Annotated in this window: 49 protein-coding genes (1 of these 49 only partly in view); 21 read left to right on the top strand and 28 right to left on the bottom strand. The window is 69.2% G+C overall.

Features of this window, described 5'->3' with window-relative positions; all coding sequences use genetic code 11:
- Positions 1-469 precede the first annotated feature (469 nt).
- The 5 genes from ndk to ON19_RS08050 all read right to left on the bottom strand — a co-directional run bounded on the left by ndk (position 470) and on the right by ON19_RS08050 (position 6,933).
- Entirely contained in the window at positions 470-886 is a 417-nt protein-coding gene (gene ndk / locus ON19_RS08070; protein ID WP_043688631.1) for a nucleoside-diphosphate kinase, read from the bottom strand.
- 153 nt (positions 887-1,039) lie between these two features.
- A complete protein-coding gene (locus ON19_RS08065; protein WP_043688630.1) occupies positions 1,040-1,456 on the bottom strand; it encodes a DUF4233 domain-containing protein in 417 nt (138 codons plus the stop codon).
- Between the two features lie 97 nt (positions 1,457-1,553).
- A complete protein-coding gene (gene folC, locus ON19_RS08060) occupies positions 1,554-2,939 on the bottom strand; it encodes a bifunctional tetrahydrofolate synthase/dihydrofolate synthase (protein ID WP_043688678.1) in 1,386 nt (461 codons plus the stop codon).
- A 77-nt stretch (positions 2,940-3,016) separates the two neighbouring features.
- Entirely contained in the window at positions 3,017-5,695 is a 2,679-nt protein-coding gene (locus tag ON19_RS08055) for a valine--tRNA ligase (protein ID WP_043688629.1), read from the bottom strand.
- Positions 5,696-6,006: 311 nt separating this feature from the next.
- The gene (locus ON19_RS08050) at positions 6,007-6,933 is read right to left on the bottom strand and encodes an NAD(P)/FAD-dependent oxidoreductase (protein WP_043688628.1); all 927 of its coding nucleotides are present in this window, start codon (positions 6,931-6,933) and stop codon (positions 6,007-6,009) included.
- Positions 6,934-7,025: 92 nt separating this feature from the next.
- Between ON19_RS08050 and ON19_RS08045 the strand changes: the two genes are divergently transcribed.
- Entirely contained in the window at positions 7,026-7,619 is a 594-nt protein-coding gene (locus ON19_RS08045; RefSeq protein WP_043688627.1) for a helix-turn-helix domain-containing protein, read from the top strand.
- A 158-nt stretch (positions 7,620-7,777) separates the two neighbouring features.
- Positions 7,778-8,446 (top strand): TGBp1 family protein, encoded by a 669-nt coding sequence (locus ON19_RS08040; protein ID WP_227954424.1) that lies wholly within the window; start codon positions 7,778-7,780, stop codon positions 8,444-8,446.
- 25 nt (positions 8,447-8,471) lie between these two features.
- Here ON19_RS08040 and ON19_RS08035 read toward each other — a convergent pair whose 3' ends face one another.
- Complete coding sequence (locus tag ON19_RS08035) at positions 8,472-9,407, bottom strand: YegS/Rv2252/BmrU family lipid kinase (RefSeq protein ID WP_051168641.1); 936 nt, start codon at positions 9,405-9,407, stop codon at positions 8,472-8,474.
- Positions 9,404-10,981, bottom strand: coding sequence for an FAD-binding oxidoreductase (locus ON19_RS08030; RefSeq protein WP_043688675.1), 1,578 nt, complete (start codon positions 10,979-10,981; stop codon positions 9,404-9,406). The genes ON19_RS08035 and ON19_RS08030 overlap by 4 nt, the downstream gene beginning before the upstream one ends.
- 175 nt (positions 10,982-11,156) lie before the next feature.
- On the opposite strand from ON19_RS08030, the gene ON19_RS08025 reads away from it, so the two are divergent.
- Positions 11,157-11,786, top strand: coding sequence for a TetR/AcrR family transcriptional regulator (locus tag ON19_RS08025; RefSeq protein ID WP_043688626.1), 630 nt, complete (start codon positions 11,157-11,159; stop codon positions 11,784-11,786).
- Positions 11,787-11,832: 46 nt separating this feature from the next.
- Complete coding sequence (locus ON19_RS08020) at positions 11,833-13,374, top strand: glycerol-3-phosphate dehydrogenase/oxidase (RefSeq protein WP_043688625.1); 1,542 nt, start codon at positions 11,833-11,835, stop codon at positions 13,372-13,374.
- 37 nt (positions 13,375-13,411) lie between these two features.
- On the opposite strand, the gene ON19_RS08015 is transcribed toward ON19_RS08020, so the two are convergent.
- The gene (locus ON19_RS08015) at positions 13,412-13,930 is read right to left on the bottom strand and encodes a GNAT family N-acetyltransferase (protein ID WP_043688674.1); all 519 of its coding nucleotides are present in this window, start codon (positions 13,928-13,930) and stop codon (positions 13,412-13,414) included.
- Between the two features lie 42 nt (positions 13,931-13,972).
- Positions 13,973-14,644 (bottom strand): TetR/AcrR family transcriptional regulator, encoded by a 672-nt coding sequence (locus ON19_RS08010; RefSeq protein WP_043688624.1) that lies wholly within the window; start codon positions 14,642-14,644, stop codon positions 13,973-13,975.
- A gap of 537 nt (positions 14,645-15,181) precedes the next feature.
- Here ON19_RS08010 and ON19_RS08005 point away from each other — a divergent pair.
- The 4 genes from ON19_RS08005 (at position 15,182) to ON19_RS38765 (ending at position 20,341) form a co-directional block, all read left to right on the top strand.
- Positions 15,182-16,348, top strand: coding sequence for an FHA domain-containing protein (locus tag ON19_RS08005; RefSeq protein ID WP_043688623.1), 1,167 nt, complete (start codon positions 15,182-15,184; stop codon positions 16,346-16,348).
- A gap of 83 nt (positions 16,349-16,431) precedes the next feature.
- Positions 16,432-18,768 (top strand): FdhF/YdeP family oxidoreductase, encoded by a 2,337-nt coding sequence (locus ON19_RS08000; protein WP_051168646.1) that lies wholly within the window; start codon positions 16,432-16,434, stop codon positions 18,766-18,768.
- A gap of 112 nt (positions 18,769-18,880) precedes the next feature.
- Positions 18,881-19,720 (top strand): formate dehydrogenase accessory sulfurtransferase FdhD, encoded by an 840-nt coding sequence (fdhD, locus tag ON19_RS07995; protein WP_043688622.1) that lies wholly within the window; start codon positions 18,881-18,883, stop codon positions 19,718-19,720.
- An 81-nt stretch (positions 19,721-19,801) separates the two neighbouring features.
- Positions 19,802-20,341: a hypothetical protein gene (locus ON19_RS38765; RefSeq protein ID WP_051168645.1), complete on the top strand. Its 540-nt coding sequence runs from the start codon at positions 19,802-19,804 to the stop codon at positions 20,339-20,341.
- 95 nt (positions 20,342-20,436) lie between these two features.
- Here ON19_RS38765 and mihF read toward each other — a convergent pair whose 3' ends face one another.
- Positions 20,437-20,751 (bottom strand): integration host factor, actinobacterial type, encoded by a 315-nt coding sequence (mihF, locus tag ON19_RS07985; protein WP_029895202.1) that lies wholly within the window; start codon positions 20,749-20,751, stop codon positions 20,437-20,439.
- 194 nt (positions 20,752-20,945) lie between these two features.
- Here mihF and ON19_RS07980 point away from each other — a divergent pair, with 194 nt between their 5' ends.
- The 5 genes from ON19_RS07980 (at position 20,946) to ON19_RS07960 (ending at position 24,748) form a co-directional block, all read left to right on the top strand.
- Positions 20,946-21,575, top strand: a complete 630-nt coding sequence (locus tag ON19_RS07980; RefSeq protein ID WP_043688621.1) for a dihydrofolate reductase family protein — start codon at positions 20,946-20,948, stop codon at positions 21,573-21,575.
- A gap of 187 nt (positions 21,576-21,762) precedes the next feature.
- A complete protein-coding gene (locus ON19_RS07975) occupies positions 21,763-22,557 on the top strand; it encodes a helix-turn-helix domain-containing protein (protein ID WP_043688620.1) in 795 nt (264 codons plus the stop codon).
- Positions 22,558-22,590: 33 nt separating this feature from the next.
- Positions 22,591-22,968, top strand: coding sequence for a nuclear transport factor 2 family protein (locus ON19_RS07970; RefSeq protein WP_043688619.1), 378 nt, complete (start codon positions 22,591-22,593; stop codon positions 22,966-22,968).
- Between the two features lie 109 nt (positions 22,969-23,077).
- Positions 23,078-23,647: a carboxymuconolactone decarboxylase family protein gene (locus ON19_RS07965; protein ID WP_043688618.1), complete on the top strand. Its 570-nt coding sequence runs from the start codon at positions 23,078-23,080 to the stop codon at positions 23,645-23,647.
- Between the two features lie 225 nt (positions 23,648-23,872).
- Positions 23,873-24,748, top strand: a complete 876-nt coding sequence (locus tag ON19_RS07960) for a hypothetical protein (RefSeq protein ID WP_227954425.1) — start codon at positions 23,873-23,875, stop codon at positions 24,746-24,748.
- 37 nt (positions 24,749-24,785) lie between these two features.
- On the opposite strand, the gene ON19_RS07955 is transcribed toward ON19_RS07960, so the two are convergent.
- The 3 genes from ON19_RS07955 to clpX all read right to left on the bottom strand — a co-directional run bounded on the left by ON19_RS07955 (position 24,786) and on the right by clpX (position 26,912).
- On the bottom strand, positions 24,786-25,052 hold the full coding sequence (locus ON19_RS07955) for a ribosomal protein bL12 (RefSeq protein ID WP_051168639.1): 267 nt from the start codon (positions 25,050-25,052) through the stop codon (positions 24,786-24,788).
- 25 nt (positions 25,053-25,077) lie between these two features.
- Positions 25,078-25,488 (bottom strand): STAS domain-containing protein, encoded by a 411-nt coding sequence (locus ON19_RS07950; protein WP_051168638.1) that lies wholly within the window; start codon positions 25,486-25,488, stop codon positions 25,078-25,080.
- Between the two features lie 143 nt (positions 25,489-25,631).
- On the bottom strand, positions 25,632-26,912 hold the full coding sequence (gene clpX, locus ON19_RS07945; RefSeq protein WP_043688668.1) for an ATP-dependent Clp protease ATP-binding subunit ClpX: 1,281 nt from the start codon (positions 26,910-26,912) through the stop codon (positions 25,632-25,634).
- A gap of 161 nt (positions 26,913-27,073) precedes the next feature.
- On the opposite strand from clpX, the gene ON19_RS41690 reads away from it, so the two are divergent.
- The gene (locus ON19_RS41690; protein ID WP_157229623.1) at positions 27,074-27,232 is read left to right on the top strand and encodes a hypothetical protein; all 159 of its coding nucleotides are present in this window, start codon (positions 27,074-27,076) and stop codon (positions 27,230-27,232) included.
- 140 nt (positions 27,233-27,372) lie between these two features.
- Here ON19_RS41690 and ON19_RS07940 read toward each other — a convergent pair whose 3' ends face one another.
- From ON19_RS07940 to ON19_RS07925, 4 genes are all read right to left on the bottom strand, one after another.
- Entirely contained in the window at positions 27,373-28,041 is a 669-nt protein-coding gene (locus ON19_RS07940; protein WP_040865481.1) for an ATP-dependent Clp protease proteolytic subunit, read from the bottom strand.
- 70 nt (positions 28,042-28,111) lie between these two features.
- Entirely contained in the window at positions 28,112-28,699 is a 588-nt protein-coding gene (locus ON19_RS07935) for an ATP-dependent Clp protease proteolytic subunit (RefSeq protein WP_043688617.1), read from the bottom strand.
- 236 nt (positions 28,700-28,935) lie between these two features.
- Positions 28,936-30,312 (bottom strand): trigger factor, encoded by a 1,377-nt coding sequence (tig, locus tag ON19_RS07930; protein WP_043688667.1) that lies wholly within the window; start codon positions 30,310-30,312, stop codon positions 28,936-28,938.
- A gap of 260 nt (positions 30,313-30,572) precedes the next feature.
- Positions 30,573-31,154: an FKBP-type peptidyl-prolyl cis-trans isomerase gene (locus ON19_RS07925; protein ID WP_043688616.1), complete on the bottom strand. Its 582-nt coding sequence runs from the start codon at positions 31,152-31,154 to the stop codon at positions 30,573-30,575.
- A gap of 221 nt (positions 31,155-31,375) precedes the next feature.
- Between ON19_RS07925 and ON19_RS07920 the strand changes: the two genes are divergently transcribed.
- Positions 31,376-33,844 carry a phosphoketolase family protein gene (locus ON19_RS07920; RefSeq protein ID WP_174377674.1) on the top strand — a complete coding sequence of 823 codons (2,469 nt, stop codon included), beginning with the start codon at positions 31,376-31,378 and terminating at the stop codon, positions 33,842-33,844.
- Here ON19_RS07920 and ON19_RS07915 read toward each other — a convergent pair.
- Positions 33,829-34,242, bottom strand: a complete 414-nt coding sequence (locus ON19_RS07915) for a hypothetical protein (RefSeq protein ID WP_157229622.1) — start codon at positions 34,240-34,242, stop codon at positions 33,829-33,831. The two genes, ON19_RS07920 and ON19_RS07915, sit on opposite strands and share 16 nt — an antisense overlap.
- Positions 34,243-34,408: 166 nt before the next feature.
- Here ON19_RS07915 and ON19_RS07910 point away from each other — a divergent pair, with 166 nt between their 5' ends.
- From ON19_RS07910 to ON19_RS07890, 4 genes are all read left to right on the top strand, one after another.
- A complete protein-coding gene (locus ON19_RS07910; RefSeq protein ID WP_043688614.1) occupies positions 34,409-35,029 on the top strand; it encodes a TetR/AcrR family transcriptional regulator in 621 nt (206 codons plus the stop codon).
- A gap of 179 nt (positions 35,030-35,208) precedes the next feature.
- Positions 35,209-35,955 (top strand): DUF6008 family protein, encoded by a 747-nt coding sequence (locus ON19_RS07905; protein WP_043688613.1) that lies wholly within the window; start codon positions 35,209-35,211, stop codon positions 35,953-35,955.
- Between the two features lie 794 nt (positions 35,956-36,749).
- Positions 36,750-37,124, top strand: coding sequence for a hypothetical protein (locus ON19_RS07895; protein ID WP_043688611.1), 375 nt, complete (start codon positions 36,750-36,752; stop codon positions 37,122-37,124).
- A 144-nt stretch (positions 37,125-37,268) separates the two neighbouring features.
- A complete protein-coding gene (locus ON19_RS07890; RefSeq protein ID WP_043688610.1) occupies positions 37,269-37,811 on the top strand; it encodes a hypothetical protein in 543 nt (180 codons plus the stop codon).
- Between the two features lie 40 nt (positions 37,812-37,851).
- Here the strand turns inward: ON19_RS07890 and ON19_RS44390 are convergent, their stop codons facing one another.
- From ON19_RS44390 to ON19_RS07870, 4 genes are all read right to left on the bottom strand, one after another.
- Positions 37,852-40,401: an ATP-binding protein gene (locus ON19_RS44390; RefSeq protein ID WP_043688609.1), complete on the bottom strand. Its 2,550-nt coding sequence runs from the start codon at positions 40,399-40,401 to the stop codon at positions 37,852-37,854.
- Between the two features lie 96 nt (positions 40,402-40,497).
- A complete protein-coding gene (locus ON19_RS07880) occupies positions 40,498-43,023 on the bottom strand; it encodes an ATP-binding protein (RefSeq protein WP_043688608.1) in 2,526 nt (841 codons plus the stop codon).
- A gap of 106 nt (positions 43,024-43,129) precedes the next feature.
- Positions 43,130-43,705: a dihydrofolate reductase family protein gene (locus ON19_RS07875; RefSeq protein ID WP_043688607.1), complete on the bottom strand. Its 576-nt coding sequence runs from the start codon at positions 43,703-43,705 to the stop codon at positions 43,130-43,132.
- Between the two features lie 252 nt (positions 43,706-43,957).
- Positions 43,958-44,692: a MerR family transcriptional regulator gene (locus ON19_RS07870; RefSeq protein WP_043688606.1), complete on the bottom strand. Its 735-nt coding sequence runs from the start codon at positions 44,690-44,692 to the stop codon at positions 43,958-43,960.
- 203 nt (positions 44,693-44,895) lie between these two features.
- Between ON19_RS07870 and ON19_RS07865 the strand changes: the two genes are divergently transcribed.
- The gene (locus ON19_RS07865) at positions 44,896-45,252 is read left to right on the top strand and encodes a DUF1707 SHOCT-like domain-containing protein (protein WP_043688605.1); all 357 of its coding nucleotides are present in this window, start codon (positions 44,896-44,898) and stop codon (positions 45,250-45,252) included.
- Between the two features lie 6 nt (positions 45,253-45,258).
- On the opposite strand, the gene ON19_RS07860 is transcribed toward ON19_RS07865, so the two are convergent.
- Positions 45,259-47,697, bottom strand: coding sequence for a serine/threonine-protein kinase (locus tag ON19_RS07860; RefSeq protein ID WP_043688604.1), 2,439 nt, complete (start codon positions 47,695-47,697; stop codon positions 45,259-45,261).
- Positions 47,698-47,826: 129 nt separating this feature from the next.
- Positions 47,827-49,368: an amino acid permease gene (locus tag ON19_RS07855; protein WP_043688603.1), complete on the bottom strand. Its 1,542-nt coding sequence runs from the start codon at positions 49,366-49,368 to the stop codon at positions 47,827-47,829.
- 212 nt (positions 49,369-49,580) lie between these two features.
- On the opposite strand from ON19_RS07855, the gene ON19_RS07850 reads away from it, so the two are divergent.
- Positions 49,581-50,642 carry an SPFH domain-containing protein gene (locus tag ON19_RS07850; protein ID WP_043688602.1) on the top strand — a complete coding sequence of 354 codons (1,062 nt, stop codon included), beginning with the start codon at positions 49,581-49,583 and terminating at the stop codon, positions 50,640-50,642.
- A gap of 37 nt (positions 50,643-50,679) precedes the next feature.
- Here ON19_RS07850 and ON19_RS07845 read toward each other — a convergent pair whose 3' ends face one another.
- From ON19_RS07845 to ON19_RS07830, 4 genes are all read right to left on the bottom strand, one after another.
- Entirely contained in the window at positions 50,680-55,623 is a 4,944-nt protein-coding gene (locus ON19_RS07845) for an NAD-glutamate dehydrogenase (protein WP_051168636.1), read from the bottom strand.
- A gap of 171 nt (positions 55,624-55,794) precedes the next feature.
- Entirely contained in the window at positions 55,795-56,475 is a 681-nt protein-coding gene (locus tag ON19_RS07840) for a hypothetical protein (protein ID WP_043688601.1), read from the bottom strand.
- Between the two features lies 1 nt (position 56,476).
- Positions 56,477-57,517 (bottom strand): discoidin/SUN/FTP domain-containing protein, encoded by a 1,041-nt coding sequence (locus ON19_RS38760; RefSeq protein WP_051168635.1) that lies wholly within the window; start codon positions 57,515-57,517, stop codon positions 56,477-56,479.
- A 77-nt stretch (positions 57,518-57,594) separates the two neighbouring features.
- On the bottom strand, positions 57,595-57,671 hold the end of the coding sequence (locus ON19_RS07830) for a helix-turn-helix domain-containing protein (protein ID WP_043688600.1). Its footprint extends 280 nt past the window's final position; only the last 77 of its 357 coding nucleotides appear in the window; the start codon falls outside the window, past its right edge; it ends in the stop codon at positions 57,595-57,597.

Below are 57,671 nucleotides of genomic sequence, written 5' to 3'. Positions count from 1 at the left end.
AAGTCTCCTCGGGCCCCCGGGCGCGTCCCTCCCGGCGGGAGTGACGCGGCCGACGCGGGGGCGCTGTCCGTTCGACTCGCACCCGGTGGGCGCGAGGTCAAGTGGTCTCGCCCCGCGTGCCCGGTTATTTCCTCGGTTGTTCGTCGTTCGGGCTAACTGGTCACGCGGCGCCTGGCTGTATGGCTGAACTCCGCGGATCGAGCGCTCATCCAGCATGCCTGCACGAACAGCGGGCCCCATAACCAGGCCGTTTGTCCATGGCAGCGATGATCGGCATCGAACCGTGGTGTCATCCGGCTGCGCTCGTCACGTCTCGTTCGCGCACCTGCACGAACAGTCGGCGTCGAAAGCAGCCGAAGCCAGTATCCCACACCGCGCGCCGGGCGTTCGCCATCGGCGCTCGACTCGGTCCGGCCCGCGGCGCGAACGCAGGTGTCGCGGCGGCGCGGGCACGGCGATCGAGACCCGGTCAGGCAGGCCGCTCGGGGAACCAGAGCGCGATCTCACGCTTGGCCGATTCGGGTGAATCGGACCCGTGGACCAGGTTCTCCTGCGTCTCGAGAGCGAAGTCTCCGCGAATGCTGCCGGGCACGGCTTTCTCGACCGGGTCGGTGCCGCCGGCGATCTGGCGAAACGCGGCGATGGCGCGCGGGCCCTCCAGGATGGCCGCGACGACCGGACCCGAGGTGATGAACTCGATCAGAGAGCCGAAGAACGGCTTCTCGGCGTGCTCTGCGTAGTGGCCCTCGGCCAGTTCTTCGGACACGTGCTTCAGCTCGAGGGCGACGATCTTCAGGCCCTTGCGCTCGATGCGTGCCAGCACCTCGCCGACAAGGCCACGGGCCACACCGTCCGGCTTGATGAGTACCAACGTCTGCTCAGTCACGGCGCAAGCCTATCCGGCACGGTTCCGGGTGCCGCACCAGCGGTCGGACTGATCGATCTCACGGTGCGGTTGGCAGCGCGATGCCGGTCCGAACCGGCCCGCTACCAGCGCGATCGTCGCCGGTCGCCGCGCGGAACCGTGGCGGGCAGGCGGCTACTGCCGCTGGATGCGCTGGCTGGGCAGCAGGCCCTTCTCCATCCGGCCGCGCACATCGGCGCGCAGTACCAGGAGGAAGCCCCACACCACGCCGAACACCACACCGATGACGCCGATGGACAGATGGATGAACGCGCCCAGCAGGACGAACACCTGCAACGCGAGGTTGAACGGCAGCGCCCAGGACCGGCGCTGCAAGCCGGCCCCGAGGAACATCACCACCGCCAGCGCCACGAGGTAGGTGCCGGACACCCAGGTCACCCCGCCACCGACGTCGGCGACCACCGGCAAGGCCAGCAGCACGACGATCGCCTCGAGCACCAAGGTCCCCGCCATCACCCCGCGGAAACCCTTCCACGGGTCGGTCGCGGGCGGTGGTACCGGCTGCTCGTCCTTATCGGCCGATTCGCTCATGCTGTGCCCTCCTCGGCAGTCGCGGGCCCTACGTGGTCGCGCGGGCCGCCGCCGGGCCCGACGCGGTCGCGCACACTGCCGCCTTCGGTTCCGACTCTCACGCCGGGTCCTTTCCGAACAGCGCCCGAGCCGCGCCCGCCGTGACCACCGACCCCGTGACCACCACACCGGCCCCGGACACCATTTCGCCCGGCTCGCCGACCTCTTCGGCGATCGCGATCGCGGTCTCCAGTGCGTCGGGCAGCGTCATCGCGGTGACCACGCGCTCGTCGCCGAAGCGCTGCACCGCGCGGTCGGCCAGGGTCTCCACGTCCAGCGCGCGGGGCGAACCGTTGCTGGTGACGACGATCTCGTCGAACACCGGCTCCAGCGCGGTGAGGATGCCGTCGACGTCCTTGTCACCGAGCACCGCGACCACGCCGACCAGCTTGCGGAAGTCGAACTCCTCGGTGAGCGTGGCGGCCAGCGCTCGCGCGCCCGCCGGATTGTGCGCGGCGTCGATGAAGATGGTCGGCGCGCTGCGCATCCGCTCGAGCCGCCCGGGGCTGGTGACGCTCGCGAAACCGGCGCGCACGGCGTCGATGTCGAGCCGCCGTTGCGCGCCCGCGCCGAAGAACGCCTCCACCGCCGCGAGCGCGAGCACCGCGTTGCGGGCTTGATGCTCGCCGTGCAGCGGCAGGAATATGTCGTCGTACACCCCGCCGAGTCCCTGCAATTCGAGCTGCTGCCCGCCGACCGCGATCTGGCGGGCCAGCACGCGGAACTCGGAACCTTCCCGCGCGACCGCCGCGTCCACCTCGACGGCGCGGCGCAGCAGCACCTCCATCGCCTCCGGGTCCTGCTCCGCGATCACCGCGACGTTGTCGCGCGGCACCAGGCTGTCCGGGGCCCGCTTGATGATCCCGGCCTTCTCTCCCGCGATCGAGGCCAGGTCCGGGCCCAGGTAGTCGGTGTGGTCCAGGCCGATCGGCGTGATCACCGCGACCTGCCCGTCGACGACGTTGGTGGCGTCCCAGGTGCCGCCCATGCCCGTCTCCACGACCGCGACATCGACCGGCGCCTCGGCGAAAGCGGCGAAGGCCATGCCGGTGAGCACCTCGAACTTGCTCATGGCCGGTCCGCCGGCCGCCGCCGACTGCTTGTCGATCATCTCGACGTACGGCAGCAACTCCCGGTAGAGCTCCACATACCGCGCAGGCGTGATCGGCGCGTTGTCGATGCTGATCCGCTCGGTGGCCAGCTGCAGGTGCGGACTGGTGATCCGGCCGGTGCGCCGGTGCAGCGCGGTGAGCAGCGCGTCGATCATCCTGGTCACCGAGGTCTTGCCGTTGGTGCCCGCGATGTGGATCGCCGGGTAGTTCTGCTGCGGCGAGCCGAGCAGGTCCATCAGCGTGGCGATCCTGGTGAGCGACGGCTCGATCTTGGTTTCCGGCCAGCGCCGGTCGAGTTCCGCCTCGACCAGCGCCATCTCGGCCAGCTCCACCGGCGAGGGCCCGGACCCGAGCCGCGCCCCGCCGCCACGGCGCTCGTCGTCGCCGTATTGCGGTTCCGGCTCGTGGTTCACTTCCCGCTCAACTCCGCCAGTCGCGCCCCGATGCGCGCCACCTCGTCGGACGCGATCTGCTGCCTGCCGCGGATCTTGTCGACCACGTGGTCGGGGGCCTTGGCCAGGAACGCCTCGTTGCCGAGCTTGGCCGCGGTGCCCTGCAGTTCCTTCTGCGCGGCGGCGAGATCCTTCTCCAGCCTGCGGCGTTCGGCGTCCAGATCGACCGCGCCGGAGGTGTCCAGCTCCACGGTGACCGTCCCGGCGCTCAGGCGGACCTCTACCGACGCGGTCGCGGCGAAGTCGGCGCCGGGTTCGGTGAGCCGGGCCAGGTTCGCCACCGACGCCGCCTGCTCGCCGAGACCCGCCTCGTCCACCCCGATCAGCTTGGCCGCCACCTTCTGCTTGTCCGCGAGACCCTGGTCGCTGCGGAATCGCCGGATCTCGGTGATCAACCGCTGGGTGTCGGAGATGCGCTGCGCCGCTTCCTGATCCACGGAGATGCCGGAGGGCTGCGGCCACGAGGCGATCACCACCGACTCGCCGCCGGTCAGCGCCTGCCACAACGACTCGGTGACGAACGGGATGACCGGGTGCAGCAGGCGCAGCACCGCGTCGAGCACCGAACCGAGCACCAGCTGGGTCGCCTCGGCGCGCGCGCCGTCGGCGGCGAACTGCACTTTGGCCAGCTCCAGATACCAGTCGCACAGCTCGTCCCAGGCGAAGTGGTAGAGCGCCTCGCACGCCTTGCCGAACTCGTAGGCGTCGAACGCGGCGTCGGCGTCGGCGCGCACCGCGTCCAGCCGGTCCAGGATCCAGCGGTCGGCGTCGGTGAGCTGCGCGCGGTCGGGCAGCTCGCCGACCCGCGCGCCGTTCATCAGCGCGAACTTGGTCGCGTTGAACAGCTTGGTCACGAAGCTGCGTGCGGCGAGCACGTGCGGCTCGCCGACCGACAGGTCGCCGCCGGGCTGCGCGCCGCGCGCGAGGGTGAACCGCGTGGCGTCGGCGCCGAAGCCGTTGATCCAGTCCAGCGGGTCGATCCCGTTGCCGCGCGACTTGGACATCTTCTTGCCGAACTGGTCGCGGATCAGGCCGTGCAGGAACACGTCCTTGAACGGCACCTGCCGCTCGCCGCCCTTGCCCGAAGTCAGCGCGGCGTCCTCGGCGACGTAGGTGCCGAACATCATCATCCGCGCCACCCAGAAGAAGAGGATGTCGTAGCCGGTGACGAGAACGCTCGTGGGATAGAACTTCTCGAGTTCGGCGGTGGCGTGCGGCCAGCCCATCGTGGAGAACGGCCACAAGCCGGAGGAGAACCAGGTGTCGAGCACGTCCGGGTCCTGCACCCACCCCTCGGGCGCCGCCTCGTCCGGCCCGACGCACACCACTTCGCCCTCGGGGCCGTACCAGATCGGGATGCGGTGGCCCCACCACAGCTGACGCGAGATACACCAGTCGTGCATGTCGTCGACCCAGCCGAACCAGCGCGGCTCCTGGCTCTTCGGATGGATCACGGTGTCGCCGGTGCGCACGGCGTCACCGGCCGCCTTGGCCAGCGACTCGACCTTCACCCACCACTGCATGGACAGGCGCGGCTCGATCGGCTCGCCGGTGCGCTCGGAGTGCCCGACGCTGTGCAGGTACGGCCGTTTCTCCGCGACGACCCGGCCCTCCCGCGCGAGCCGCTCGCGCACCTTGACGCGCGCCTCGAAACGGTCCATGCCGTCGAATTCGGTTCCGGTGCCGGTGATCCGCCCGCGCTCGTCCATGATGGTCGGCATCGGCAGCCCGTGCCGCAGACCCATCTCGAAGTCGTTGGGGTCGTGCGCGGGCGTGATCTTCACCGCGCCAGAGCCGAACTCGGGGTCGACGTAGTCGTCGGCGACGATCGGGATCTGCCGCCCGGTGATCGGATGCTCCAGGGTGGTGCCGATCAGCGCCCGGTAACGCGGGTCCTCCGGGTGCACGGCCACCGCCGTGTCGCCCAGCATCGTTTCCACCCGGGTGGTGGCCACGACGACGTGCGGCTCGCCGTCGTCGAGCGAGCCATAGCGCAGCGAGACGAGTTCGCCCTCCACGTCGTCGTACTTGACCTCGATATCGGAGATCGCGGTGCGCAGTTCGGGCGACCAGTTCACCAGCCGCTCGGCGCGGTAGATCAGGCCCGCGTCGTAGAGCCGCTTGAACATGGTCTGCACGGCGCGCGACAGGCCCTCGTCCATGGTGAAGCGGTCCCGGCTCCAGTCCACGCCGTCGCCGAGCGCGCGCATCTGCCACTGGATGGCCCCGCCGGACTCGCGCTTCCAGTCCCAGACCTTCTGCACGAACAGTTCGCGGCCGAAGTCTTCCTTCGTCTTGCCGTCCACCGCCAGCTGCTTCTCCACCACGGTCTGGGTGGCGATGCCCGCGTGGTCCATGCCGGGCAGCCAGAGCACCTCGTAACCCTGCATGCGCTTGCGGCGCGAGAGCGTGTCCATCAGGGTGTGGTCGAGCGCGTGGCCCATGTGCAGCGTGCCGGTGACGTTCGGCGGCGGCAGCACGATCGAATAGGCGGGCTTGCCGCTGGCCGGGTCGGCGGTGAAATAGCCAGCGGCTACCCAGCGCTCGTACATCTCGGCCTCTACCTCGCTGGGCGTCCAGCTCTTGGGGAGGGCATCGGCACGATTACGCGTGTTGTCAGGGGCTGCGCTGGTCACCCCGCGATTCTAGAGCGCGCCGATCGACCCACTTCGGGTCGGTCGATCCCGGGCGCCGGTTCGCGCGGATTCACCGGTCGGCCCCGCACCGGAAAAACGGACAAGGTCCGCCGTCAGGACCGCGGTCGCGTCGATCGGCACGAACCGTACACGCGGTATTCCACATCGAAGACAAAGAAAGGCGGAGTCTTCGGTGGATGAGGGACACCGAACACTCCGCCTATGTCAGAAGCTTACCGGCGATCCGAGGCGGCACTCGGAATCCATAAGTAATTCTCAGCTTCCGGCATTTTGCACCCCGGCTATTCCCCTTATCGGGCGAAGGCGCCTGCGTCGGCCAGCACGAGGTCGCCGTTGATCGCGATCGCGGCGGTCGAGCCGGCACCCGCGGCGGAGATCACCTGGGCGGCCGGATTGCTGACATTCCCCGCGGCCCAGACTCCCGGCACACTGGTGCGCCCGGTCGCGTCCGTCACCACCCAGCCGCTGTCGTCGAAGGCGCAGCCCAGCGCGACCAGCACGGCATCGTTGGCACGGAAGGTCGGCGCGACGAACATCGCCGTCCTCGGTACCGCTCGTCCGTCGGCCAGTTCCACGCCGCGCAAGCGGTCGTCCACGGCGAATCCGGCCACTTCGCCGTCGAGCACCCGCACCCCGCGTACGTCCAAGTGAGCGCGGTCACCGTCGGAGAGCGGCATCGTGTTCGGGAAGAAGATGACGTCGTCCGACCACTGCGGCAGGAGCAGCGCCAGGTGCACCGCGCGGGCCCGCGCCCCGGGTTCCGGCCCGCCGAGCACGCCGATCGGCTGGTCACGCACCTCGTAGCCGTGGCAGTACGGACAGTGCAGCACGTCACGGCCCCAGCGCTCACGCACTCCGGGCAGCTGCGGCAGTTCGTCGCGCAGCCCGGTGGCGACGAGCACGCGGCGAGCCCGCAGCGTTGCGCCGCCACCGAGCCGCAGCATGTAGTCCGACTCTCCGGTCGGCTCCGCGTCGATCACGACGTCATCGATCAGTTCCGCGCCGTAGCCCGCGGCCTCGGCGGCTCCGTGGGCCAGCAGCTGCGCGGGCGGCATCCCGTCCCGGGACAGGAATCCGTGCATGTGCTCGGCGGGCGCGTTGCGCGGCGCACCGCCCCCGACCACCGCGACTCGCCGCCGCGCCCGGGCCAGGACCAGCGCCCCGGACAGTCCCGCCGCGCCGTCACCGACGATCACCACATCGTATGTCTCGCTCATTCCGCGATCACCTCCACCGACACAGTGCAGTCGTTCACGGCACTTCAGCAACTAATGTTGCCAAAAACGGGAAAACGCGGTGCACTGGTGAGATGTCCACACCACCGGCCGTCACCCAGGCTCTCGCCGACATCGGTCCACGACTCAAAGCGCTGCGCACCCGCCGCAACGTCACACTCACCGCGCTGGCGGAAAGCACCGGGATCTCCAAGAGCACGCTCTCGCGACTGGAGTCCGGTCAGCGAAAGGCCAGCCTGGAGTTGCTGCTGCCGATCGCGATGGCCCACCAGGTCCCGCTGGACGAACTGGTCGCCGCTCCCAAGATCGCCGATCCGCGTGTGCACACCACAGCACGGAAGATGAACGGGCTCACCATTGTCCCGCTCACCAGGCAGCCGGGGCCGCTACAGGCGTTCAAGATCATCATTCCGCCCGAGCGCGGCGAACCCGACCCGAAGGTGCACGAGGGTTTCGAGTGGCTCTACGTGTTGTCCGGACGGCTTCGGCTGGTACTCGGCGAGCACGACCTGGTGCTCGGCCCCGGCGAGGCGGCGGAATTCGATACCCGTCAACCGCATTGGTTCGGCAGCGCGGGCCGTGGCGCGACGGAAATCCTGAGTCTTTTCGGATCCCAGGGCGAACGAATGCATCTCCGCGCGCGATCGGCGGGCCGGAAACGCGAATGAACGACCATTGTCCGAAATGTCCGTTATTGCCGAATGCGGGAAAACCCAGGACCCTGGAGAGGGTGGATACCCCTGGCACGCCCCCTCCGGTGAATCCTCAGCGAAAACCAGGGTTTTCCCGGTTGCCGAACACGTATCCACTGCGCACGCTGGGAGGGGTGAACCCCCCGCTCGAAGCCGTGTCCGCGTCCGCCCCGGAACCCCGGCTGCCGATCCTGGTCCCGGACACGCTGCACGATCTCCGCGGTCACGCGATCGAGGAGATCCGGTACCCGGTCTCGGCGGCGCTGATCGTCGCGGGCGTGCCCGGTGCGGGCAAGAGCACCGCGCTGCGCAAGTTCTTCGGCGCGGATTCGGCGGCCGACGCGCCGTCGCGCAGTGCCGCCGGGGTGCTGGTGCTCGACTCGATGCAGGCGCGCAATCGCTGGCGGCCCCGGCTGTGGTGGCTGCCCTACCTGCTGTGGCGTCCGCTGGTGCACGCGGCGCACTTCCTGGCGATCCGCACCGCGTTGCGTGAGGTCACCGGCCCGGTGGTCATCCACGACTGCGGCACGTTCGGCTGGGCACGGGCACTGATCGCGCGCTGGGCGGCGGACCGCGAACTGCACCTGCTCATGCTCGATGTGCCCGCGGCGGTGGCGCGCGCAGGTCAGCACAGCCGTGGCAGGCGGATCAATCACATGTCCTTCCGGCTGCACGTGCGGCGCTGGCGGCAACTCATGCGCGCGGTCGTGACCGAGCATCGGTCGCCGGCCGGTGCGTCGCAGTCGGTGGTCATCGTCGACCGCGCGGCCGTGGACCGGTTGCGGTGCGTGACGTTCGGCTGACCGGCACGCGTTGCCGCCGAGGCGGTCAGGGCACCAGGACGGTCAACGCCGCGGGGACCGCGCGGATCGTGATCGGCAGGGTGCCCGCCGGTTCGCCGTCCGCGGTCGCGGGCGCGCCCGTCGCGGTGAGCGTGACGGCCGAGGCGCGGAACTGCCTGACCTCCGGGTGATCCTGGCGTTTGCCCGCCGACAGGGCGGGCAGCAGGCGCAGCATCTCCCTGCGCGACAACGCGCCGACCACGGTCAGGTCGAGCAGGCCGTCGTCCATGACCGCGTCCGGGCAGATCAGCATGCCGCCGCCGTAGGTGCGGGTGTTGCCGACCGCGACCATCACCGCCTCGGTCTCCAGCAGGGAGCCCGCGCCGGGGTTGGTCAGCCCTTCGGTCACCGCACCGACCAGTTCGACCCGGTAGGGCACGGTGAACCGCCCGGAGATCTCGGCCAGCGCGGCGACGGTGTAGCGCAGCCGGCCTTTCGGCCAGCGCATCGCGTTGGCGCGCAGGGTCACCCGCGCGTCGAAGCCCGTGCCGGTCACCGTGGCGAACCACATGGGCGGCCCGGACGACTCGATCCGCCCGAGATCGATCGTCCTGGTCCGCCCGCCCAAAACGACAGCGGCGGCGGCGACCGGATCGTCGGTCGGCACACCGAGTTCCCTGGCCAGATCGTTGCCGGTCCCCGCAGGAACCATGCCGAGCGCGACGCCGGTCTCCGCGACGGCGGGCAACGTCACGTTGATCAGGCCGTCGCCGCCGATGCAGACCACGGCATCCGGCCGCGCCGCACCCGTGACCGAGTCGCGCACCTGCCGAACCGTTTCGGCGACCGAAGGGGCGCACACCTCGGTGATCTCGGTGCCGCCCGCGCGGAGGCGGGCGATCGCGGCGCTCGCCGCATCGCCGCCTCTGCCGTGCGGATTGGTCACCACGGTGAGCCTGCGCACCGGCGAATATTCGGTCACGGCACCAGCTTTCCGGGATTCAGGATGCCCGCCGGGTCGAGCTCGGCCTTCACCGCGCGCAGTACGCGCACGCCGAGGTCGCCGACCTCGTCCGGCACCCATGGGCGATGGTCGGTGCCCACCGCGTGGTGGTGGGTGATGGTGCCGCCCGCCGCGACGATGGCGTCGCCCGCGGCGCGCTTGGCGACCTGCCACTGGGCCAGCGGGTCGTCCAGTTGCTTGGCGACGACGGTGAAGTACAGCGACGCGCCGGTCGGGTAGGTGTGCGAGATGTGGCACATGACCAGGGGCGGCGTCCCCTGCGCGCCGAGCGAATCGGACAGCGCCGCGGTCACCTTCGCCTTCAGGGCGCTCAGATCGGACCAGGTGGTGGCGGTTTCCAGGGTTTCGCAGAGCACACCGACATCCAGCAGCGCGTCGCGCAAGTAGGGCGCGCCGAAACGCCCGTGTTCCCATTCCCGGGCGGGGGTCTCGCCCAGGGCCGAGCCGCCCGCCGCGGCCAGCACAGCGGCCGCTTCGGCGCTGCGCGCGGCGACATGCGCCGCACTGCCCTCGAAGGTGGTGACGGCCAGACATCCGGCCACCGGGTTGCCGCCGATATCGCCGGAGCGGGCGAGGTTGATCCCGGTCTCCGCCTCGTCGGAGAGCCGCAGCACGGTCGGCGCCGCGCCCGCCTGCACCACCGAGCGCAAGGCGGCGGCGCCGGTTCCGAAGTCGGGGAACGACCACGCTTGATACGCGACGGTTTCCGGGACCGGATGCACCCGCACGGTGACCTCGGTGATCACACCGAGCGTGCCCTCCGAACCGACGAACAGCTCGCGCAGGTCCGGGCCCGCGGCCGAAGCGGGAGCGCGGCCGAGTTCGAGCGCGCCGCTGGGCGTGGCGATCTTCAGCCGCTGCACCATGTCGTCGAACCGGCCGTAACCCGCCGAGGCCTGGCCGGACGAGCGCGTGGCCGCGAAGCCGCCGATGGTGGCGAACTCGAAACTCTGCGGGAAGTGGCCGAGCGAAAGGCCGTGCGCGCCCAGCAGTTCCTCCGCGCGCGGACCGGTGAGTCCCGCTCCCAGTGTGGCGGTGCCGCTGATAGGATCGATGCCGGTGACGCCGTCGAGCCTGCGCAGGTCCAGCGCGATGACGGTGCCGAAACGACCGCGCACGGGATCGACACCACCGACCACGCTGGTGCCGCCGCCGAACGGGACCACCGCCACGGCGTGCTCCGCGCAGTAGGCCAGCACGGCGAGGACCTGATCGTGATCGGCGGGGAAGACGACGGCATCCGGGGCGTCCTGCGGGCCGTCCGCCCGGCGGCGCAGCAGATCGGGAGTGCTCTTTCCCCCGGCGTGCCGCAACCGATCGAGGTGGTCGGTCGACACGTTGCCGGGGCCGACCACCTCGATCAACCCGGCTTGCCGCGCCTGCGTCAGCGCCGATTCGCGCAGTGGCACGTCGCCCTCATCGCGGCGCGCCACCGAATTGCCGGACACTCCGAAGACCTGCGTCAGCAGACCACGGATTCGCTCCGACAGTGGCTGGTGCCCAGCCGGGATTCCCCAGGCATCCCAGACCATACCCGCCGCCGATCCGCTCACGCCGGTCTTCGCCGGGGAAGCCGGATCGCCGCCGGTGTGCTGCTGCGTCTCCACCATGCGTTACAGTTTGACATAGACTGTCAATCAGTAACAAGCATGCGAACCATTCTTCCTGGTCCGCGCCCCGCGGACCAATCGACTACCGGGTGACACCTTGAACGCTTCTGACGACTTCGCCGGGAACTCGCTCTCGCCGATCGACCTGGCGATCCTGGACGCGGCGCGCGCCTGCGTGCAGGAGTTCGGCGTACGCCGCACCACGCTCACCGAGGTGGCGCGGCGAGCGGGCGTCAGCAGGCCCACCGTCTACCGCCGCTGGCCGGATACCGGCGCGCTGGTGGCCGAACTGCTGGTCCGCGAGCTGCGCGGCATCGTGGCCGAGACGATGCCCGCCGCGGGCAGCGCGCGCGCCAGGCTGGTCGAGGGCGTGGTCGCGGGAGCGGCGACGGTCCGGTCGAATCCGTTGTTCGGCAAGATCTTCCGCACCGACACCGATCTGATGCTCACCTACGTCTTCGGCCGGCTCGGGCGCAACCAGCGCGCACTGATCGAGCTGTTCGCGGCGGGTATCCGGGAAGGCCAGCAGGACGGCTCCATTCGCGACGGTGATCCGGAGCGGATGGCCACGATGCTGCTGCTGATCGCCCAGTCGGCGGTGCAGTCGGCGGGCACCGTCGCGGCGTTGCTGGCCGGCGAGCAGCTCGACACCGAACTCCGCCACGCGATCGACGGCTATCTCGACGACCACGCCGCCGCAGAAAACGGCGACCGAAAGCGACCGTGACGAGCACGCGCTCCAACGCTTCCTGCTGGATCGGAAAGGCATTGTGATGACCACGAATTCGGTGCGCACCGGAGACTCCGCGTTGAACGCCGCCCGCCGCGCCGCGGACCTGGCCCACCTCGGCGACGGCGCCGAGATCGATGTCCTCGTGATCGGCGGCGGCGTCACCGGCGCGGGGGCCGCCCTCGATGCCGCCGCCCGCGGGCTGCGAACCGTCCTGGTCGAGCGCCACGATCTGGCCTTCGGCACCAGCCGGTGGAGTTCCAAGCTGGTGCACGGCGGCCTGCGCTACCTGGCAGGCGGCCGGATCGGCATCGCCCACGAGAGCGCGGTGGAACGCGGCATCCTGATGCGCACCACGGCACCGCATCTGGTGCGCCCGCTGCCCCAACTGGTGCCGCTGCTGCCGGGCATCGGCGCGGCCCAAGCCGCCCTGGTGCGCGCCGGTTTCCTGGCGGGTGACCTGCTGCGGCGCGGGGCGGGCACCCCAGCGGCCATCCTGCCCCGGTCCCGGCACGTCACCGCCGCGGAGGCCGTGCGGCTCGCACCGACGGTACGCCGCGCGGACCTGCGCGGCGGCCTACAGGCGTGGGACGGACAGCTGGTGGACGATGCCCGCCTGGTCGTCGCGCTGGCGCGCACCGCGGCAGCACACGGCGCGCGGGTGCTGACCCGTGTCGAAGCGCTCGCGGTGTCCGGTGATTCGGCGACACTGCGCGACATTCGCACCGGCGAGACCCTCACGGTGCGACCGCGCACCGTGGTGAATGCCACCGGCGTCTGGGCCGAGCAGGTGGATCCGAGCATCCGGCTGCGGCCCAGCCGCGGCACCCACCTGGTGTTCTCCGCCGCCTCCTTCGGCGGCCTCACCGCCGCGCTCACCGTGCCGGTACCCGGCAGCATCGGCCGCTTCGTCTTCGCCTTCCCCGCCGCGCACGGCCGGGTGTACCTGGGCTTGACCGACGAGGACGCGCCGGGACCCGTACCCGACGAGCCGAAGCCGACCGACGGTGAGATCGAGTTCCTGCTCGACACCATCAATCCGGCCCTGCGTGAACCGTTGACCCGCGCCGATATCCGCGGCTCGTACGCCGGACTGCGGCCACTGCTGCAGACCGCCGACGACAGCACGGCCGACATCTCCCGCAAACACGCGGTGCTGCGGTCCCCCACCGGGATCATCACCGTTGTCGGGGGCAAACTCACGACCTACCGGAAGATGGCCGAGGACGTGATCGACGCCGCCGTCGCGCACGGCGGTCTCGCCGCGCGGCCGTGCCGCACCCGGCAGCTTCCCCTGGTCGGCGCGGTCTCCGGCGCGGCGCGCGACCACATCGACGCCCCGCCCGTGCTGATCGAGCGCTACGGCAGTGAGGCGTCCGCCGTACAGGCCGCGGCGCGCCGTGATCCGGCGCTGGCCGATCCGGTGGCGCCCGGAATCGACGTGCTCGGCGCCGAATTCGCGTTCGCGGTGTCCCACGAAGGTGCGCTCGACGCCGAGGATCTGCTGGATCGGCGCACACGCATCGGCTTGGTCGCCGAGGATCGCGCGGCCGCCGCCCCGGCCGCGGTCGCCGCTGTCGGCTAGGGGACGCGCCCGTCGCTTCGTCCGGCGCGGCAGGCGGTCATTCCATCGACCACGCGGTCAACTCCGCGCGCATGCACGCGCGCGGCCAGCGGTCGAGGCCGTGGGCACGTTCGGCGGCCCGCAACTCGACCAGCCCCGGCGTCTCCTCGTCCGCCGACAGGTACCGGAAGCCGAGCCGCTGGTAATACGGCCCGTTCCAGGCAACGTCGGTGAACGTGGTCAACGTCATCGCGGGCAGGCCCGCGGTGACGGCCCAGCGGGCGGCCCGATCGATCAAACGCTTGCCGATCCGGCGCCCCGCGTAGTCGGGGCGCACCGATACCTGCTCGATATGAGCGTTGCCGTCGACCACCCCCAGCACCAGGTAGCCGATCGGCACGTCCTCGTCGGTCCACACCCAGGCGCGCCCGGCGCGCTGGAACTCCTCCAGCGTGGTCAGCGAAGGAGGTTCGTCGTCGGCCACGGCCGTCATCCCGATGTCCGCGAACGGCTTGCCCGCCGCGGTTTCGATGTCTTGCAGCACGGGAAGGTCTGCGGTTGTCGCCGGCCGGATCACCGGCTCATTCTGCCTCCGCACCGCCGAGCGCACCAGCGAATTTCACTCCGCCCGCGTGGCGAGAACGCCGTTGAGCAGCACTCGCACCGCCCACGCCGCCCGCGCGTCGCCGTCACCGGCCAGCAGAGCGTCCCGCATGGCCACGACGAGGGGATAACGGTCGGCGGGCAGCTCGGCGAAGCGTCGCCGCATCCCGGCGAGGTACTCCTGCTCGGTACCGCCGCCGACGTTGTGCACGCTCTGTTCGGCCGCCGACGCGGTGATGTGGAGAAAGAGCAGGTCCACCGCCCACGAGGCGGTTCGGTCGTCCAGTCCCGCCTCGGTGAGCGAGCCGAGCATCAGTTCCACCAGCCGCAACGCGTTCGGGCTGTCCGGGATCGCGCCGAGCGCGACGAGCGCAAGCCCTTCGTGCCTGCTCATCGCCGCGACCATGGCATCGACCAGCGCGGCGAGCCGCTCCCGCCAATCCGCTCCGGCGGGCTCCGGGACAGCGCCGAGGACATGGTCGAGCATGGCGGTCATCAGATCGTCGCGATTGGCGACGTAGACGTACAGCGAGGCGGCGCCGGTGTCCAAGTCCTGCGCCACCCGGCGCATCGTCAGCGCCGCCGCACCATCCCGATCCAGGATGCGCAGGCCGGTCTCGATGATCACCTCGCGACTCAGCGGAGCTTTGGCCGGGCGGGACCGGCGGCTGACGGCTGCTGCGCTCATGCGCCGAGCATAACCAGCGACGAACGCCGTTCGGGTGATCGGCACGTGCCCGCGCACCGCGCTTGGGCGTGCTTGCGTCACGGTGCGCGACCGGCTGCCCGGTACCGCAGATACACCCGCGTGCATCGCACCCCAGCGCGTGCCGAAGTTCGAGCGATGAGCGAGCCGGGTCGTCGCAAACGGGACATACGAACGGACAGCGGGAGCGCCGACGACACGGCCTGCCTACCCGTGGCCCAGTCGGCAAGGAAAACGATCACAACAAGACTCGTCACGTGATCCAAGACACAGCAGAGAATTTCACACATGACTGTCTGTTGCTGCGGAAAACACCACAACCCGCAGCTCACAGCCGTCGCACAGGCGGACGGAACCGCGCGTGAGAACCCGGACGGCAGCGCGTGATTCGAGCACCGGACAGCACAGCGGAGCGTTCCAGGATTCGGCTTCGTGATGGTTCAAGCCCCCGGTTCGGTCGCCACCGACGCTCTATGCTGGCTTCGGAATGCCGGTAGTGCGCCGGGAAGGAGGGCGCGGGTGCGCAAGAAACCGTCCACCGTGGGTGTCGCACCGGGCGACGGACTGGTCGCCCGCTTCGGTGCGGTCGTCGCCTATCTCGGTGCCGAAACCACCTCCACCGACCGGATACTCGGCACCATCGAAGCCGTGGCCGAGGGTGATCACCCCGGCGCCGCGCTGGCGCAGCGTCTCGCCGCGGTGATCTTCGGCAGCACGGTCCAACCGCCGCCGTTCGGAGTCGTCGCGCCGACCGACGACGGCATGCTGATCCTGCTGCGCGGAGCGGTGACCGCGGAGATCCAGGGCGCGGAGGGCACCCGCCGCCTCGACGGCGGGCGTGCGTTCACCTGGGTGGACGAGATCGTGCGCGAACCGGTGCGCCGCATCACGATCGGCGCGGGCACCGGCGCGCCACCGACCGCGCTGCCCCGCACCGACTTGCGCGCCGGCGTGGTGCCCGGCGGCGGCTTCGTCTTGCACGCCGCGGTGCGCAGCGCCGGGAAGACCGTCGAGCCCCGGCCATCCAAACCTTCCGCACCGGCCGAGCCGGAGCCGACGGCCGCGGCCGGTTTCACGGCGACGCCCGAACCGACCGGCGCTTCCGACGCGGTCGCGCCTGTGGCGCCGCCCGCCCGGCCGACCGAATCGGCTCGCCCCCTTGCCAAACCGCGTCCGCCCCGCCCCGCCGCGGATCGACCGCTCGCCTGGTCGCAGGTGCAGCCCACGCACGAGCCGGTCGCCTTGCGCAAAGCGCCGGAGAACGGTGGGACGCGAGTCCCGCGCCCGGCCGCGCCGTCCGGCGAAGCCGCCGTCGGCGCCCTGGTCACCGAAGACGGGGCCGCCTACCCGTTGAACCGCGCCTATGTCATCGGGCGCGGGCCGCAGGTGGACGAATCGGTCCGCGCCGCCACCGCGACCCCGATCGTCATCCAACGTGACCGCCACGTCTCCCGCGTGCACGCCTATGTGTCGGTCGACGCGGGCAAGGTGTACGTCCGGGACGCCGCCGCCACCTCCGGCACCTTCATCGCCGCTCCCGGCACCGATCAGTGGACTCGGATCAGCACATCCCCGACCGAACTCCCGCCGGGCTGGCGCGTCCGCATCAGCGAGCGAGTCCTCACCTACCGCGGCGACGACCAGCGCACGGGCATGGCCGACATCGCAGGCGCACGCCGCCGCTGATGACCCGCGTCCGCACCGGACCACCGGGACGGACGAAGACCGGTCCACGCCCGCTCCCCGCCGCGTGGAGGGACAATGACGGCATGCACCGAAAAGGACCGAGCCGGGACATCGACGAGTCCGAGCTGACGGTGACCCCGCCCGAAAAGCAGGCCGCGGGCGTCACCGCCGTGGGGGTGGCGCTGAAGCGCTCGGTCGAGGAGATGGGTGTCATCCGCACCGCCCGCACCCTGGCCCGGGTCAATCAGGTGCACGGCTTCGACTGCCCCGGCTGCGCCTGGCCGGAGCCGACCGGCCATCGCAGGCCCGCCGAGTTCTGCGAGAACGGCGCGAAGGCGGTCGCCGAGGAAGCCACGCTGCGCACGGTCACGCCGGAGTTCTTCGCCGCGCACTCGATCGCCGAACTGAGCGAGAAGTCCGGCTACTGGCTCGGCCAGCAGGGCAGGCTCACCCACCCGATGGTGCTGCGGCCCGGCGACACCCACTACTCCCCCATCGCGTGGGACGAGGCCTACCGGCTGATCGCGGACACGCTACGCGGCTTGGACTCGCCCGACGAGGCGGTGTTCTACACCTCCGGCCGCACCAGCAACGAGACCGCGTTCCTCTATCAGCTGCTGGTGCGCAGCTACGGCACCAACAACCTGCCCGACTGCTCCAACATGTGCCACGAGTCCTCCGGCGCCGCACTGTCGGGTTCGATCGGGATCGGCAAGGGCTCGGTCTCCATCGACGACGTCGCCAAGGCCGACCTGATCGTCGTCGCGGGCCAGAACCCGGGCACCAACCATCCGCGGATGCTCAGCGCGCTCGCCGCCGCGAAAGCCGAGGGCGCCCGGATCATCGCGGTGAATCCCCTGCCGGAGACCGGGCTGCTCGCCTTCCGCGATCCGCAGACGGTCAAGGGCGTCACCACCGGTGTGCCGCTCGCCGACGACTTCCTGCAGATCCGCCTCGGCGGCGATATGGCCCTGTTCCAAGCGCTGGGCCGCCTGCTACTGGAAGCCGAGGATCGCGCGCCGGGCACGGTCGTCGACCGGGCATTCGTCGACGCCCACTGCGCGGGCTACGCCGAATACGAAAAGCACGTGCGCGCGGTGGATCTCGCCACCGCGCTGGAAGCGACGGGCCTCAGCACGGCCGAACTCGAGCACACCGCCGAGGTGTTCGCCCGGTCGCGCAACATCATCCTGTGCTGGGCGATGGGGCTGACCCAGCAGGCCGATGCCGTGGCCACCATCGAGGAGGCCATCAACCTGCTGCTGTTGCGCGGCATGATCGGCAAGCCGGGCGCGGGTGTGTGCCCGGTGCGCGGCCACTCCAACGTCCAGGGCGACCGCACCATGGGCATCTGGGAGAAGATGCCCGCCACCTTCCTCGACGCCCTCGACCGCGAGTTCGACATCACCAGCCCGCGCGAGCACGGCCTCGACACCGTCGCGGCCATCCGCGCCATGCGCGACGGGCACGCGAAAGTCTTCTTCGGCATGGGCGGCAACTTCGTCTCCGCCACCCCCGACACCGCCGTGACCGAGGCCGCGCTGCGCGGCTGCGCGCTCACCGTGCAGGTCTCCACCAAACTCAACCGCAGTCACCTCGTGCACGGCCGCACCGCCCTCATCCTGCCCACCCTCGGGCGCACCGACCTCGACCTCGCCCCGGACGGCACCAAAAACCAGGTGTCGGTGGAGGACTCGATGTCGATGGTGCATCTGTCCACCGGCCGGCTGAAGCCGGTCAGCGATCACCTGCGCAGCGAGGTCGCCATCGTCTGCGAACTCGCGCGCGAACTCTTCGGCGCCGATCACGCCGTGCCGTGGGCGCGCTTCGCCCGCGACTACGACACCATCCGCGACGCCATCGCCCGCGTCGTTCCCGGCTGCACCGACTACAACGGGAAAGTCCGCCAGCGCAACGGGTTCCAGCTCCCGCACCCGCCGCGCGACGCCCGCGAATTCCGTACCGCCACCGGCAAGGCCAACTTCGCGGTCAACGAACTGACCTGGCTGCCGGTCCCCGACGGCAGGCTGATCCTGCAAACCCTGCGCAGCCACGACCAATACAACACCACCATCTACGGCCTCGACGACCGCTACCGCGGCATCCACAACGGCCGCAAAGTCGTCCTGGTGCACCCCGACGACATCACCGCGCTCGGCTTCACCGACGGCGATCTGGTGGACGTCGTCTCCGAATGGACCGACGGCACCGAACGCCGCGTCGAAGGCTTCCGCCTGGTGCCCTACCCCACGCCGCGTGGCAACGCCGCCGCCTACTACCCCGAAACCAATCCTCTGGTGCCGCTGGACCACGTCGCGAAACGGTCCAACACACCCGTCTCCAAAGCGGTCACCATCCGATTCGAAGCGAGCACCGGCGGAAAGCCGTTCCCCGCTCATGCCGACCGGGATCCGGCATGAGCGATCGGACCCGGAGGCGGCAGCAGCGTGTAACCACGCACGGCACCGCTCATGCCGGGAGACAGCAGTGCGTAACCACGCAGCGCCCCGCTCATGCCGGAAGAATCGCAGTATGAGCCGCGTCACCGCCCGCCGCCGCACGCGCCGGATCTCGCCCACCGGGGAGATCCTGCGTCCGGACACCCTCGCCGTCGAGGAGCCGCTGGAGATCCGCATCGACAGACGATCGCTGACGGTCACCATGCGCACCCCCGGTGACGACATCGACCTCGTGCACGGATTCCTGCTGAGCGAAGCCATGATCGGCTCCGGCGAGGACATCGTCGCGGCCCGCTACTGCGCGGGCACCGACGACCAGGGCCGCAACACCTACAACGTCCTGGACGTCACCCTGCGCACTCCCGTCCCGGTGCCGACCCGCGCCTTCCTCACCACCGGCGCCTGCGGACTGTGCGGCAAGACCGCCCTGGACGAGGTGCGCACCCGCACCCGATTCCCACTGCCGCCCGGCGGCCCCGTGGTGGACGCCCACACCCTGGCCGCCATGCCCGGCATGCTGCGCGACCGCCAGTCGGTGTTCGACGCCACCGGCGGCTTGCACGCCGCGGGACTGTTCACCGCCGAGGGCGAAGCGCTGGCGGTGCGTGAGGACATCGGCAGGCACAACGCGGTGGACAAGGTGATCGGCTGGGCACTGCGCGAAAACCGGGTCCCCGCCCACGATCTGGTGCTCATCGTGAGCGGGCGCGCCTCGTTCGAGCTGGTGCAGAAGGCCGTCATGGCCGGGATTCCGATGCTTGGCGCGGTCTCGGCGCCGAGTTCGCTCGCGGTCGATCTCGCCGGCGAGGCCGGACTCAGCCTGGTCGGTTTCCTCCGCGGCGACACCATGAACGTCTACAGCGCCCCCGAGCGGATCCGCGCCGTTCCCGGCGCGAGCTCCAGGTTGGCCTGACTCACTATTGCCCCCCGCCTGGCACGCGTTTTACCGTGACTGCACGGAGCCGGAATGGATTCGGCGGGAACGGAGCGGCCGATGCGGATCTCGGTGCAGGGGAACTCCGAGGGCCTACGGGTACGGATGCGGTTCGCGCAGTACCGCCGCCTGCTGCTCACGCGGATCGTGCTGGCCGTGTTGGCGGCGCAAGGCGCCGTCATCGGCCTCTGGGCCACCCTGGCGCCGCACTCCTGGTACACCAGCTTTCCAGGGTTCGGCGCTCGGTGGGTGGCGGCGGACGGCCCCTATAACCACCATCTGGCAGCCGACGTCGGGGCCTTCTTCCTCGCGCTGACCGCGGTGACGATCGCCGCGCTCGTCGTGGACGGGACCACGGCGGCCCGGATCGCGGGCGTCGGCTGGCTGACCTTCGGTATCCCCCACTTCCTGTACCACGTCCTGCACAAGCCGGCCGAGCTGGGCGCGGCGAGCTTCACCACCAGCCTCATCGCGGCGTTCCTGCTCGTGGTCGGCGGAGCGGTCTGCGTCTTCGTTCCGCCGCGCGGGAATCTGCCGCTGTCGGATCCGCAACCGATCACAGTGCGTTTCCCCCGCCGCGGACCCCGCGCATCCCGCTGACCGGCCACCCGGTCCGGCGGGGGTCCGGGACGCCCGTGGGGGATCACCACGGGCGTGATCCGGTGCGTCCGTAGAAGACGGCGAGTTCCCGCCGGTCAGTCCTTCAGCGCGTCGAGCAGCGCCGCGCGCTGCCGCGCTCCGAGACCACCGATGCGGCGGTCCTCGGGGATCTCCGCCTGGTCCATCAGCTTCGCGGCCTTCACCGGGCCGACACCGGGCAGGGCCTTGATCACCGCGGCCACCTTGGTCTTCTTGACCAGCTCGTCGGAGTCGGCCTTCTTCAGCAGGTCCGCGACCGAAACCTTGCCCGCCTTCACCTTGCCGATCAGTTCGGAGCGTGCCTTGCGGACCGCAGCCGCCTTGGCCAGGGCCTCGGTGCGCTGCTCTGCGGTCATGGTAGGCAGTGCCATGTCTCCTCCGCTTCCACTCGTCACTCGAACATCTGGTTGACCGGACCGAGTAAACAGCACGGCACCGAGAGCGCAAGCTCGACACACCGGGGCACGAACAGCGGAAATAGCGATGAATTTCCTCGTTCCACGCCGTCGGAATCGGTGAACGGCCGATGCCCGACGGGCGAAAAGGACGAAAGGAACACCACGTCATGGAGCTGTCCCTCACCCAGTTCGTCACGCTGGACGGCGTGTGCCAGGCGCCCGGCGGTCCACAGGAGGACACCAGCGGCGGTTTCACCCACGGAGGCTGGTCGGTGCCGTTCGGCGACGAGGATTTCGGCGCTTTCGTCGATTCGGTCTTCGACCGGGTGGACGCGTTCCTGCTCGGACGGCGGACCTACGAGATCTTCGCCGGTTACTGGCCGAAGGTCACCGATCCGGACAATCCGGTGGCCACGAAGCTGAATTCGCTGCCCAAGTACGTCGCGTCCCGGACCATGGAGCGCACCGATTGGGCGGGTGCCGAGCTACTGCGTGGCAACCTGCTCGCCGAGGTGACCGCCCTGAAACAACGGCCCGGCAGGGAACTCCAGATGCACGGCAGCGGGAACCTCGCCCGCGGCCTGCTGGCGCACGGGCTGATCGACACCCTGTACCTGCTCACCTTTCCGGTGCTTCTCGGCACCGGCAAGCGCCTGTTCAGCGCCGATGTCCAGCCGACCGGCCTGCGGCTCACGGATTCGCGCGTGACCGGCAGCGGCATCGTCATCGGCACCTACCGCAACGCCGGTGCGCCTCGGTACGGCGACTATTCCGAAGCGGCCGCCTCCGCGCAGTAACACCGGGTGCACCATTCCCGACAGAGTCAGCGAACACCGAGCGCGGGTCACGGTTCAACGGCGAACCAGGGGGGATCAACGGCGATCCCCCGAATCCGGCGCAATCGGCCCGCACCGAACGGCGCCGCTACCCGCGTCACACAACAGACCGCCGTGGCGGTTCACCCGGCCGTGACAGCATGACGGCATGGACCCGAGCACTCCGCCGGGAGCGTCCGCGGCGCTGTGGCTGTGGGCCGGGCAGGCGATCTATCGCGGACCGTCGCTGCGTCTGGCGGCGCATTCGACCGCGGTCGACTGCCTTGCCGTCGGGGTGGACGCCCCGTTCACGCTCGAGGCCGACGACATCGCGCGCCCCGCACGCAGCGCGCTGATCCCGCCGCGCCGGGTACATCGCGTGGTCGCGGGCGGCGACCACATGATGTTCTGCTATCTGGACCCCGGATCGCGCACCGCTCGGGCATGCCGCGAGCGGATGATCCGGTGGGACAACGAATTCGGACTGGACCACCGAGCAGAGACCGCACTCGTCGCGGCCGCGCGCGACGCACGTCCCGATCCGTGCTCCCTGGCGGAACTCGTCGGTGCGGCGCCGGTCCCCGCACTGGACGAGCGCGTGGCGGAGGCGATGGCGACCCTCCTGACCCATCCCGAACGAGAACTCACCGCCGACCGGTTCGCCGCGGCGGCGCACCTGTCGGAGTCGCGATTCCTGCACCTGTTCTCGGCCCAGGCGGGCACCTCGTTCCGGAGATACCGGCTCTGGGCCAGGATGCTCGGCGCCGGACGCGCGATCGCCGAAGGCGCGAACCTCACCGTCGCCTCGGCCGCCGCCGGATTCGCCAGCCCGTCTCATTTCAGTGACGCGTTCCGCGCGTTGTTCGGACTCTCGCCCACCGCGCTGCTGTCCACCGGAGTCCGGATCGTCGTACTGGACCGAGCGTACGGGGATCGAATCGGACGCGCGGACTTGCTAGGCTGAAAATTAGAACACGTTTCACTTCGAAGGAGACTCATGGCCAAGCAGATCCGCGACGTGGTCGAGCAGTACGTCAAGCTGGTCGGCTCGGGCCCGACCGAGGAGATCGTGCACCTGTACGCGCCCGACGCCATCGTCGAGGACCCGGTGGGCACCCCGCCCAAGCGCGGCCACGACGCCATCCGTGAGTTCTACGAGGTGATCGCCGCACTCGATCGAGAGACCGAACTGCGGCCCGAGGACATCAGGATCGCGGGCAACCAAGCCGCGTTCCCGTTCACCATCGTCACCAAGGTCGGCGGGCAGCGCTTCGTCCTCTCGCCGATCGACGTGATGCAGTTCGACGAGGAAGGCCGGATCACCGGGATGCGCGCCTACTGGAGTCAGGAGGACATGCGGGTCGAGCCCGAGTAACCCGCATGGCGGCCGGGTGTGCCAGGTCACAGCCGCGGCCCCATCACATTCCGGCACGGTCTCTCGTCCGAGAAGTAGGAACCACATCCGCTGATCGAAGGAGACCGCCATGGGCGTCACCCGTATCGCCGCCGTCACCCCGCAGCAGGCCGGACCGATGACCAAGCTGCTGTACCGGCTGGCCAAGCGCCGCTTCCGGGAAGTGCCGGAGCCCTTCGCCGTCACCGCCAACCATCCGAAGCTGCTCACCGCGAACGCGGTCCACGAGACCATGGTGGACAAGGCCAGCACGGCCCTACCCGCCGTGATCCGCGAAATCGCCGTCTACCGGACGGCGTGGACGATCGGCTGTTCGTGGTGCGTCGACTTCGGCGCCATGCTGATGCGCCTGGGCGAACTGGACGTCGCTCGGCTCGAGCACATCGCGGACTACGCGACCTCGCCGCTGTACTCCGACGACGAGCGCGCCGCCATCGCCTACGCCGACGCGATGACCGCCACGCCGACCGCGGCCACCGACGAGCAGGTCGCCGACCTCGAGCGGCGCTTCGGCCGAGCAGGCGTCATCGAGCTCAGCTATCAGATCGCGCTGGAAAACTCACGCGCCCGGTTCAATTCGGCGCTGGGGATCACCGCGCAGGGTTTCAGCACCGATTCCTGCCGGGTGCCCTGGGCGTGAAAGTGGCCGCGGCGCTGCGGGAAAGGTCCGGCCCGGCCTGGTACTTCGGCGTCGCGGGCACTCCGGACTGTCGCTGCGGCGTGGAATGCACTAAGAATAAGAGGTGTTGACCTCGCCGGCCGCGCCGCGGCCGGCGAGCTATCGTTTGCGAGCTCGGCTGAACGGTAGGCCGTACCGGCGTCTTCGGTTTCTCGAGTTCCCCTCCGCCCGACCGTTTGGAGCCGCATGCTCGACGAACAGACCCCGGACGACGACGTCGCACGGCTGGCGAGACGAGTCGAGAAGGCCCGCGGCCGCCTCGCCTATCAGTTCGACCCGGCACTGACCGGCGCCCTGTCGGAGGACGAACTGTTCGCCGAACGCGATCTGGCCGAACGGATCCGGACCCAGGATCGCGACCAGCGCTGGAAGCAGGCCGAGGCGTCCGCCGCGGCATCCGACCGGGCGCGGCACACCTCGGAGGCCATCGAGAAGGCCGAGATCAGGGATCTGCTGTTGGCGCGCAAGGCGATCGCCGCGCAGCGCCGCGCGTCCAGCCCGCACGTCAGGCTGGCGTCGCTGTACCGGCACCGTTCGTGGTCGCTCGGCTCGCTGGCGGGCGTGGTCGCCGCCGGGATGCTGTGGTCGGCGGTCAACGTCCAGCACAACATCGCGCCGGGCGGGCCGACCGACCCGCTGTACTGGTTCAGCTACCTGCTCGAGGCGATGATCAGCGTGTCGCTGATCATCATCATGATCGGCACGAACAAGGTCACCGAGTGGGGCGTGCTGGACAACCGCAGCCAAGTGGCGGCTGCCGAAGTCGCCTTGCTCGCACTCACCGTGGCTCTGAACACCTATCCCTACGTGAGCGAGGGGCGGTGGTTCGACGCCGCCGTCCACGGGGTCGCTCCGGTGATGATCGGCGTCGCACTGCTCATCCACGACGCCGCGAGCGCTCGATACGGGCGTGCGATCAGCTACGCCACCGAGCAGGTACGGAATCTGCCCGACCCGATCGGGCACGAGCCCTTGCCGGAACGCTCCCCGGAAGACACTCGGTCCGGCGCCGACCTCCCCGTGAGTTTCCACGCTCAATTGGTCCACGGCGCGCACAGCTAGGTGCGCCCGCGCAGCGGCGCGACGAAGGTCCCGGCGGTCAGTACGGGTATCGCCGTTCGACCGCGTCCTTGGCCTCTTTCAACCCGCAGCCGGTGAGCTCGCGATACCGCTTGATCGCGTGAATCTTCTTGCCCTGCACCAGTAGTGCGTCGACTTCCGCCATGCCGTCGCCGCGCGGAACCGACGGCACGGCGCGCACCGGCGCGACCGGCGCCGGTGCCTCGATGCCCAGATGGGTCATGATCAGATCGAGCTTGACGTGCAATGCGTCGACCTTGCGCTCCAAGCGCCGGTTGGCAAACATGAACCGATCGTAACGAGCGCGCGGTTCAGGCGGCGGCGAGCACGGCGTCGGCGAGGCTCGGCATGACCTCGAAGCGCGCGCGATCACCGGCCAGTTGCAGCAGTCGGTCCACGCACCGCGGACCGGTGACCAGACGCAGCCTGCGACCGGTCTGCGCCAGCACAGAGCGTGCGTCGATCAGCACCTGTAGCCCGGGGACGCCGAAGAACGTGACTTTGGACAGATCGACAACCACCACCGGCGCCGCCGCGCCCAGCGAACCGATCAGCCTGCGGCGGAACACCTCGACGGTGAAGTGATCGACCTCGCCCGCGAGCGCACACAGCGTGACCAGGTCGCTCGGGGCGGTAACGGAAATCTTGAGCCGCTCGGCCGGGTGATCGGCGTTGCGAACGGCGGGGAGAACGTACGTGGGATTGGCCAAGCCTGTCGACATGAGGACCTCGGTCCTGTCGCCCGCGGCAATCTCGTACAGTGCTCACGGGAACGATGCGCCCCGGGCGAAACCCACGCCGGAACTAGGCTGTTTGCTCAACCCTCACGAAGAGGTACCCCCGCGAGAACGCCGCCACACCCGAACTATGCGGACTTCTCCCGGCGCTCCGCCCGCTGTGCCTTGCGCGGCACGATGGTGGGCAGGACGTTGTCGTTGACGGTGTCCGCGTTGACGACCACCTTGGCGACATCGTCGCGGCTGGGGATGTCGTACATGGCGGGCTGCAGGACTTCTTCCATGATCGCCCGCAGGCCGCGCGCGCCGGTGCCGCGCAGGATCGCCTGGTCGGCGACGGCCTCCAGCGCGTCGTCGGTGAACTCGAGGTCGACCCCGTCCATCTCGAACAACCGGACGTACTGTTTGACCAGTGCGTTCTTCGGCTCGGAGAGGATCTTGACCAGCGATTCCTTGTCCAGGTTGGTCACCGAGGCGACCACGGGCAGACGGCCGATGAACTCGGGGATCAGGCCGAACTTGATCAGATCCTCCGGCATGACGTCCGCGAAGTGATCGGTGGTGTCGATCTCGGCCTTGGACCGCACCTCGGCGCCGAATCCGATGCCACGATGACCGGTACGGTCGGAGATGATCTTCTCCAGCCCCGCGAAGGCGCCCGCCACGATGAACAGCACATTAGTGGTGTCGATCTGGATGAACTCCTGGTGCGGGTGCTTACGTCCGCCCTGCGGCGGCACACTCGCCTGGGTGCCCTCCAGGATCTTCAGCAGCGCCTGCTGCACACCCTCTCCGGAGACGTCGCGGGTGATCGACGGGTTCTCGCTCTTGCGGGCGATCTTGTCGACCTCGTCGATGTAGATGATGCCGGTCTCGGCGCGCTTGACGTCGTAGTCGGCGGCCTGGATCAGCTTCAGCAGGATGTTCTCGACGTCCTCGCCGACGTATCCGGCCTCGGTGAGCGCGGTGGCGTCGGCGATGGCGAACGGAACGTTCAACATCTTCGCCAACGTCTGGGCCAGATAGGTCTTGCCACAGCCGGTGGGGCCCAGCATCAGGATGTTGGACTTGGCCAGCTCGACGGTCTCGCCGCGGCTGTCGCGACCCTTGTCACCGGCCTGGATGCGCTTGTAATGGTTGTAGACGGCCACCGCGAGAGTGCGCTTGGCGGTGTCCTGCCCGATGACGTAGTTCTCCAGGAAGTCCCGGATCTCGGCGGGCTTGGGCAACTCATCGAGCTTGACCTCGCTCGATTCGGCGAGTTCCTCCTCGATGATCTCGTTGCAGAGATCGATGCACTCGTCGCAGATGTACACCCCTGGTCCCGCAATGAGCTTCTTGACCTGCTTCTGGCTCTTTCCGCAGAACGAGCACTTCAGCAGATCGCCGCCATCTCCGATGCGCGCCATCTCGTGGGTCCCTACTTCCTTGTCCGCGTGCAACCGTCCGTCCAGGTTGCCAGCTGTCCACCACTTTCGCAGCCGCAAACGCATCGGCTGATTCTGGATCGGTGGGCAGTGCTGTCAACCGGGAGCAAAGGTCCCTAGGTCGACCGTACCCGGTGTTCGGGATGGAGGTCGACAACTCGCGCATGTTTCTCGCGCGGGTTGTGCGTGTTGTCACGACGCCGAAAGGCGATCCGCCCGCCGGACCGGCGATCGAGACCTCCCGACCGCCCGACGCGCCGTCGCGGGGTTCGAACAAATTCTCGAACCTCGGCGGCGCGTGAGCGGTCCGGCCGGGCAGCATACCGCGTGGCATACTTCCCGGCCGGAATTCCCTGTTGCGAAGCAATTTACAAGCGAATCACCGCCGGGATCGGCAATTCGCCCCGTCGTCCCGGCCAGGCCGGAAACGACTATTCGCGACTTATTTCTGCGCGCTGAGCTTGCGGTAGTCGAACACCGTGTCGATGATCCCGTACTCCTTGGCATCTTCGGCCGTCAGGATCTTGTCGCGGTCGGTGTCCTTGCGGATGGTGTCGGCGTCCTTGCCGGTGTGCCGCGCGAGCGTGGTCTCCATCAGGCGACGCATGCGCTCGATCTCGGCGGCCTGGATCTCCAGGTCCGACACCTGACCCTGGATGCCACCCTCCAGCGACGGCTGGTGGATCAGGACGCGCGCGTTGGGCAGGCAGGCCCGCTTGCCGGGGGTGCCCGCGGCCAGCAGCACGGCCGCGGCCGAGGCGGCCTGGCCCAGGCAGACGGTGGCGACGTCGGCGCGCACGTACTGCATGGTGTCGTAGATGGCCATCAGCGAGGTGAACGAGCCACCCGGCGAGTTGATGTACATGGTGATGTCGCGGTCGGGGTCCAGCGACTCCAGTACCAGCAGCTGCGCCATGATGTCGTTCGCCGAGGCGTCGTCCACCTGTACGCCGAGGAAGATGATGCGCTCCTCGAACAGCTTGTTGTACGGGTTGGACTCCTTGACGCCGAAGCTCGAGTGCTCGATGAACGACGGCAGGATATAGCGCGCCTGCGGGCTCTGCGGTGCGATGCCGGACAGGCCGGCGCGCGGGTCGATCGAATTGGCCATCTTCGTCTCCAAAGTCGGTGCGGCGGCCGGACGTTCGAGGTGTCCGGGGGCCTGTGGGTGATCCGGTGCGTTACTTCTTGGCGCCGTTGGCCTGATTCGCGTGGCTGATCACGTGGTCGATGAAGCCGTATTCCAGGGCTTCGGACGCGGTGAACCAGCGGTCGCGGTCGGCGTCGGCGGTGACCTGCTCGACCGACTTGCCGGTGTGCATCGCCTGCAGCTCGTTCAGCTCCCGCTTCGTGTGCGCGAACTGCTCGGCCATGATCGCGATGTCGGCCGCCGAGCCGCCGATCCCCGCGGAGGGCTGGTGCATCATGATGCGCGCGTGCGGCAGCGCGTAGCGCTTGCCCTTGGTGCCCGCGGTGAGCAGGAACTGCCCCATCGACGCGGCCAGGCCCATGCCGTAGGTGGCGATGTCGCACTCGGCGAACTGCATCGTGTCGTAGATGGCCATGCCCGCGGTCACCGAGCCGCCCGGCGAGTTGATGTAGAGCGAGATGTCCCTGGTGGGATCCTCCGCCGAGAGCAACAGGAGCTGCGCGCACAATTTGTTGGCGATGTCGTCGTCGACCTGCGTGCCGAGGAAGATGATGCGCTCACGCAGCAGGCGCTCGTACACCGAATCACTGAGGTTGAGACCAGCAGTCGCGGTTGTCATGACCCCTGCCTGGTTGATTGTCACGGATACCTGCCTTCTCTCGCCGGCTCGTTGCGGATTGCCACATAGCCATCACTGGTTGGGTACGCCGCACCCGATCGGACCGGGCGTATCCAACTTGCCGTCACAAACATTAACGAAGCAGGGCGGCACCGAACTCCCGGTACCGCCCTTTCTTCGCTCACAGCGCAATCAGCGCACCTCACGGGCGTCGATCACGCCGACATTCCATGGAATTATTCGGCGTCCGCCGCGGCGGTCTCGCCCGCGTTGTCCTCGTCCGCGGAATCGGCGGGCTCGCCGAACATTTCGGCGGTGTCCACCGGGTTACCCGCGGAGTCGGTGACCGTCACCTTGCCGACCACGCCCGCCAGCGCCTTGCCGCGGCGCACGTCGGCGAACACCGCGCCGAGCTGGCCCGCCTGCTGCACCTGCTGGATGAACTGCTCCGGCGACATGCCGTAGCGCTGCGCCTGGAACAGGATCCGCTCGGTGAGTTCGTCCTGGCCGACCTGGGTGCCCTCCGCCTCGGCGATCGCGTCCAGCAGCAGCTGGGTCTTGACCGACTTCTCAGCGGCCTCCTTGGTCTCGGTGTCGAACTCCTCGCGGGTGCTGCCCTGCGCCTCGAGCGCCTCGGCGAACTTGGCCTCGTCGTGATCGAAGCCGTGCACCGCGTCGTGGGTCACGGCGTCGATCTCGGCCTTCACCACGGCCTCGGGCAGCGGCACCTCGACCTGCTCGAGCAGGGTCTCCAGCACCTTGTCGCGGATCTCGCCCGCCTGCTGCACCTTCTTGACCCGTTCGACGCGGCTGCGCAGGTCGGCCTTCAGCTCCTCCAGGGTGTCGAATTCGCTGGCCAGCTGGGCGAACTCGTCGTCGGCCTCGGGCAGCTCGCGCTCCTTGACGGTCTGCACGGTGACGGTGATGACCGCCTCCTTGCCCGCATGCTCGCCCGCGACCAGCTTCGAGGTGAACTCCTTCGACTCGCCCGCCGACAATCCGACCAGCGCCTCGTCCAGGCCCTCGATGAGCTGACCGGAGCCGACCTCGTGGGACAGGCCGGTGGTGGCGGCCTCGGCCACCTCCTCGCCGTCCACGGTCGCGGAGAGGTCGATCGAGACGAAGTCGCCGTCCTGCACCGGACGCTCGACACCGGCCAGGGTGCCGAAGCGCTGGCGCAGCGACTGCAACTGCTCCTCGATGTCCTCGTCGCCGACGGTGAACGAGTCGACGGTGACCGCGATGCTCTCGTAGTCCGGCAGGGCGATCTCCGGACGCACGTCGACCTCGGCGGTGAAGGCGAGCTCCTGGCCGTCCTCGATCTTGGTGATCTCGATCTCGGGCTGTCCGATGACCTTCACCTCGGAGGTGGTGACGGCCTCGCTGTAGCGACCGGGCAGGGCGTCGTTGACGACCTGCTCCAGGATGGCGCCACGGCCGAGGCGGGCCTCGAGCAGCTTCGCGGGCGCCTTGCCGGGACGGAAACCGGGGATGCGGACCTGCTTGGCCAGCGCCTTGTACGCACGGTCGAAATCGGGCTTCAGCTCATCGAAGGGCACCTCGACATTGATCCGGACCCGGGTCGGGCTCAGCTGCTCGACGGTGCTCTTCACGGACATGCTCCTTGTTCGTTGTTCGTACTGGTTGACGTTCGGTGTGCGGCGCGCCACCCCGCACTCCGGGGTCGGAATGGCGGACGAGGCGGCCCTACGCTGGCTGCCGCGCTCCCCCACCGGCGCCGATCCGAACCGGAGTCCCGGCCTCGGCCGAGACGACGAGGGGTGCGGCGTACGCCACGCATCCCGACCAGGTTAGTTGACCGGTCGAGCGGGCCTGCATCCGGCGGTGGCTCGGCGGGCCGCGCGGGCCGGGGCTACTTCCCCACCGAGACCGCGTCGGTGACGAAGACCAGCGTCTCGTACGGCGCGATGCCGCGCCCGCCCGCGCCGTAGCCCAGCTCGGGCGGCACGATCAACAGCCGGCGCGAGCCTTCCTGGACGCCGACGAGCCCCTGGTCCCAGCCGTCGATGACCTGGCCGGCGCCGAGGTCGAGCTGGAACGGCTTGCCGCGATTGAACGAGCTGTCCAGCGTCTTCTTGTCCGACCAGGTCACCAGCGCGTAGTTCATGGTCAGCGGCTGGCCGGGCTCGGCGCCGGGGCCGCCGCCCTCGATCAGGTCCTTGGTGATCAGTTGCTTGGGCGGATCGCAGTCGTCCGGGATGGTGACGGTCGGCGCGGCGCCGAAGTCGCCGGTGACGCGGATGTCGTCGGCGGTGCACTCCCGGCCCTTGCTCGGGGTGGCCGGGCGCTGCGCGGCGGAAGGCCCCGCCGCCGCGGTGGTGTTCGTCGAGGAGACGGTCGCGGCGGTCGGTTCGTCGTCCGAGCCGCAGGCCGCCAGCGCGATGGTCGTCGCGGCGAGGGCGCCGATCCCGATGATCCTTCCCAGTATGTGCATGCCGCGGACCCTAGACCACGTGCGCCCGGTCCGCTCGGCCGGGCGGACGACCCTCCCGCGACGCGCGTGCGACGCGCCCGCCGCGGCGAAGCTCGCTAGGCTGGCGGTGAATTCTCCATCCGGCGTTGCCGATTGCGATCGGCGACCGTGCACGACCCCGGGACAGTGGTCCCTCGAGGCGCCGCTGTCCCCGATGCCCCGAGTGTGAGGAGAGTCGGCGCATGACCCATATGGCAAGTGCAGGCGGCGATACTTCGGCGGACAACGTCGGCAGTACCGGTGGCCGTACCGTCGCCCCGCGTTCCTACCGGCTGGCGGACGTGCCGGGCCCACTGGCCCGCGACGAGTTGACTTCGATCGACGCGTGGTGGCGCGCGGCCAACTATCTCGCCGTCGGCCAGATCTACCTGATGGCCAACCCGTTGCTGCGCGAACCGCTGCGACCCGAGCACATCAAGCCACGGCTGCTCGGACACTTCGGCACGGTGCCCGGCCTGAATCTGGTCTGGGCGCACGCCAATCGTGCGATCCGGCAGCGCGGCCTGAACGCCGTCTTCGTCGCAGGCCCCGGGCACGGCGGCCCCGGCCCGAATGCGTGCGCGTGGCTGGAGGGCACCTACTCCGAGTACTACAGCCACATCCCGCAGGACGCCGCGGGCATGGGCGCGCTGTTCCACCAGTTCTCCTTCCCCGGCGGGGTGCCGAGTCACTGCGCGCCGGAGACGCCCGGCTCCTTCCACGAGGGCGGCGAACTCGGCTACTCGCTGCTGCACGCGTTCGGCGCCGCCTTGGACAACCCCGATCTCACCGTGTTCTGCGTAGTCGGCGACGGCGAGGCGGAGACCGGACCGCTGGCTACGAGCTGGCATGCGAACAAGTTCCTCAACCCGGCCCGCGACGGCGCGGTGTTGCCGATCCTGGCGCTGAACGAGTACAAGATCGCCAACCCGACCATCTTGGCCCGTATCCCGGAAGCGGAACTGCTCGCCTTGCTGCGCGGATACGGCTACGAGCCGATCGTCGTCGCGGGCGACGACCCGGCGGCGGTCCACCAGGCGATGGCCGCGGCCGTGGACACGAGCATGGAACGCATCGGCCGGATCCAGCGCGCCGCACGCGGCGGCGCCGACGGGGCCCGGGCCACCTGGCCGATGATCGTGCTGCGCACGCCCAAGGGCTGGACCTGTCCGCCGACGGTGGACGGTGACCAGGTCGAGGGCACCTTCCGCGCGCACCAGGTCCCGCTCCCCGGCGCCCGCACCGACGCGGAGCACCGCGCGGTGCTGGAGCAGTGGCTGCGGGCCTACCGCCCGGAAGAACTATTCGACGACAGCGGCAGACCGGTGCCGGAACTGGTCGATCAGGTACCCCACGGCGATCGACGGATGAGCGCCAATCCGGTCGCCAACGGCGGCACGCTGCTGCGCGACCTGCGCTTGCCGGACTGGCGCGATGTCGGCGTCGAGGTGCCCGCGCCCGGCGCGACCCAGCACGAGGCGACCAGGGTGCTCGGTAGCTGGTTGCGGGAGGTCACCAGGAACAATCCGGACAACTTCCTCACCTTCGCGCCCGACGAACTGGCCAGCAACCGGCTACAGGACATCCTGGAGGTCACCGGCCGGGACTGGCAGGCCGAGATCGACGCACGAGACGAGAAACTCGACCGCGCCGGCCGGGTGATCGAGGTGCTGTCCGAACACATGTGCCAGGGGCTGCTGGAGGGCTATCTGCTGACCGGCAGGCACGGCGTCTTCACCTGTTACGAAGCGTTCATCCACATCGTGGACGCCATGTTCAACCAGCACGCGAAATGGCTCGACGCCAGCGCGGCGGTGCCGTGGCGGCGCCCGATTCCCAGCCTGAACTATCTGCTGTCCTCCCACGTCTGGCGCCAGGACCACAACGGCTTCACCCATCAGGACCCCGGCTTCCTGGACGTGGTGCTGAACAAGAAGGCCTCGATCGTGCGGGTGTACCTGCCGCCGGACGCCAACACCCTGCTGTCGACCTACGACCACTGCCTGCGGTCCCGGCACTACGTGAACGTGGTGGTCGCGGGCAAACAGCCACAGGCCGACTGGCTGTCGGTGACCGAAGCCGCCGAGCACTGCGCCCGCGGGATCGGCATCTGGCCGTGGGCCTGCCACCGGGACGAAGCGGGCAGCACGCCGGACGTGGTGCTCGCCTGCGCGGGCGACGTACCCACGTTGGAGACCCTGGCCGCGGCCGCGATCCTGCGCGAACGACTGCCCGACCTGCGCGTCCGGGTGATCAACGTGGTCGACCTGATGCGGTTGCAGCCGCGGGACGAGCATCCGCACGGGCTGCCCGACAGCGAGTTCGACACGCTGTTCACCCGGGACCGGCCGGTGATCTTCGCTTTCCACGGCTACCCGTGGCTGGTCCACCGGCTGACCTATCGGCGCGCCAACCACGACGGACTCCATGTGCGCGGTTACAAGGAGCGCGGCACCACGACCACTCCGTTCGACATGGTGATGCTCAACGATCTGGACCGCTACCACTTGGTGATGGACGTGATCGATCGCGTGCCGAGCCTGCGCGAGCGCGCCGCGGGGCTGCGGCAGGAGATGGTCGACGCGCGGTGGACGGCGCGAGCGTGGACCAGGGAACACGGCGAGGACATCCCGGAGGTCGCCGACTGGAGCTGGCCCTACCAGGACGCCTGAGCCCGCGGACCGGCCGTGAGCCCGCGCAGGAGTTTGTCGGTGCCACGCACCTGAGCATTGGCCGAATACGCCAGAGCCAGGAATAGCACGGTCGATCCGCAGTAGAGGCCGGCCTTTCCGTCATCATGGCCCACCAGATGCGTTATCGCGTTCACCGTGTAGACCGCGGCGATGGCGAGCGCCCATCTTCCCCAGACCACGTTCCCGCGCCGGTATGCCTGCAACCGGGGTACCCAACTACTCCGGTTCTCTCGTGGCAGCGTGCCGGCCCGTACGACGCGACTCGTCTCCTCTCGCTCGAGCAGTCGCGCGCTCCGCCCCGTTCGAGTGAGCCACATCTGGGTGAGCCAGATGCCACCGCCGACGAGCGAGCCGGCCAGAACGATCCACAAAATCACCGTGTCAGCCTCCTGGAAGAACGTCTTTCGTCCCTCCAGGATCGAACACATCGCGTTGTCGACATAGGCACCCTAGGGTGCCGCGAACGCCACTCCCACTCCGCTCGGAAAGTCATCGCTCTCGTCGGGCGGGCGCGAGTGCGGGCTGGAAAGTACGATCGACCGTATGGAAGGTGGCCAGCACACTGCCGAGATCACCGACAAGCGGCTGCTGCGCGGTGCGCGAACTCGCGCCACCGTGCTGCGGCAAGCGGTCGACATCGCCTCGCTGGACGGGTTGGAGGGCCTCAGCTTCGGCAGGCTGGCCGCGGACACCGGGTTGAGCAAGGCGGGGATCCAGACACTCTTCCGCACGAAGGAAGCACTGCAGCTGGCCGCAGTGGACCACGCGCGCGACCGGTTCGTTGCGGCGGTGGTGGAACCGGCCCGCTCCGAGCCGCACGGGGTGGCGCGCCTGCGCGTCCTGATCGAGCACTGGATGGTCTACGCCGAGGCGCCGCTGTTCGCGGGTGGATGCTTCCGTGTCGCGACCATGGCCGAGTACGACAGCAAGCCGGGGCCGGTCCGCGATGCCCTGTTCCGGGATCAGCGCGACTGGGTGCGGCTGCTGGCGCGAGAGTTGCGCGCGGCGGCGACCGCGGGCGAGATCGCCGAACTGGATGCCGATCTGGCCGCCTTCCAGATCGATGCGGTGCTCTGCGCGACCAATACCGCGCTGCGGCTCGGCGATCCGGAGGCCGCCGACCGCGCCCGCCGCATCATCGAGGGGTTCCTCGCACCGGCGTGAGCGCCTCCTATACGCCTCGGGTATGACGCGCACCGAATCGGGAAAAGCCCAGGATATTCGGAACCTTCGGACAAATTCCCCTCTCGCCTTGTATCTTGCGGACAACGCGTGCAACGCGTTTCCGTAACGATCCCCCATCCGTCGCCGTTGCCGGAGGGCGCGCAGAAGGGCGGTTCCCCATGAACCATGCAGCCGAAGCAACCGGATTGGAAATCCTAGGCGCGATACTGATGGTGGCCTGGATGGTCGTCATGTGGGCCGCCGTCGGCGTCTTGGTCGTCGCCTTGCGTAGACCGTTGCGGCCGTGGATGTTCCGCACCGCGCTCGGTGTCATCGCGCTGGGCGTGATCGCCCAGGTCGGCCACTTCCAGGAGCACGTCGCCCAGGTCGGGTACTGGATACAGCACCCGAACTCACCGGCGTGGATGACCCCGTGGGGCACCGGCTTGGCCAACGGCTTCGGTCAGGTCGACCACATGAAGCCTGCGCTGGGTATGGAACTGCTGCACCTGGTGGGCAACTTCCACTTCCTCGCCGGACTGGTCGGCATCGCCCTGGTCACCCATCACGCCTTGGAGAGCAAGGCACGCAAGTGGGGCCGCATGGGCGTGCTGATGCAGGGCATCCACGGACTCGAGCATCTCGCGCTGACCCTGACGGTCGCGTTCGGCACCGAGGCGATCGGCCTGTCGACCATCTTCGGCCTGCTCGACCCCGGCGCCGGCGCGGCGACCTACCGCATCTGGTGGCACTTCCTGGCGAACGTGATCGGCACGACCATCTTCGCCGCCGCGCTGTACTACTTGTGGCGCGAGCGCGCGGTGATCGAGGCCCCGTTCCGCGATCCCGCGGCCGCGAAGCCGAGTCGCGCGACCGCTGCCAAGGATCCGGTGGCTCCCGCCTACGCGGCGGTCACCGAAGCCTGATCGACCCGTCTCGCACGCCTGCCATGCGGTAGAGGCGTGCGGGTGTTCGACAACGACATAAGCCGTTCCGGCCAGGACCGTAGCGGCGATCCGAGAAGAAGAGGGCGTCCGCCATCCCGGCGGGCGCCCTCTTCGCGTTCAGGTTCGAATCACCATGCGCAGGGCCGCTTCCCGGCCGCAGCGGTTCGCCCGAAAAGTTTTCAGCTGCCCGCCTTGTGAGTTGCGAGCGTCACCGCTGGTCACGACGTCGACTCCGCGACGGAAGACCATCCACTGTTCCCAGGGGTGAGAAAGCGCTCGACAAGATATCGACCCGTCGATTAATGTGACGTTATCCAACGGCACGATAGATAGGGACTCGCCGATCGGACCACACCGGACCGATCCGCGATCCCGAGGTGGCGAGATGAACGGACGCGAACGATGACCGGCATCACGCCGCACCAGCGACGGACACAGACCTGGCTCGTCCGCCCGCTGATCGTGAGCGCGATTGCGGCCACGCCGGACACCCCGGCGCCGACCGAAGCGCTGGCCGGGCCCGACGCGACCGTCGCGGCACCGCGCCCCGCAGACCCGGGCCGCCACGGATACGACAGGCCGGGCTCCTCACATCCCGACGACCGGGACCGAGCCGAACGACACCGCCCCGCGGACGACACCCCCGCGACGGATGCCGCCCCGATCCCTCCGCCCCCACCTTGCGCGGCAACTCCGACCACCGACGTTCGCCGCACCGCCGCCTCGCGCACCGTGCCGCCACGCACAGCGCGAATTCCGAACGGAGACTTACGATGACCGCCAAGACCACCCCCCACGCCGCTCGGCGACTGCTCACCTGTGCCGCGATCGTCGGCGTGCTGACCGCGGGCGCCGCGGGGATCGCGGGTGCGGAGTCGCACTCGGGTCCCTCGAACCCGCGCAACGGCACCGGCGACACCAGCGGCTGGCGGCACATCGACCCCATGGGCTACCACCACCGCAACAACGATCGGCTGGATGCCGAGGAGGCCGACCAGGCCATCCGCGACTACCGCCAGCGGCAGAGCCAGGCCGCACCGGGCACCGTCACGAGCGACAACTCCAACGGCTCGAGCTGGTCGCGCGTGGCCCGCCCGGACGGCAGCGGCTACACCGTCTGCCGCCCGCAGGCCAGCTGGTGCCAGTAACCACAGGCCCAGCACCCTCCCTCGCACCCGAAACCTTCCGTGACGTCCCTCTGGACTGATCGTACCGCTACTTATCGGCACATTACTTGAAGTATCACCATCCCGGAAATCCACTCCGGCCGGGATAGCACGAAAGAGAAACTCATGATCAAGATCAACAGGCTTCGCCGGACGACCGCGTGTCACAAGCGCGGCGGCACGGCACGGACGCTCACCCTGCTGGCGGCGGCAGCGGTGGCGGCGGGCGGCCTGAGCCTCGGCGCGGGCACCGCCGAGGCTCAGGGCGCTGCCTGCCTCTGGGCCGGTGGCGCCTACGGCCAGGGCACCACGGTCGTCGCGGGGGGCTGGACCTTCGCCTGCGGAACCGACGGAATCGGCGCTCCCTACTGGCATCGCGGACACGCCGTGCGGCAGGCCAGCACCGTGCCCAACCCGGGCGCGTACGCCCACCCCGCCGGCCTGTTCAGCCCTGGCGCACGCCAGTACGGCACCGAATACAACGACTACTGCGTCGGAAGCCAGCTCATCGAAGGCTCCGAGGACGTCTACCAGGTGGTCTCGGACGGACGCGGCGCCGTGTGGTGGAAAGCCGCGGGATCGATCGACCAGTGGGCCTTCGATCCCGGCACCGGGCCGCAGCGGTCCTGGCGGTCCGCGAGCTTGTGCTACGACGGCTCCCTGACCTGACCGATCCACCGCAATCGCACGCCCGTGACCGTCTCGACGGTTACGGGCGTGTTCGCGTTCGCGCGGGCCTTCGCTCGGACTCCAGCCGGATCCGCTCGCCGAGGTGATCCGGGACGTGCCAGCTGATATCGGCCCTGGTGGCCGCGATCAGCTTCCGGCGCACCGACGCGACCTGAGCGTCGACCGTCCGGATCGAACTGCCCCTGCGCGCGGCGATGGCGCTGTTGGCCCAGCCTGCCGCGGCCAGCACGGCGACCTCGCGTTCGGCGGGCGTCAACTCGTCCCAGCGCGAGGCCGTCGACCTGACCTGCGGCCGGGGGCTCGGCAACTGGTCGGCAGGCAGTCTGCCCAGCAGCAGCAACTGCAGTTCGTCGCGTTCGGGACGCAGGCGGGCGCCGCGTTGGACCGCCGCGGCGTGGGCTTCGGCGCCGATGACCGCGGTGACCGCCGCGACGGCCTGGGCGGTGCCGCGGGCCACCAGCGTCACGCGGTCGGCGACGATGCCCATCGAGCGGTGCAGCGTCGCGATCCCGCCTTGCAGATAGGCGATCTCGGTGGCGGCGGCGCGTGCTTCGGCGCTGTCGGTGTCACCCGCTTCGATCCGGGCGGTCAACAGGTAGGTCAGCGCCATCATGCTGAAATGCGCGACCCAGCCGGCCGTCCAGGTGTCTCCCGTGGTCAGCAGCCGCTCCAGCGTGGGATGCCCGAGTCGCACCGCCTCCCGCGGATCGCCGTGCCGGGACACCGCGATCATCCAGGCCAGCTCCGCCCATGAGGTCGCCCAGCCCGCGTCGGAAGCGACGGCCCGGTCCAGATGCCTGCGTGCGGCCCCCAGCGCGACGTCCGCGGTGCCCAGGTTCGCGTAGGTGAGCGCCTCGAACAGCTCACTGCGCTGCTCTCCCGCCCGGTCTCCCAAGGCCGCGAATTTCCGGCGCGCCCTGGCCAGCACGTCGACCGCGCGCAGGTCGAGGTGGATCAGCAGCAGTTCCAGACCCCAGGTGAACTCGACCGCGGCGGGCAGGCCGACGTCGGTCGCGGTCGTGTCCCGCCAGCCGCGGCGCAGGACCGGGTCGGTCAGGCACTCCGCGGCGCATTCGTCCAGCAATTGCGCGGTGTAAGCGTGCCTGCCCTGCCAGATGGCGATCCAGCCCACCAACGCGGTCGCGTTGATCCGCAACCGGGTGGGCGGCGGCTCGACCTGCGCGGTGACTTCCAGAGCCTGTTCGGTCAGGCTGGTGATGGCGCGGTTGGATCCGGTGATGAACGGCACGCGCAACGCCATCAGCGTCGCGGCCGTCTCCAGGCCGACCACGGCCTCCTCGGGATCGGCGAGACTGGTTTCCACGGCGATGAGGATGTTGTCCCAGGCCGCCCGCGCCCACGCGATCCACTCCTGCTCGCGCGGGCCATACCAGGTAGCCGGGCCCGCGGCGACCCGGTCCCGGTAGTGCCGCCGGTGCCGGGCGAGCAGGCGCGCCTGGTCCAGGTGGTCGCCGCGCGTGGCCAGGCGGTCGCGCACGAACACCCGGACGCTCTCCAACAGGTAGTAGCGGACCGTGGCCGCGGTGATGTGAGCCGAGAGCAGCGAGCGTTCGACCAGGCGCTCCAGCAGCCCGCCGATTTCCTCCGCGGGCAGCGCCGCGTCCGCGCAGACCGTCACGATCGCGTCGAGTTCGGCTCCGCCGGAAGGGGTTTCGTCGTCGTCGGCATCGCATCCGGTGGCGAACACCGACAAGCGGTCCAGCAACAGTTGTTCCGGCGCGGTGCACAGACCGTAGGACCAGGCGATCACGTCGCGCACGCTGCGGTGCCGTTCCCCCACGCCACCTCGGGCGCCGTGCGTCCACTGCAGGCGACGATCGTCGAGGTCGCCGGAGAGCTCGCGCAACACGATCGCGGGTGGCCGGTGCAGCAGCCGCGCCGCGGCCAGACGGATGAACAGCGGATTGTTGTCCACGTGCCCGCAGATGCGCGTGGCGATGGCGAGCTGCCCGGGGTCCTCGGGAATCGGCCTGCCGGTGCGCTCGGCTCGCCGCCGGAACAGTTCGAGGGCGTGCACGCTGGCCAGCGGCGGCACGGTCACCAGATGCTCATCGATCCAGCCGACCGGCTCCCGGCTGGTCGCGACGATGGTCAACCCGGGGACCGCCTGGAGCAGGCCGACGATGAGCGGGCCCACGCCGCCCAGCACGTGTTCGCAGTTGTCCAGCACCAGGATGGTCCGGTGGGTCTCGTCGTCGGTGGCGCCCTCGGTGAAGGTCGCCACCAAGCCGTCCCAGGCGGAGCGGCCCGCGATGCCGTTCTTCGCGACGGACAGCAGGACCTCCTCGGCCACCGCCCCGGTCTCCACGCCGGCCGCGAGCCGGGCCAGGCGGGTCCAGTAGACCGCGTGCCGTGCCGCGCCGCGATACCGCCGCACGGCTTCGACCGCCAGCGTCGTCTTGCCGATGCCGCCGGGCCCGACCAAGGTGATCAACCGGGCGCTCGACGAATTCAGTAGGGCATCGATCTGCCGCAGTTCGGCATGCCTTCCCACGAACTCACCGGGCGCGGCGGGGCCATTGCCGCCACCACTGTTCACCTCCGACATGCCGACACACCTACCGATCCGGAAAAACACCGCTCGGGCAGCCTAATGGGCACGGCCGGGCTGCAGGGTTCGCAATGGCAATGGAGAGACAGCCGTCTACCGATCCCTGGTCACCCCTCGGCGGCGACGGCTGGGCCGCCGCTCGGATTCGTACCGGACCCGAGCGGCGAGCTCGTCGGGAATGTGGCCTGCGATGTCGGCGCGGGAAGCGATCATGAGCTTCTGCCGGATGGCGGCGACCTGGGCGTCGACGGTCCGGACGGAGCTGCGCCGAGCGCCGGCGATGGCGCTGTTGGGCCAGCCCGCCGCAGCGAAGACCGCGACATCGCGTTCGGCCTCCGACAGATCGCTCCAGCGCGAGCCGGGCCGCCGCGACACCGGCCGGGAAGCGACCGGGCGGTCCGGCCGCCGGGCGGGCGACGCCGGATCCGCGGTGGGACACCACAGCGCGTCCAGCTCGGGACGCAGCCGCGTCCTGCGTTCGGCGGAGGCGTAGGCCCGGTCGCCGAGCACCGCGCGGGAGACCTCGACGGCGCGGCGGATCTCGGCGGCGACCAGCGGAACACGGTCGACGACGATGCCCATCGAACGCTGCCGGGTCTTGAAACTGCCCATCAGGTAAGCGATCTCCGTCGCGGCGTCGGCGGCCGCGGCGCGCTCACCACCCTCCGCCCGCTCGGCGACGACCTGGGCCAGCGCGACGATGTGCGCGCCCACCGCCCAGCTGGCCGTCCAGGTGTCCTGCTCGCAGCGGTGGCGGGTGAGGACGCCCTGGGTCAGGGTCAGCGCCTCTGCGGCGGACCCGTGCTTGGCCAGCGCCACCGCGCGCGCGATCTCCGCCCACGCTCTCGACAATGTCGATCCGGACGACACCGAACGCGCCAGGAACCGGGCGGTGTTCTCCAGCGCCTGCCGCCGGTCGCCGACGAGAGCCGAGCAGAACGCCACGAACACGTCACTGCGCTCGGCGCCGATGCGATCACCCTGCACGGCGAACTTCCGCCGGGCACGGGTGAGGACGGTGATGGCGCGCGCGTCGCCACGCACGAGCATCAGCTCGAGTCCCCACATCCACTCCACCGGGGCGGGCAGCCCGAAATCGATGTCGGTGTAGCGCGGTCCCGCATCAGAGGGAAGCGGGGCGCGGTCGGCGAGCAGCTGCGGAATGTGATCGGCGCGGCCTTGCCACAACGAGATCCAGCCGAGCAGTGCGGTGGCGAGATCGGCGAGCTCGGACGGACCGAGTCCGGCCGCCCGGGTGACTTCCAGGGCGCGCTCGGTCAAGCGGGTCAGCGCGCCCGCGCCGGACTTGACGTAGGGCACCTTCATCGACAGCAGGACGGTGGCGGTCTCCAGCGCTACCACGGCCTCCGCCGGGTCGGCCAAGCCGGATTCTATGCCGAGCACGATGTCGTTCCAGGCCGACTGCGCCCACGCCAGCCAGGCCTGGTCCTGCGGGCCGAGCCAGATGGCCTGTCCGGCGACCACCCTGTCCCGGAAGTACCGGCGGTGCCGGGCGGCCAGGCGGTCGAATTCCGCGCGGTCACGACGGCGCAGCCGGTCGCGGGCGAACACCCGGACGCTTTCCACCAGGTACCAGCTGACCGTGGTCGCGGTGAGATGCACCGACAGCAGCGACTGTTCGGTGAGCCGCTCCAGCAGGTGTTCGATCTCGCGCGGGGGCAGGATATCGTCGGCGCACACCGCGATCGCGGCGTCGAGTTCGATGGCGCCGCGCAGCGACTCGTCGTCGGTCTCGTATCCGGCGGCGAAGACCGACAGCCGCTCCAGCAGTAATTGCTCGGGCGGGCTGCACAGCGCGAAAGACCAGGCGACCACGTCGTAGACACCGCGGTGGCGCTGTTCGGCGCCCGCCCGGGCCCCGTGGGTCCAGTGCAGGCGTTTGTCGTCCGCGTCGCCGCTGAGCTCGCGCAGCACCATGACCGGTGGCTGATGCCGCAGGCGCGCCGCGGCCAACCGGATGAACAGCGGGTTGTGGTCGACCCGGCGGCAGATCCGCGCGGCGACGGCGGTCTGCTCCCGCTCGTCCGGGATCGCCCGTCCGATGAGTTCGGCGCGCTGCCGGAACAACTCGAGCGACTGCCGCGGCGAGAGCGGGGGGACGGCAAGGAGGTATTCGTCGACCCAGCCGATCGGTTCGCGGCTGGTGGCCAGGATGGTCAGCCCGGGGGCGGCCTCGAGCAACTCGGCGATCATCGCCGCGACCGCGCCGAGCAGGTGTTCGCAGTTGTCCAGCACCAGGACCGCGCGCTCGACGGAACGGTCACCGCTGGTGAAGGTGCGTACCAGTGCGGCGCGGGTCGGTGGCGAACTCGGGTCGGTGCGCACGGCCGACTGCATCACGTCCTGCGCGGTGGCGGTGCTGTCGGCTTCCAGCGCGGCCAGCCGCGCCCAGTACACCGGCCTGCGCCTGGCCGGCGCGCCGCGGCGCAGCGCCTCCGCGGCTAGTCGCGTCTTGCCGATCCCGCCCGGGCCGACCAGGGTGATCAGGCGGGCGTCGCCGTCCAGCAGCGCGCCCAGCCGGTCCAATTCGGTTTCCCGGCCGATGAATTCACTGGTGGATGCAGGCAGCACGTCGCCACGTGCCTGAACCAGGGACATAAAACGAAAGTTAGCCGACGACGCGGCAACGCGCTCGGCAATCAGAGGTTACATCGAGGTCAAGCCCCTGCTTTTGCGGGCGGCCCGCTCCTTTTCGCGTAGGTTGCTACCCGGTGTGGGCCATCTGCTGATAGTGCATCTGGACCACCGCGCTGTCGAAGGTCATCACGTCGACCAGTTGCAGCCCCGACACCACCGCGGGCGTCGGGAACAGCGGGATCCCGCCGCCGAGCAGGATGGGATGCACGAACAACCGGTACTCATCGATCAGGTCGTGCTTCATGAACGCCGACGCCGTCTCGGCGCCGCCGAACAGGACCATGTCGCAGCCCGGCTGCGCGCGCAACGCCGCGATCTCCTCGACGAGATCGTCCCTGACCACGCGGGTGTTCCAGCCCGCGGTGGCCAGCGTGCGGGAGAAGACCAGTTTGGGCGTCTGTTTCCAGCACCGCGCGAAATCCACGTAGAACTCCGAGATCGCCGGGTCCACGTCCGCGGTCGGCCAGAACGACGCCATGATCTCGTAGGTCTTGCGACCGTAGAGGAACAGGTCGGCCGAGCGTAATTCGTCCAGGAACGACTCGCACAGTTCCTCGTCCACCACCGGCCAGTGGACTTCCTGATCCGGCCCCTCCGCGAAGCCGTCGAGCGACATCTGCATCCACAGTGTCACGGTTCCCATGTGCCCACACCCATCTGCTGCCCTTGTGTGACAGTCAGATTGTCGGGGAGAGCGACACTTCGGCGCATCGGTAGGTGGCCGCGAGACATACTTAAGTAGACGACCGTAGGTACCTTCGCTGAACTGCGAGTGCGCGCGGCGGATGACACCAATATACCGCTGATCAACGGCACGTTACTGCTACGTATCTCCAATAATGGGAATCTGAAACAGAGATACTTCCGGGCGCCCCGGCCGCACGGCGCCGGCCGATCAGGGCTCCGGCAAAGTCTCCGAGAGCTCGGTGTCCTGACCGAGATACCTTGCAACCAGCTGGTTTACCAGTTCCGCCGCGGAGTCGGCCGGGATCGCCCTGGTTTCCTCCAGTCGCTGCGCGAGTTCGGCGACCTGCGCCGGACCGCGATCGGAATCCTGGAACGACGCCCAGGCGGTCCGCCGGAACAGGTCCACGTAGCGGCGGGCGATCCGGTCCGCGTCGGCGCGCAGCTTCTCCAGCTCGCCGAGCGCCTCGTCGGCCGGGATGCCCGCGGCCGCCATGCGATCGAGGCTGTGCGCCAGCCTGCGATCGGCGATCCGATAGTTCGCCGCGTCGACGGGTTCGTACAGACCCGCGGTGACGACCCGCGCCAGACCGTTGGGCACGTCGCGATAGCGCTCGGCGAGTTCGGTCGCCGCGATCGTGTCACCGGCGTCGGCGGTGACCGTCTCGTCCGCGCCGGGCTCGACCACACCGAGAATGTCCCCCAGGTCGTCACCCCGGTCCCAGGCGTTGAGCAATTCCTTGATGCCGTTGAGCTTGATCCCACGATCGAGCAACCTGCTGATGGTCCGCACCCGGTTGAGATGGTCGGCGCCGTAGAACCCGGTACGCCCCTTGACCTGCGGGGGCGGCAGCACACCGCGTTCGTGGTAAACGCGCAGGCTGCGCACGGTCGTACCGGCCTCCCGCGCCAGCTCGTCGATCGTGTACTCCACACCCGCAGTCATACCTCAAGGAAACCACATCGCAACACGGGACGACCGCCGGTGCACGGCCATTGTCCGGGCGACCGACCGGTCTCTAGCAACAAACTAGCAAACAGGATCTGGGGACGCTCGATCCGCCCTGCGAGACGCGCCCGCCGACGGCCCTTCCCGCCGCTGGAAATCCACTCGATGCCCCGCTCCGGCGCTGCGCCTATCCTTCCGGCATGGGTGAATCAGCGGGCCCCCCGGCCAGTCTCGCCGACCGCGAGCGCGCGATGCGCGAGCTGACCCACCACCTGGGCGCGGGCCGACTGAGCCTGACCGAGTTCGACGAACTCAGTGCGGCCGTCGCCGCCGCGACCAGCAAGAGTCAGCTGGCCGAGTTGTTCGCCGAACTCCCGGGCAGCATCCCGCCCGCACCCGAGGTCATCCCGGTCAACCCCCTGCCCCGTCTGGTCGTCCTGGCCGGGGCGGCAGTGACCTTCTCCGTCGTGCTCGCGGTGACCACCGGCAATTGGCTGTGGCTGCTGGTGATCCTGGCCGCGCCGGCGCTTTTCATGCTGACCGCGCGCACTACCTGAGGCCGGTCACCACCTCGACTTCGGCCGCACGTAGTTGGCCAGGTCGACCAGCCGGTAGCGGTGCAGACGATGCGGGGCGATCCGCGCGAGCGCCCGCAGGCTGGACTCGAGCCCGCGCTGCAGCCCCATGGTCGTGAAGGGGAAACCGAGCAGGGTCGCCTCCGGCTCGGCCGCCTGGCCGCCCGCCCGTACCCACTCCAGCGCCGCGCCCACCACGATGACCTGCAGTTGCAGCGCCCGCGGTTCGTCCGGCGCCGCGTCCAGTCGCGCCGCCGCCTCCAGCAGGTCGGCTTCGGTGGTCTCCGGAATCGGTTGCGAGACCAGCAGCAGACATCCGGTCATCCGCGCCACGCTCTGATACCGCGACGCCTCCGGCACCTGATCCAGCACCTCCACGGCCTCCAGCAACCCACCGTCGGCGGCGAGCCTGCGGGCCAAGCCGAAGGCCGCGCTCACCATGCCGTGGTTGGTCCGCCAGACCGTGCGGTAGTACTCCTCTGCGAGCCGATTCCAGTGGTCGCCCGCGGCGTCCCCGAGATGCTGGAGGGTGAGTTCCGCGGTGGCCGCCAGGGCGAGCGCCGGGGCGATCTCGCCGGGCAGCATGCTGTGCACCAGATCGAAGTACTCGTAGGCGCGCTCGAACTGTCCGTCCAGCAGCGCGGCGACGGCGGAATACCACTCGAGGCGCCAGTCCATGCCGTAGTCGGGCCGCAGATCGGCGAGCCGATCGCAGGCGGGCACCACTTCGCCCAGGTCGAGGTGCGCGCGCACCGCGGTCAGCGTGCCCTCCAGTTCGAACGTCTCCGGCTCCGGGATCGTCCCGGAGACGATCCGGTCGGCGGTACGGCGCAGTGCGTCCAGTGCGTGCCTGGGATCGCCGTGCAGCAGCGTGGAGAGCAGGTCGGCGCTCGGGTCTTCGCCGTCGATCAGCGGAACCGGCAGGGCCGCGACCACGCTGGGCGCGTCGAGGGCGGGCAGGCGATGCCGTCCGTCGGTCATACCGTCGGTCTGCCCGATCAACGTCTCGATGCCGAAATCTCCGCGCATGGCGCCGAACTCGAGCGACGACTGCGGATGTTCCTTACCGGTGTCGTAGGCGAGCACCATACGCAGGACGCCGGCGAGCTGGCCGTACATCGCGTAGGCGGTCGGGAAGCGGCGCCGCGGATCCGGATCGGTCGCGCGGCGCAGCAGGCGGTGCAACGCCGGATATTCCCGCAGCAGCGGCTCATCCTCGGGCGACGGTATACCGGGCAGCTGGTGCCCGTTGGCGTTCTTGGGCATGTCCAGCACCAAGGCGGCCAGCGTCCGTCCGACGGTGTAGATGTCCGAGGCGACCGTCGGGCCGGTCTCGGTGATCTCGGGCGCTTGGAAACCCGGGGTGCCGTAGATGCTGCCGTAGGACTCCATGGCGGCGACCGCGCCGAGGTCGATCAGCTTGACCTCGTCCTCGCTGACCATGATGTTGTCGGGCTTGAGGTCGTTGTAGGCCAAGCCGAACGAGTGCAGATAGTCCAGCGCGGGCAGGATCTCCATCATGAAGGCGATCGCCTCGGAGACCGGAATGCGTTCCGGCGCACGCAGATCCAGCATCTTTTTCAGCGAGCGTCCACCGACGTACTCCATGACGATGTAGCCGTCGGCCACGTCGCGCCCGGAACGGTGCTTGACGAAGTTGTGGATCTTGACGATGCCGGGATAGGCCACCTCGGAGAGGAATTGGCGTTCGGCGAGGGCGACCACGTGCGCCTCGAAGTCCAGCGGGTTCTGCAACCCTTTCAGCACCACCCAGCGGTCACTCACGTTGCGGTCGACCGCGAGGTAGATCCATCCGAGCCCGCCGTGGGCCAGACAGCCCTGGACTTCGTACTGGTCGGCGACCATCTCCCCCGGCTGGAGCGAGGGCCGGAAGTTGAACGGCGAGGCGCATCGGCCGCACTCGCCCTCCACGGCGCCGGACCCCGTGTCGGTGGTGCGGCCGACCGGCTGCTGACATTTCCAGCAGAACCGTTTGTGCTCCGGCACTTCCGGGTTCTGCATGACCGCGGTGCGCGGATCGAGCGGGCTCACCTTGGGCATGGACACCAGACCGCCGCCCAGTCTTCGCACGCTCGGCCGCGAGCGCGCGCTGCGCCCGGAACCGGGTTCGGACTCGAGTTGGCCGAGCAGCAACTCGGCGGTGCCGATGGTGTGCTCAGCGGCGATGTCCGGGCCGGTCGCCGGTTCGACGTCGCTCGGAGCCGAGTCGACGGCCACGGCACGCGGTTTCTCGACGTACCGCGGTGTCGACCACGGGTTGGGTAGTCGCGGGGGCACCTCGGTTTTGAGCAGGTGCCGAGTTGCCCAGGGGTGGGAAGTTCGCCGAGGCACGTCGGTGCCGCGCATTCGCCGATTCGCCCATGGATGCGCAAGTGGACGGTCGGATGCGCTGGGGTGCTCCGGCATACGAACCTCTCAGACCCGCAGTTGAATCGCGGTTTCATTCTGGTCCGCCGCCTGTCGATGCGCGCGAGTATTGTTCCCGACATTGGGAATAGATCCGCCCCGGGCGTACGGCCCGGGGCGGATACTACTTCACTCTTCGTCGGGCTTGTCGAGGATCACCACGGTGTTGTCGCTGCTCGTCGCGCGGCGCTGGGGCCGCTCGGCCAGGACCGGGAACTGGCCGGTGATGCCCTGGCGGATCTCCGCGATCTGCAGCACTCGCTTGCGGGCGAGGAACCAGCCACCGACGAGCGCGGGAACCATGATGACGATCATCGCGATCACCGCACCACGCTGCACGTGGTCGTCGCTGAACGCCATCAGCACGACCACGGTCGCCAGGAACACCAGCGTGGCGAAGCTCGTGTACGGAGCGCCGATCAACCGGAACGACGGCCGTTCCACGCGGCCGGTGCGCGACCAGCGCCACAGCTGCAGCTGGCAGACCACGATCGCGGTCCACGCGAAGATGGTGCCCAGCGCGGACATGTTCAGCACGATCTCGAAGGCCTGCTCCGGCACCACCGCGTTCAGGCCGACGCCGATCAGCGCGACCGCACCGGTGGCCAGGATGCCGACGTAGGGCACGCCGCCGCCGGACATCCGCGCCGCGATGGTGGGCGCGCTGCCGTTCATCGACATCGAACGCAGGATGCGGCCGGTCGAGTAGAGGCCCGCGTTCAGGCTGGAGAACGCCGCGGTGAGCACGACGAGGTTCATCACCGAACCGGCGCCGTCCACGCCGAGCCGGGAGAAGAACGTGACGAAGGGGCTCTCACCGTTCTTGAACGCGGTGTAGGGCAGCAGCAGCGCGAGCAGGACCAGCGAACCCACGTAGAACAGCGCGATCCGGGCGATCACGGAGTTGATCGCGCGCGGCATGATCTTCTCCGGGTTCTCCGCCTCACCGGCCGCGGTGCCGACCAGTTCCACGGCGGCGTAGGCGAATACGACACCGGTGGTGACCAGGACCAGCGGAAGGAGTCCGGACGGGAACAGCCCGCCGTTGTCCGAGATGACACTCGGGCCGGTGACCTGCCCGTCGACCTTGAAGCGGCCCGCGAGGAACACCGTGCCGATGATCAGGAAGGCGACCAGCGCGATCACCTTGATCAGCGCGGCCCAGAACTCGAGCTCACCGAACCACTTGACCGAGACGAGGTTGATGCTCACCACGACGGCCAGGGAGACCAGGGCGATCAGCCACTGTGGTATCGCCTCGAACGCTCCCCAGTAATGGACATATGTCGCGATGGCGGTGATGTCTACGATCCCGGTCATGCACCAGTGGAAGAAGTACATCCACCCGACGGCGAATGCCAGCTTCTCGCCGTAGAACTCACGGGCGTAGGAGACGAACGATCCCGAGGAGGGGCGATGCAGCACCAGCTCACCGAGCGCCCGCAGGATGAAGAACACGAACACGCCGCAGATGGCGTACACGATGAAGAGCCCTGGTCCCGCACTGGCCAGCCGGCCACCCGCACCGAGGAACAACCCGGTGCCGATCGCACCACCGATCGCGATCATCTGCAGCTGACGCGGGCGCAGCGACTTGTGGTAGCCCGAGTCCTCGTCTTCGAGCGCGGCAGCCTGCGCGGGCGCGTCCGCGGGTGGTCGAACTGTGGTCATGTCGATGGCCTTTCAGGTGACGGCGATCATAACTTCGCTCAATGTACCGTTAGATAGCGGCACGTTCAATAGCGATTCGCACCTTGTAACACGCTGGACATCAAAGACTTTGACAAAAGGGCGCCCGAGCAGCGGCGATACCGAACTTATTCGTTGAACGTACCACCGGTTATCGGTACGCTCGATGAGATATACCGGATGAGGGAGCGCAGATGGCCTGGTTCGAGCGGGAGTTCGTCGCGGTCCCGGAGGACCGCAAGAATCAGCTGGTCTACAAGTGGCCGGATGTCAACATTCGCCGCTACACCCGTGCGATGGTCAACGCAGACCAGCTCGCCCTCTTCGTCAAGTCCGGGCAAGTGGTCGGCGCGATGGGCCCGGGACGCCACCGCATCGACGCCGACGAGCTGCCGGTGCTCGGCGCGCTCGTCGACACCGTCACCGGCGGCAACTACTACCGGGCCGAGCTGTATTTCGTCTCCACGAGAGAGTTCCCCGGGATTCGCTTCGGCGGGCGGCTGGCCGACATCCTCGACCCGGTCAGCGAGCAGGTGGTGACGCTGCGGGTCTTCGGCGAGTTCGCACTCACCGTCCGCGATCCGGCCGAGCTGATCACCGCGCTGGCGGGCACCGCCGATCTCACCGATCAGGACCGAGTACAGAGCTGGTGCGCCGACCTGCTCCTCAAGTCGATGAAAATTGCCGTCACGCAGGGTATCTCGCGCGGCGACTGGCAGGTGCTCGGCCTCTCGGCGCAGCTGCAGCCGATCGAGAGCGCGGTACTGCGCCAGACCAACACCGCACTGTACGAATATGGGTTGCGGATTCCACGGCTGGGCAACTTCGACATCAGTCTGGCGCCGGAGGACGCCGACCGGCTGAAGCGACTCGCCAAAGACGTCAAGTACATCCGTCTCACCGGAGACTTCCAGCGCTACGCCGCGGGCGAACTCGCGCTCGGTGCGAGCCAAGGTTTCGCGCACGGTCACCACCACGGCGCCGAAGGTGGGTTCCTCGGCGCGGCATTGAGTTTGAGCGCCATCGGCCAGCACGTCGGCGGCCCCTCCCCCGCGCCGCCGCCTGCCACCGCACCGGAAACGGGCCAAACCGCTTGTACCGCTTGCCAGACCGCAAATCCGGCGGGCGCCAAATTCTGCATGAACTGTGGAGCGCGCCTGACGCCGCAGCCGCGGCACTGCCCGAGCTGCGGCGCGGAATCGAGTCCCAACGCCAAGTTCTGCGGTGACTGCGGAACGCCGATGTCCGGAGGCTGACGCCGAGCGCGCCTGCCTCCGGGCATCGTGCGGTCGATCAGCCCGCGACCGTCGGTGACACGGCCGTCGACTCACTGCCGGTCACCATGCCGCGGACCTGCCGCGCCGCCACCGAGAGCGCGGCGAGATCGTGCGTTTCGGCGGCGAAGATCTGCGCCAGCGACGCACCGGCACGGGCCAGCCGTGACCGGTTGGTCGACTCCCAGTACGCGATCTTCTCGGCGGTGCTGTCCTGCGGTTCGGTCGCGGTGAGCACGTCGAGGGTCAGCGACCGCAGCGAATCGTAGAGATCCTCGCGGACGGCGAGGCGCGCCAGCGCCCGCCAGCGCCCGCCACGCTCCAGTTTGCTCACCGCGGTCAGCAGCCGTTCGATCTGGAAGTGCTCGTTGAGCGCGTAGTACAGCACCGCGACCTCCGCCGCGTCGCGCTCGGCGATGTCGGCCAGATCGATCACGTCCAGCAGCGGGAACAGGTGGATCAGCCCGAACGCCTCCTCGGCCAGCTCCCGCGGCGCGCCGCGGGAGATCGACCGCCGCGAACGCTCGGCGAGATCGTCGGTCAGCTCGCCGGCCAGCCAGGCGGGCACCTGGCCGGACAGGGCACGCACGCCCTCGCGGTACCGGGCGATGTCCGCGCCGATCGCGATCGGCTGCGGCCGGTTGGACAGCAGCCAGCGTGACGCCCGGTCGAGGGTGCGCTTGGTTTCCAACTCCAGTTCGTTGCGCGCCGCCGTGGACATCGGCGTCTGCCTGATCCGCTCCCAGAGCGTGTGCAGATCGAAGATATCCACCGCCGCCTTGTACGCGCGCACCGCGTCGTCGGTGGTCGCCCCGGCCTCTTCCGCGAGCCGGAAGGCATAGGTGATCCCGCCGTAGTCGACCATCTCGTTGACCACGACGGTGGCCACGATCTCGCGCCGCAGTGGGTGCCTGCCGATCGCGGAGGCGAACCGTTCGCGCAGCGGCGCGGGGAAGTAGGCCGGCAGCACCGAGGCGAACGCCGCGCTGTCGAGCAGGTCGCCGGCCAGCAGGTCGGCCTTGAGCGACAGCTTCACGTGCGCCATGAGATTCGCCAGCTCGGGCGAGGTGAGCCCGGTCCCTTCGGCCGCGCGACGGGCCAGCTCCGCCTCGGTGGGCAACGCCTCCAGCTCACGGTCCAGACCGCGGCGCTGTTCGAGGTCGTTGATCAGCCTGCCGTGCACGCCGGACATGCCCGCCGCGTCGGCCCGCGACATCCCGAGCCGGAAGTTCTGCGAGATGTTGTCCCGCAGCACGAGCTCGGAGACCTCGTCGGTCATCGAGGCCAGCAGCGGATTGCGCTCGGCGACCTCGAGTTCGCCGCTGGAGACCACGGCGTCGAGCAGGATCTTGATGTTGACCTCGTGGTCGGAGCAGTCCACACCCGCCGAGTTGTCCAGCGCGTCGGTGTTCATCCGTCCGCCGTTGCGGCAGAACTCGATCCGGCCCAGCGCCGTGGCGCCCAAGTTGCCGCCCTCGCCGATCACCTTCACCCGCAGCCGGTCGGCGTTCACCCGCACCGCGTCGTTGGACTTGTCGCCAACCTCGGCGTTGGTCTCGGTGCTCGCCTTGATGTAGGTGCCGATACCGCCGTTCCACAGCAGATCCACGGGGGCCAGGAAAATGGCTTTGATCATTTCCGGCGGGGACAGCGTAGTCACGTTCGGGGGGAGGTCGAGTGCCGCGCGCACCTCCGGGGTCACCGGGATCGCCTTGGCGGAACGGTCGTAGATGCCGCCGCCGGAGCTGATCAGCGACTTGTCGTAGTCGGCCCACGACGACCTAGGCAACGCGAACATCCGCTGCCGCTCCCGATAGGAACGGGCGGCGTCGGGAATCGGGTCGAGGAAGATGTGGCGATGGTCGAACGCGGCCACCAAGCGGATGTGCTCGGACAGGAGCATGCCGTTGCCGAACACGTCACCGCTCATGTCGCCCACACCCACCACAGTGAAATCCTGGGTCTGAGTGTCGATCTCCATCTCCCGGAAGTGGCGTTTCACGCTCTCCCAGGCGCCCTTGGCGGTGATACCCATCGCCTTGTGGTCATAACCCGCCGAACCACCGGAGGCGAACGCGTCACCGAGCCAGAAGCCGTAGCTCAGGGCCACGTCGTTGGCGATGTCGGAGAATGTCGCGGTGCCCTTGTCGGCCGCCACGACCAGGTAGGTGTCGTCACCGTCCCGGCGCACCACCTGCGCGGGCGGAAGCACTTCCCCGGTCGCGCGGTCGACGTTGTCGGTGATGTCCAGCAAGCCGGAGATGAAGGTGCGGTAGCAGGCGACACCTTCCGCACCCAACGCCTGCCGGTCCGCGACGGGATCACCGGTGGCCGTGGGCGGTTGCTTCACCACGAAGCCACCTTTCGCGCCCACCGGCACGATCACGGCGTTCTTCACTGCCTGCGCCTTGACCAGACCGAGGATTTCGGTGCGGAAGTCCTCCAGACGGTCCGACCACCGCAAACCACCACGCGCCACCGATCCGAAGCGCAGGTGCACGCCTTCCACCCGGGGCGAGTACACGAAGATCTCGAATTGCGGGCGGGGCTTGGGCAGTTCGGCGATCGCGTGCGGATTCAGCTTGACCGACAGATAGTCCAGCGCAGCGCCCGCCTCGTCGCGCCGGTAGTAGTTGGTGCGCAGCGTCGCCTCGATCAAGCCGAACAGTGCCCGCAGGATGCGATCGGTGTCCAGGCTGACCACGGCGTCGATCTCGGCCTGCACCCGCTGCGCGATCTCCGTGGCCCGGTCGGTCGCTTCCGCGCCGACGCCGTCCGGGTCGAAGTACGCGGCGAACAGGTCGATGCACGACCGCGCCGTCGCCGGGTGGTTGAGCAGGACGCGCGTGATGTTGCCCAGGGTGTAGGCGAATCCGGCCTGCTGCAGATACTTCGCGTAGGCCCGCAGCAGGGCCACCTCACGCCAGTGCAGGCCGGCGCGCAGCACCAGTTCGTTCAGTCCGTCGACTTCGGCGCGGCCGAACCACATCGCGGTGACCGCATCCGGAAAACGCCGTCGCACACTCGTTTCCGGCAGCGAGGCGGCCTCGACGGAATGCCCGGCCTGCGCGAGCGGCTCACTGTCGAGCGCTTCCCGCAGCGCCGCGGCGGGCACGCGCAGCCCGAAGTCGTAGATCCAGCGGTCCGGCCGGTCCGCCAGCGCGATGCGGTAGGGCCGCTCGTCGACCACCTCCACACCGAGACTGTGCAGAACCGGCAGCACCCGGCTCAGCGAGACGCCCTCACCCGCGACGTAGAGCGTGAATCGCCACTCCGCGGAGCCGGACTCGCCCTGACGGTAGAGATCGGTGTCGATCGCGCCGTCGGCCAGCCGCTCGAGGCGCCGCAGGTCGGTGAGGGCGTGCGCGGGCTCGTGCTCCTGCTGGTAGCTCGCCGGGAAGGCCGCCGCGTAGTCGGTGACCAGCGCCTGCGGCACGTCGGACACGCCCGCGGCCTCGGCGACCAGCCGGTCGCTCCAGGTCCAGGTCGTCGCCAGCAGCAGTTCCTGGATGCGCTCGCGATTGTCCTCGGAGATGTCGGCGGCCTCCGCGCCCGGCTTGCGGTGCACCGTGAAGTAGACGACGGCCAGCTCCGATTCGGTGGCCCGCGCCGAGTAGGCGATCTGCTCGGCGTCGAACTGCTCGCGCAGTATCTCGCCCATGCGCAGGCGCACCTCGGTGGAGTAGCGATCGCGCGGCATGTAGACCAGGCAGTAGATGGTGTCGCTGCGCGAATCACGCCGGATGAACAACCGCACCTGCCGCCGCAGGCCCAGATTCATGACGGCGGAGACGGTTTCGAACAGCCTGCGCGCGTCGGTGGAGAACAGCTCCACACGCGGGAAGGACTGCATCATCTCCAGCATCGCCTGCCCGGAGAACGAATCGAGGCCGAAACCCGCCCATTCGATGACCTGCAGCACGCGCCGCGAGATGATCGGGATGTCGAGGATGTTCTCGTGCAGGCCCGCGACGGTGAAAGTGCCGACGAAGACGTGTTCACCCTTGACCATCTTGACGGTGTCGCCCCAGGACGCACGGCCGCTCGGATCGCTCGCCCCGTAGTCGGCCACGCTGATGAAGTACAGGTCGCGAGAGCCGGGCAGCAGCGAGTCCACCGAGCCGTTGGCCATGCGCAGGACCGTGCGCTTCGCGCCGACCACGGGCACGCTGATGTCGGCGTCGGCGCCGTTGCCGAGAACGCCGAGTCCGGTGCCCGGCAGCTGCCACGGCACGAAGTCGGCGTTCGCGCTCGGCGCGGAGCGGCGGAAGTGGTAGTAGCCGTAGCCGAGCGTGGTGAAGTGCCCGTCCGACAGCCAGCGCAGCAGCCCGGCGGTCTGCGGGATCTCCGCGTCACCGGCCCACTGCGCGGCCTGATCGAGCTGGTCGGCGACGTTGTTGAGCACCTCGACCATGGTCGGCGTGTCGACGGCCACTCGGCGCAGGTCGGCCAGCAGTGGCGGCAACGCTTGTTCGATCCGGTCCACCAGTTCGTCGGACAAGCCCGCACCCAGCTGTACGTGAATCCACGACTCGCGCAGGGGCTTTCCCTCGGCGGCTCCGGCCGTCTCGGCCACGCCGTCGCGGGGCGCGATGGACAGCACCCGGCCGTCGGCGTCGCGCGTGACGTCGAACACCGGATGCACGACTTCGGTCACCGTCGCGCCGAGGCGGCGCAGCGCGGCGGTGACCGAGTCGACCAGCAACGGCATGTCGTCGTTGACGATCTGAATCGCGGCGCCGAGCCCCGCACTGTCGTCGGGCCGGTAGACCCGGGTGGTCGCCGAGCCGGGCGCGCGGGTGGCCGCCAGCTCCAGATGCTGCCGGAAGATCCGTTCGGCCCGGTCCGTGATCGCCGACGCCGAGGATCCGGGCTGGATCCACCGGAAGTAAGCCGCCTCCAGGTCGGTCGGATCATCGCGGAACCGCTTCGGTGAAATCGTCTGCTGGGTGGTTGCCACCATCGATCCGTTGCCTTCCCGAGAACTGCGCTCGTACGTGTTTCGTACCTCAAATAACGTACCGCTGAATAACGGCACAATCAACAGTGTAACAATAATTGGCTGCGGCCGACATGGGTTGCGTGCGTCCGGATCAGGGATTTTCCGCAGTCCGGCGGCGGCGGCGCCGCTATGTCAGCGGACCAGTCCCGCCCGGGACAGGAAGGTCTGCGCGGCCGTCCGACTGGCGAAGGTGCTCGTCTCCAACCGCAGACCGGTCCGGGTGTCGGCGTACCAGACGGTTGCCGAGGGACCGATCGCCGCGTAGACGGGACCGTCGACCAACGCGGAGCCGCCCGCGGCGCGCCATCGAGAAACGCTGTCCGCCAAGCGATCCTGCGGTAACAGCTCGGCGTAGAAGGTCATCTCGCGGCCGCCGGCTATACCGCCGAAGAGCATCGGGTCGGTGGGGGTGATGACGCATTTCTCCCGCTGCCCGCCGTCATCCAGCGGCTGACAGGTCGCCGCCGTTCGGAGCGAACCCGGCATTGCCCGGACCGGCGCGGTTCCCCCTATGTTCGACGGCAGCGGCAGCGAACAGGAGCGGACTGCCAGCACCGCGGCCACGACCATCAGCAGCAGGACAACCCCGACGGCCTGCCACTGCCAGCGCGGATACGCCTTGTCCACAATGCTTTTCGCCTCGCCGCCGACTTTCTCGACGACTTCGGCGACCTGAGCGGGCAGCTTCTCCCCCACGGACTTCACCGCGTCCACGGCCGCGCGCAGCGGCGCTCCGCAGTGCGCGCAGCGGGAATCCGCGCCGGTGTTGCGGTGCGAGCAGTACTGGCATACCAGTTCGGGCAGCGTGGACACCTCAGCGCCCCATGATGACGACCGAGGAGATGGCGGTGGTGTTGACCGTGGGATCGCCTTTGGACTCCAGCACTGTCAGCACGATCTTCGACGCGCTCACCGCGGGCTCCATCTTGGTTACCACCAGAGTGCGTTGATCGAGAGTCGGCTGCGTGTAGACGGTCTTGTTGCCGTCGTCGAACTGGTAGGAAACCCGGCTGACAGTGCGGTACTTCGCCCATTGATCGGTGCCGTCCGCGCTGATGTGATCCCAGCCGGGCACGATGCCGATCGAGTCGATCTGATACGTCTTGCCCAGGTCGATGGTCACGACCTGACCGTCCACCTTGTAGGCGCGCACGCACGACCACGCCTTGCCCGTCTGCCCGCCGAAAGCGTCCATCGCCGACGTGCTGCCAGGCGGGCACTTCGAGTCCGCGGACTTCGGCTGGATGATCGAACTCGCAGGTGGCGCGGCGGAGGTCGCGGGCGCCGCGGGGGTCGGCGGCGGCGTGACGACCAGCAGCTGATCCTGCGCCGTCTTCTCCTGACCGCCGGTGGTGACCAGCAGCAGTACCAGCAGCACGGCGACCACCGCGCCGACGATCAGCGCGACCCTGGGTTTGCGGAGTTGGACGAGCGCGTCCTTGGCGATCTGCTGTGCGGGTGCGAGCCGGTTGGCCTGCGGAGTCGCCGGACGTTCCGGTTCCGGTTCCGGTTCCGGCTCGGCGGGTGCGTTCGACCGCGCGGCGACCGTGGAGTAGTCGCTCCCCAAGCTCACCGGTGGTGCGGCGTCCTGCGCCTGCCCGTTCAGCAGCGCGAGGATCCGTTCACTCGCCTTCGGGCCGTCACCGGTGCGCCGTCGCGGCGCGACCTCCCGCGGCTCCGAGTCGGGGTCGGGCAACCCGAGCGACGCGGCTGCGAACTCGGCGCTGTCACCGAACTCCGCACTACCGGAGGAGGACGACGCCGCGGAAGGCCCGAGCGAAGGGTCGGACAGCAGTGCGTCGAGGACCGCACCTCGATGACGGAGAAAGACATCTCCCGGGTCCTCGGCGGGCATGGTCGGATGGTATCCGGCCCGAGCCGCCCACCGGCGCCGACGCTATTCCCGCTGGAGAGAACAGCCGACCCGTCGAATCAGCGCTTCTTCTCCTCGGTCACGAAGTACTCCGGCGGCACGTCGAACACCCGTGCCAGCGCGATCACCAGATCCA

This window comes from Nocardia abscessus NBRC 100374 (assembly GCF_000308455.1).
GTDB classification, from domain to species: Bacteria; Actinomycetota; Actinomycetes; order Mycobacteriales; family Mycobacteriaceae; genus Nocardia; species Nocardia abscessus.
This window is presented reverse-complemented; position numbering and strand designations above follow the sequence as displayed.

Excerpts from the sequence above, each read along its gene's own strand:
- ON19_RS07845 (WP_051168636.1), bottom strand. The coding sequence starts at position 55,623 with ATGGTGGCAACCACCCAGCAGACGATTTCACCGAAGCGGTTCCGCGAT.
- ON19_RS38760 (WP_051168635.1), bottom strand. The coding sequence starts at position 57,517 with ATGCCCGCCGAGGACCCGGGAGATGTCTTTCTCCGTCATCGAGGTGCG.
- ON19_RS08045 (WP_043688627.1), top strand. The coding sequence starts at position 7,026 with ATGTCCACACCACCGGCCGTCACCCAGGCTCTCGCCGACATCGGTCCA.
- ON19_RS07955 (WP_051168639.1), bottom strand. The coding sequence starts at position 25,052 with ATGTTTGCCAACCGGCGCTTGGAGCGCAAGGTCGACGCATTGCACGTC.
- clpX (WP_043688668.1), bottom strand. The coding sequence starts at position 26,912 with ATGGCGCGCATCGGAGATGGCGGCGATCTGCTGAAGTGCTCGTTCTGC.
- ON19_RS08050 (WP_043688628.1), bottom strand. The coding sequence starts at position 6,933 with ATGAGCGAGACATACGATGTGGTGATCGTCGGTGACGGCGCGGCGGGA.
- ON19_RS07910 (WP_043688614.1), top strand. The coding sequence starts at position 34,409 with ATGGAAGGTGGCCAGCACACTGCCGAGATCACCGACAAGCGGCTGCTG.
- ON19_RS07855 (WP_043688603.1), bottom strand. The coding sequence starts at position 49,368 with ATGACCACAGTTCGACCACCCGCGGACGCGCCCGCGCAGGCTGCCGCG.
- ON19_RS08065 (WP_043688630.1), bottom strand. The coding sequence starts at position 1,456 with ATGAGCGAATCGGCCGATAAGGACGAGCAGCCGGTACCACCGCCCGCG.
- ON19_RS07920 (WP_174377674.1), top strand. The coding sequence starts at position 31,376 with ATGACCCATATGGCAAGTGCAGGCGGCGATACTTCGGCGGACAACGTC.
- mihF (WP_029895202.1), bottom strand. The coding sequence starts at position 20,751 with ATGGCACTGCCTACCATGACCGCAGAGCAGCGCACCGAGGCCCTGGCC.
- ON19_RS07860 (WP_043688604.1), bottom strand. The coding sequence starts at position 47,697 with ATGCCGGAGCACCCCAGCGCATCCGACCGTCCACTTGCGCATCCATGG.
- ON19_RS07875 (WP_043688607.1), bottom strand. The coding sequence starts at position 43,705 with ATGGGAACCGTGACACTGTGGATGCAGATGTCGCTCGACGGCTTCGCG.
- ON19_RS07980 (WP_043688621.1), top strand. The coding sequence starts at position 20,946 with ATGGAGCTGTCCCTCACCCAGTTCGTCACGCTGGACGGCGTGTGCCAG.
- ON19_RS07870 (WP_043688606.1), bottom strand. The coding sequence starts at position 44,692 with ATGACTGCGGGTGTGGAGTACACGATCGACGAGCTGGCGCGGGAGGCC.
- ON19_RS08010 (WP_043688624.1), bottom strand. The coding sequence starts at position 14,644 with ATGAGCGCAGCAGCCGTCAGCCGCCGGTCCCGCCCGGCCAAAGCTCCG.
- ON19_RS07880 (WP_043688608.1), bottom strand. The coding sequence starts at position 43,023 with ATGTCCCTGGTTCAGGCACGTGGCGACGTGCTGCCTGCATCCACCAGT.
- ON19_RS08020 (WP_043688625.1), top strand. The coding sequence starts at position 11,833 with ATGACCACGAATTCGGTGCGCACCGGAGACTCCGCGTTGAACGCCGCC.
- fdhD (WP_043688622.1), top strand. The coding sequence starts at position 18,881 with ATGAGCCGCGTCACCGCCCGCCGCCGCACGCGCCGGATCTCGCCCACC.
- ON19_RS07960 (WP_227954425.1), top strand. The coding sequence starts at position 23,873 with ATGCTCGACGAACAGACCCCGGACGACGACGTCGCACGGCTGGCGAGA.
- ON19_RS07940 (WP_040865481.1), bottom strand. The coding sequence starts at position 28,041 with ATGGCCAATTCGATCGACCCGCGCGCCGGCCTGTCCGGCATCGCACCG.
- ON19_RS07970 (WP_043688619.1), top strand. The coding sequence starts at position 22,591 with ATGGCCAAGCAGATCCGCGACGTGGTCGAGCAGTACGTCAAGCTGGTC.
- ON19_RS08030 (WP_043688675.1), bottom strand. The coding sequence starts at position 10,981 with ATGGTCTGGGATGCCTGGGGAATCCCGGCTGGGCACCAGCCACTGTCG.
- ON19_RS07890 (WP_043688610.1), top strand. The coding sequence starts at position 37,269 with ATGATCAAGATCAACAGGCTTCGCCGGACGACCGCGTGTCACAAGCGC.
- ON19_RS38765 (WP_051168645.1), top strand. The coding sequence starts at position 19,802 with ATGCGGATCTCGGTGCAGGGGAACTCCGAGGGCCTACGGGTACGGATG.
- ON19_RS07965 (WP_043688618.1), top strand. The coding sequence starts at position 23,078 with ATGGGCGTCACCCGTATCGCCGCCGTCACCCCGCAGCAGGCCGGACCG.
- ON19_RS07905 (WP_043688613.1), top strand. The coding sequence starts at position 35,209 with ATGAACCATGCAGCCGAAGCAACCGGATTGGAAATCCTAGGCGCGATA.
- ON19_RS41690 (WP_157229623.1), top strand. The coding sequence starts at position 27,074 with ATGGAGGTCGACAACTCGCGCATGTTTCTCGCGCGGGTTGTGCGTGTT.
- ON19_RS07950 (WP_051168638.1), bottom strand. The coding sequence starts at position 25,488 with ATGTCGACAGGCTTGGCCAATCCCACGTACGTTCTCCCCGCCGTTCGC.
- ON19_RS07975 (WP_043688620.1), top strand. The coding sequence starts at position 21,763 with ATGGACCCGAGCACTCCGCCGGGAGCGTCCGCGGCGCTGTGGCTGTGG.
- ON19_RS07850 (WP_043688602.1), top strand. The coding sequence starts at position 49,581 with ATGGCCTGGTTCGAGCGGGAGTTCGTCGCGGTCCCGGAGGACCGCAAG.
- ON19_RS07925 (WP_043688616.1), bottom strand. The coding sequence starts at position 31,154 with ATGCACATACTGGGAAGGATCATCGGGATCGGCGCCCTCGCCGCGACG.
- ON19_RS44390 (WP_043688609.1), bottom strand. The coding sequence starts at position 40,401 with ATGTCGGAGGTGAACAGTGGTGGCGGCAATGGCCCCGCCGCGCCCGGT.
- ON19_RS07865 (WP_043688605.1), top strand. The coding sequence starts at position 44,896 with ATGGGTGAATCAGCGGGCCCCCCGGCCAGTCTCGCCGACCGCGAGCGC.
- ON19_RS07895 (WP_043688611.1), top strand. The coding sequence starts at position 36,750 with ATGACCGCCAAGACCACCCCCCACGCCGCTCGGCGACTGCTCACCTGT.
- ON19_RS08000 (WP_051168646.1), top strand. The coding sequence starts at position 16,432 with ATGCACCGAAAAGGACCGAGCCGGGACATCGACGAGTCCGAGCTGACG.
- ON19_RS07935 (WP_043688617.1), bottom strand. The coding sequence starts at position 28,699 with ATGACAACCGCGACTGCTGGTCTCAACCTCAGTGATTCGGTGTACGAG.